The organism is Gammaproteobacteria bacterium (assembly GCA_021647245.1).
Taxonomy (GTDB): Bacteria; Pseudomonadota; Gammaproteobacteria; order RBG-16-57-12; family RBG-16-57-12; genus JAFLJP01.
In genome coordinates this window covers 1-43958 of sequence record JAKIVC010000026.1, presented here as the reverse complement: position 1 = coordinate 43958, position 43958 = coordinate 1, and the positions used below count along the sequence as shown (strand labels likewise).

General features: G+C 48.0%; 39 protein-coding genes and 3 tRNA genes. 12 read left to right on the top strand and 30 right to left on the bottom strand.

The genetic code is table 11. From position 1 onward, the window contains the following. Positions 1–177: 177 nt before the first annotated feature. The gene (gene mltF / locus L3J94_08920) at positions 178–1599 is read left to right on the top strand and encodes a membrane-bound lytic murein transglycosylase MltF (GenBank protein MCF6218859.1); all 1422 of its coding nucleotides are present in this window, start codon (positions 178–180) and stop codon (positions 1597–1599) included. Between the two features lie 54 nt (positions 1600–1653). Here the strand turns inward: mltF and L3J94_08915 are convergent, their stop codons facing one another. The 6 genes from L3J94_08915 to L3J94_08890 form a co-directional block, all read right to left on the bottom strand. Beyond that, positions 1654–4065, bottom strand: a complete 2412-nt coding sequence (locus L3J94_08915; protein MCF6218858.1) for a PilZ domain-containing protein — start codon at positions 4063–4065, stop codon at positions 1654–1656. A 33-nt stretch (positions 4066–4098) separates the two neighbouring features. Next, positions 4099–4581 (bottom strand): YajQ family cyclic di-GMP-binding protein, encoded by a 483-nt coding sequence (locus L3J94_08910; protein ID MCF6218857.1) that lies wholly within the window; start codon positions 4579–4581, stop codon positions 4099–4101. 12 nt (positions 4582–4593) lie between these two features. Further along, positions 4594–5409 carry a 23S rRNA (guanine(745)-N(1))-methyltransferase gene (rlmA, locus tag L3J94_08905; protein ID MCF6218856.1) on the bottom strand — a complete coding sequence of 272 codons (816 nt, stop codon included), beginning with the start codon at positions 5407–5409 and terminating at the stop codon, positions 4594–4596. 78 nt (positions 5410–5487) lie between these two features. Then, a tRNA-His gene (locus L3J94_08900) sits at positions 5488–5563 on the bottom strand. Between the two features lie 25 nt (positions 5564–5588). After that, a tRNA-Arg gene (locus L3J94_08895) sits at positions 5589–5665 on the bottom strand. Positions 5666–5684: 19 nt separating this feature from the next. After that, positions 5685–5761, bottom strand: a tRNA-Pro gene (locus L3J94_08890). Between the two features lie 409 nt (positions 5762–6170). On the opposite strand from L3J94_08890, the gene cobU reads away from it, so the two are divergent. The 4 genes from cobU (at position 6171) to L3J94_08870 (ending at position 9081) form a co-directional block, all read left to right on the top strand. Beyond that, the gene (gene cobU / locus L3J94_08885) at positions 6171–6686 is read left to right on the top strand and encodes a bifunctional adenosylcobinamide kinase/adenosylcobinamide-phosphate guanylyltransferase (protein ID MCF6218855.1); all 516 of its coding nucleotides are present in this window, start codon (positions 6171–6173) and stop codon (positions 6684–6686) included. Next, positions 6683–7735: a nicotinate-nucleotide--dimethylbenzimidazole phosphoribosyltransferase gene (gene cobT / locus L3J94_08880; GenBank protein ID MCF6218854.1), complete on the top strand. Its 1053-nt coding sequence runs from the start codon at positions 6683–6685 to the stop codon at positions 7733–7735. Before cobU ends, cobT begins: the two co-directional genes overlap by 4 nt. A gap of 70 nt (positions 7736–7805) precedes the next feature. After that, a complete protein-coding gene (locus L3J94_08875) occupies positions 7806–8564 on the top strand; it encodes an adenosylcobinamide-GDP ribazoletransferase (GenBank protein ID MCF6218853.1) in 759 nt (252 codons plus the stop codon). A 112-nt stretch (positions 8565–8676) separates the two neighbouring features. Next, the gene (locus L3J94_08870; GenBank protein ID MCF6218852.1) at positions 8677–9081 is read left to right on the top strand and encodes a hypothetical protein; all 405 of its coding nucleotides are present in this window, start codon (positions 8677–8679) and stop codon (positions 9079–9081) included. A gap of 95 nt (positions 9082–9176) precedes the next feature. Here the strand turns inward: L3J94_08870 and L3J94_08865 are convergent, their stop codons facing one another. Beyond that, complete coding sequence (locus L3J94_08865; GenBank protein ID MCF6218851.1) at positions 9177–9380, bottom strand: cold-shock protein; 204 nt, start codon at positions 9378–9380, stop codon at positions 9177–9179. A 447-nt stretch (positions 9381–9827) separates the two neighbouring features. Here L3J94_08865 and L3J94_08860 point away from each other — a divergent pair, with 447 nt between their 5' ends. Both L3J94_08860 and L3J94_08855 read left to right on the top strand, forming a co-directional pair. After that, a complete protein-coding gene (locus tag L3J94_08860; protein MCF6218850.1) occupies positions 9828–11150 on the top strand; it encodes a glucose-6-phosphate isomerase in 1323 nt (440 codons plus the stop codon). A 76-nt stretch (positions 11151–11226) separates the two neighbouring features. Then, positions 11227–12381, top strand: coding sequence for an aminotransferase class V-fold PLP-dependent enzyme (locus L3J94_08855; GenBank protein ID MCF6218849.1), 1155 nt, complete (start codon positions 11227–11229; stop codon positions 12379–12381). Between the two features lie 19 nt (positions 12382–12400). On the opposite strand, the gene L3J94_08850 is transcribed toward L3J94_08855, so the two are convergent. Next, on the bottom strand, positions 12401–13837 hold the full coding sequence (locus L3J94_08850; GenBank protein MCF6218848.1) for an HD domain-containing protein: 1437 nt from the start codon (positions 13835–13837) through the stop codon (positions 12401–12403). 186 nt (positions 13838–14023) lie between these two features. Between L3J94_08850 and L3J94_08845 the strand changes: the two genes are divergently transcribed. The 3 genes from L3J94_08845 (at position 14024) to L3J94_08835 (ending at position 16928) form a co-directional block, all read left to right on the top strand. Further along, positions 14024–15352, top strand: a complete 1329-nt coding sequence (locus L3J94_08845) for a TRZ/ATZ family hydrolase (protein ID MCF6218847.1) — start codon at positions 14024–14026, stop codon at positions 15350–15352. Between the two features lie 171 nt (positions 15353–15523). Next, complete coding sequence (gene ubiG, locus L3J94_08840) at positions 15524–16240, top strand: bifunctional 2-polyprenyl-6-hydroxyphenol methylase/3-demethylubiquinol 3-O-methyltransferase UbiG (GenBank protein MCF6218846.1); 717 nt, start codon at positions 15524–15526, stop codon at positions 16238–16240. Beyond that, positions 16230–16928, top strand: a complete 699-nt coding sequence (locus L3J94_08835; GenBank protein MCF6218845.1) for an HAD-IA family hydrolase — start codon at positions 16230–16232, stop codon at positions 16926–16928. Before ubiG ends, L3J94_08835 begins: the two co-directional genes overlap by 11 nt. A gap of 251 nt (positions 16929–17179) precedes the next feature. Here the strand turns inward: L3J94_08835 and L3J94_08830 are convergent, their stop codons facing one another. From L3J94_08830 to leuC, 21 genes are all read right to left on the bottom strand, one after another. Then, complete coding sequence (locus L3J94_08830; GenBank protein ID MCF6218844.1) at positions 17180–18244, bottom strand: squalene/phytoene synthase family protein; 1065 nt, start codon at positions 18242–18244, stop codon at positions 17180–17182. Between the two features lie 11 nt (positions 18245–18255). Further along, the gene (locus L3J94_08825) at positions 18256–18555 is read right to left on the bottom strand and encodes a VanZ family protein (protein ID MCF6218843.1); all 300 of its coding nucleotides are present in this window, start codon (positions 18553–18555) and stop codon (positions 18256–18258) included. A gap of 270 nt (positions 18556–18825) precedes the next feature. Continuing rightward, the gene (locus L3J94_08820; protein ID MCF6218842.1) at positions 18826–19896 is read right to left on the bottom strand and encodes an undecaprenyl-phosphate alpha-N-acetylglucosaminyl 1-phosphate transferase; all 1071 of its coding nucleotides are present in this window, start codon (positions 19894–19896) and stop codon (positions 18826–18828) included. 236 nt (positions 19897–20132) lie between these two features. Next, complete coding sequence (locus tag L3J94_08815) at positions 20133–21137, bottom strand: nucleoid-associated protein (GenBank protein MCF6218841.1); 1005 nt, start codon at positions 21135–21137, stop codon at positions 20133–20135. 46 nt (positions 21138–21183) lie between these two features. Then, positions 21184–23829: an aminopeptidase N gene (pepN, locus tag L3J94_08810; GenBank protein ID MCF6218840.1), complete on the bottom strand. Its 2646-nt coding sequence runs from the start codon at positions 23827–23829 to the stop codon at positions 21184–21186. Between the two features lie 162 nt (positions 23830–23991). Continuing rightward, positions 23992–25503, bottom strand: a complete 1512-nt coding sequence (gene purF, locus L3J94_08805) for an amidophosphoribosyltransferase (GenBank protein MCF6218839.1) — start codon at positions 25501–25503, stop codon at positions 23992–23994. A 70-nt stretch (positions 25504–25573) separates the two neighbouring features. Next, a complete protein-coding gene (locus L3J94_08800) occupies positions 25574–26065 on the bottom strand; it encodes a CvpA family protein (GenBank protein MCF6218838.1) in 492 nt (163 codons plus the stop codon). Between the two features lie 157 nt (positions 26066–26222). Beyond that, on the bottom strand, positions 26223–26843 hold the full coding sequence (locus tag L3J94_08795) for an SPOR domain-containing protein (protein MCF6218837.1): 621 nt from the start codon (positions 26841–26843) through the stop codon (positions 26223–26225). After that, positions 26833–28125, bottom strand: coding sequence for a bifunctional tetrahydrofolate synthase/dihydrofolate synthase (gene folC, locus L3J94_08790; protein ID MCF6218836.1), 1293 nt, complete (start codon positions 28123–28125; stop codon positions 26833–26835). The genes L3J94_08795 and folC overlap by 11 nt, the downstream gene beginning before the upstream one ends. A gap of 23 nt (positions 28126–28148) precedes the next feature. Continuing rightward, positions 28149–29012: an acetyl-CoA carboxylase, carboxyltransferase subunit beta gene (accD, locus tag L3J94_08785; protein ID MCF6218835.1), complete on the bottom strand. Its 864-nt coding sequence runs from the start codon at positions 29010–29012 to the stop codon at positions 28149–28151. A gap of 29 nt (positions 29013–29041) precedes the next feature. Beyond that, a complete protein-coding gene (trpA, locus tag L3J94_08780; protein ID MCF6218834.1) occupies positions 29042–29848 on the bottom strand; it encodes a tryptophan synthase subunit alpha in 807 nt (268 codons plus the stop codon). A 12-nt stretch (positions 29849–29860) separates the two neighbouring features. Beyond that, positions 29861–31084: a tryptophan synthase subunit beta gene (gene trpB / locus L3J94_08775; protein MCF6218833.1), complete on the bottom strand. Its 1224-nt coding sequence runs from the start codon at positions 31082–31084 to the stop codon at positions 29861–29863. After that, positions 31077–31694, bottom strand: a complete 618-nt coding sequence (locus tag L3J94_08770) for a phosphoribosylanthranilate isomerase (GenBank protein ID MCF6218832.1) — start codon at positions 31692–31694, stop codon at positions 31077–31079. The genes trpB and L3J94_08770 overlap by 8 nt, the downstream gene beginning before the upstream one ends. Before the next feature lie 14 nt (positions 31695–31708). After that, entirely contained in the window at positions 31709–32488 is a 780-nt protein-coding gene (gene truA, locus L3J94_08765; protein MCF6218831.1) for a tRNA pseudouridine(38-40) synthase TruA, read from the bottom strand. Further along, positions 32485–33153, bottom strand: coding sequence for a hypothetical protein (locus L3J94_08760; protein MCF6218830.1), 669 nt, complete (start codon positions 33151–33153; stop codon positions 32485–32487). The genes truA and L3J94_08760 overlap by 4 nt, the downstream gene beginning before the upstream one ends. A 241-nt stretch (positions 33154–33394) precedes the next feature. After that, on the bottom strand, positions 33395–36187 hold the full coding sequence (locus L3J94_08755; protein ID MCF6218829.1) for a hypothetical protein: 2793 nt from the start codon (positions 36185–36187) through the stop codon (positions 33395–33397). Positions 36188–36458: 271 nt separating this feature from the next. Beyond that, the gene (locus tag L3J94_08750; GenBank protein ID MCF6218828.1) at positions 36459–37493 is read right to left on the bottom strand and encodes an aspartate-semialdehyde dehydrogenase; all 1035 of its coding nucleotides are present in this window, start codon (positions 37491–37493) and stop codon (positions 36459–36461) included. Positions 37494–37517: 24 nt separating this feature from the next. Beyond that, entirely contained in the window at positions 37518–38624 is a 1107-nt protein-coding gene (asd, locus tag L3J94_08745) for an aspartate-semialdehyde dehydrogenase (protein MCF6218827.1), read from the bottom strand. A gap of 20 nt (positions 38625–38644) precedes the next feature. After that, positions 38645–39718, bottom strand: a complete 1074-nt coding sequence (leuB, locus tag L3J94_08740; protein ID MCF6218826.1) for a 3-isopropylmalate dehydrogenase — start codon at positions 39716–39718, stop codon at positions 38645–38647. 14 nt (positions 39719–39732) lie between these two features. After that, positions 39733–40371, bottom strand: coding sequence for a 3-isopropylmalate dehydratase small subunit (gene leuD / locus L3J94_08735; protein MCF6218825.1), 639 nt, complete (start codon positions 40369–40371; stop codon positions 39733–39735). After that, a complete protein-coding gene (gene leuC / locus L3J94_08730) occupies positions 40371–41807 on the bottom strand; it encodes a 3-isopropylmalate dehydratase large subunit (protein ID MCF6218824.1) in 1437 nt (478 codons plus the stop codon). Before leuC ends, leuD begins: the two co-directional genes overlap by 1 nt. Positions 41808–42116: 309 nt before the next feature. Here leuC and L3J94_08725 point away from each other — a divergent pair, with 309 nt between their 5' ends. Together L3J94_08725 and L3J94_08720 are read left to right on the top strand one after the other, a co-directional pair. Further along, the gene (locus L3J94_08725) at positions 42117–42980 is read left to right on the top strand and encodes a LysR family transcriptional regulator (protein ID MCF6218823.1); all 864 of its coding nucleotides are present in this window, start codon (positions 42117–42119) and stop codon (positions 42978–42980) included. 187 nt (positions 42981–43167) lie between these two features. Beyond that, a complete protein-coding gene (locus L3J94_08720; protein ID MCF6218822.1) occupies positions 43168–43434 on the top strand; it encodes a response regulator in 267 nt (88 codons plus the stop codon). A gap of 2 nt (positions 43435–43436) precedes the next feature. Here L3J94_08720 and L3J94_08715 read toward each other — a convergent pair. Further along, positions 43437–43958, bottom strand: a 522-nt coding sequence (locus L3J94_08715) for a malate:quinone oxidoreductase (GenBank protein ID MCF6218821.1), incomplete at its 5' end; no start/stop codon positions are given.

The window sequence follows — 43958 nt, the reverse complement described above, 5'->3', positions numbered from 1 at the left end:
GCCCCTCGCGGGTTGGCCCTTGCCATTCGCTAGTAGTTATCGTCTACTAACAACACGGTGTTCGACGGTGATCTTCCTACAGAGGACTTTCACCTCATGAGTTCATGCCCATGCTGGGCGTACACAATATGTAACCATATGCCGCTACCGTTGTTATGGTTCTTAATTAGGTTACCGATGCGCTGGTTACTCATTTTACAAATTATTTTATTGGGACTGTTTTTGCAGGGGTGTAATTTTTTCCCTGAGACTTCCGTGCTGGCAAAAATAAAAGCAGAGGGTGAGATTGTGGTCATCATGCGCCCCGGTGCAACCACCTATTACCAGGGGCCTGATGATCAACCTACCGGACTTGAGTATGAACTTGCCAAGCGTTTTGCTGACCAGCTCGGTGTACAACTAAAAATCATTACCCCGCCTTTTTTCCCGGATATTATCCCCATGATTACCCGGGGTGATGCTCACTTTGCGGCGGCAGGTCTCTCGATTACCGAAGCGCGTCAAAAAGTGGTCCGCTTTGGCCCAGGTTATCAGCAGATAACCCAGCAGTTAATATATCGCTACGGTAATCCAAGACCGAAAAGTGTTGCCGATATTATTGAAGGCGATATCGAAGTGGTAAGTGGCAGCAGTCATGTTGAGCAGCTCGTCACACTACAACAGCAATACCCTGCCCTGCGTTGGCGCGAAAACAGCGAAATGGAGTCGGAGGAGTTACTCACGTTTGTCTGGGAACACATGATTGACTACACCATTGCAGACTCTAATGAGGTTGCTCTTAGCCAGCGTTTTTATCCAGAGCTTCGCGTCGCATTTGACCTAGGTGAACCCGAGTCACTTGCATGGGCCTTCCCTTTGAGTGATGACAGTAGTTTATATGATCAAGCGGTCGTTTTTTTTGCATCACTTGCCGATTCGGGTGAGTTGGCTCAACTGCTGGAGCGTTATTACGGTCACACAGAGTCATTTGATTACGTGGGTACGCGAAAATTCAAAACACACTACTACCAGCGGTTGCAAGTCTATCGCGAGCTATTTGAAGAAGCGGCCATCGAGAATGATATTGATTGGCGACTACTTGCAGCCATCTCTTACCAAGAGTCCCACTGGAACCCAAAGGCGGTCTCACCAACCGGGGTAAGGGGTATGATGATGCTGACACTCACCACCGCGAGAGAGCTTGGAATACGCAACCGTATTGACCCCAAGCAGAGTATTAACGGGGGTGCACGCTATTTGAAGTCACTGATGAGAAGAATCCCTAAAAGAATAGAGGAGCCGGATCGAACCTGGATGGCTATTGCGGCCTATAATGTTGGATTTGGCCACCTTGAGGATGCACGTATCATCACTGCCCAACGAGGGCTAGATCCTGACAAGTGGATGCATGTGAAGGAGAGCTTGCCGCTGTTACGACAGAAAAAGTGGTATAAAAATACCCGTTATGGCTATGCGCGGGGACACGAGCCGGTCATGTATGTTCGTAATATTCGTAACTATTATGATTTGGTACAGCGGATTTCGGGTGATAAAGAGAGTGGGCAACTCCCTGAAGGGAAGCTTGAGGAGTCGACTATTACCCTGCCCAGGGCGATTTGAAACTTAACTGTCAACAGTCACCTTAATTTTTGGAAGCATCTGGGATAGTGGTACTCAATCTCCAACTGATGGGCTGCGCAGTGCCAATAGATACTCACGGGTAACATCATTGATCTCACCAATGGCCCACAAACGATCAAGCTTCAGTTTCAACCGCTTAGCGTGTGACATGGACTGGCTATAGACGGGAGCTAAAATTCTTCTCTCATCATCATCTGTGTAGTGTGGCAGCCCGCTGATTGATAACTGCAGTATGCGGTAGTTTTTGTTACGTACCATTTGCCGAATGAATTCAACCCGCTCTTCCCTGTTATCGATCTCATAATCAGGAACCGTTATTAACTCACCACTCATTGCAGAGCGGTAGCTTAATATCATCACCTCTGCCTGCCCATCATCGCTTGATTTAAGTAATCGCATTAATCGTCCCAATACCTCTGGGTTATTGATAAACTCAAGTTCAAGCTGTTTTTTGCTGTTCTTCAGGTAATCCAGCAGGTTATTTCCCTGTAGGGTCATTGCCACATGGGCAACGCTCATTTCCCCCTCTTTTCTTGCCAAAAAGAGTGGTACAGATTGCAGATCTGCCACCATCAGGTTTTCATAGAGTGCGCTCAATATTTCATCACTAATATCTCCCGCATCAATATTTAAAATCTCTTTATTACGCAAGATGAGGCTGTTGAAAAAATCATCAATCAAAAAGTCTTCACGACTATGGGAGACTCTTACCAGCGCTAGTTCATTCGTGTCATCAAATACTTTGACAACTTTATAGATCACTTTTTTCAGGTTTACAGAAGCGGATGTTAACAAGGATGTGAAGCAGACACTTAACTCCTGCCCTTTATAAAAATCACCCGACTCATCTTTAAGGCGGACGCGTAAACCCCGAATCGATAAATCCAGCGAGGTGGCATGAAAAGTTTCATCAAAGTGCATCAATACCAGCTCCAGCTCAATGATATAACGCTCCTCATTCCGCTGTTGGTGATAACCAAACAGTATCTGTTTCGGTTGTTTTATTGGGCGAGGGAATGAACTGAGAAGGTCATCAGGAAATTGGCTGTTAATTGCTTTGAGAAGTCTCTGTGGAGTGAGGTTGTGTGCCCCACGCTGTTTTGTCGCAAGTATCAGACTATCGGTAAGGTCAAGCAGTGTGCCAACAACTTTTACCGATGAAATGGTCTGCTCAATGGCATCCACCTGTTCGGGGAAATATTGCAGCATCGGCTGGAGTATCTCTTGCATCTGCTCATTAGGAACCTCCTGGGCCGGGTTGAGGGTTAACCGAAAAGTACGCTGCTCCGCATCAGCCAGGTGCGCCCATAACAGGGTAAATAGCTTTATTGATGGCAGTTGATCACTACTAATGACATGTAGGGATTTGGATTTTTGGCCTTTAAAACGGTAAAGGGTGACGATGCAGCTGGTCGCCGCACCGCGTTCAAGACAGCGGGCAATCAGTGGTGGCAGCCAGCGCGCATCATTAAGTGCTGAATAATCGTATTGGGTCTTATCTATTTTAAAAAAATTGTGCAGTCGCTCATTACCCGCAGAGCGCCCTACTCCCAGCAACTGGGACTCACCTCGACCATAGTTGTAAAAAAGAGACATGGGAACCGCGCTGTCGGCGTAGTAACGCTCAAAAACCTCAGTGCTGCGATTGGAAACAATACCTTTCGTATCTGCCCGCAGGCGGCTTCTTCTATCCTCAATGGCTTTTCTGAGATAAGCTAGGTTTGCCTCGTCATCTTCATCAATTTTGCGCTGCAAAGCCAGTGCCAGGCGGTCACCCTTTTCGGTGGTTCGCCTCACTTCGTAAGGGATTTTATGCAGTTTTTTCAGGTCATCGTCAGTAATGTATTCATCGCGTTCATCATAAAATGATAAATGTACGACATCGCCATTTTTAACGGTGTAATTAAGTGGAATGAGTACCAAAAGTCCGTTGTCGGATATATCCCGAGTAGTGCCGTAGTAATTATTTTCATCCGTAAAAACCACCAGGTGTGTCACTAGCTCATAGCGCTCCTGCTCTCGCTTGCGGTAAAAGCCAAAGTCAATAATATCGATGTTGGACTCTAGCGCCCCTTTTTGATCTAGCGCTCGCTGTGCCTGTTCACGTTTTTGGCGAATATAGCGCAGGGTGTGCTCGCCGTTAATAATCTCCTCATAAGCGCCCTGGGTAAAAACGCCGCCATTGTCACTCAAGCGCCGCTCAAATATGCTTTGAGAGGCGGCATCCATGTGAAATATACGATCACCATACTGGTATGGCTTGCAGATTCCCGCCACTTTTCCTCGCATATCGACAAATGAAGGGCATGGTCGGGAGAGGCGCGCCTCCTCCATCTTCTCTACAAAAGCGGAAGCGTCACCAAGAGAGTTGGTTGAAGGGGCTTGCTCGAATTTATATTCGTCTATATCTGCCATTTTTCCGTCTAACGCAATAAGGGTGTACACCCAATAACGTCCATCATCTACAGAATATTAGGCCTAATCGCGGAAGTTGTTAAATTGCAGCGGTACATCCACACTCTCACCACGCAGGAAAGCCATCACGGTTTGCAGGTCATCTCGCTTTTTACCGGTAACACGCACTTGGTCACCTTGAATCTGAGCCTGCACTTTAAGCTTTTTATCTTTGATCATTTTAACGATTTTTTTGGCGGTGAGTGAGTCAATGCCCTGCTTTAAACTCAAACGTTGGCGTACCTGCTTACCAACGCCCTCAACTTTATCTGTATCCAAGTAGCCAATATCAACATTGCGCTTGGTCATCTTGTTGTACAAAATATCAAGTAGCTGCTTGAGCTGGAAGTCGACATCGGCAAACAACGTAATCGCCTCTCCTTTCAACTCTATGCGCGCATCAACCCCGCGAAAATCAAAACGGGTGCTGACTTCGCGGTTTGCTTGGTCAACTGCATTGGTGATTTCATGCATATCCACCTCTGAAACAATATCGAATGATGGCACGGCTCATACTCCTCAATTTTTTCTGTAAATATTAATTATAAAGCTGATCTCAGTGTTCAGTGTGCTGAGTGCGGCAATCTCTTGATGGCGTGACTTACTCAGCTGCCAGAAATACGGGGTCATCGCTAAAAGATTCGCAATATCCTGATTATTTTCTATTTTAATCGCATCACACAAAACAGATCGATCCAGCCACTCAAAGCCTGCCGGCACACTCTCCGCCTCATCATGCTCTTTTGGCGTATCGTAAATAAGTTTTTTAAGGCCAAACAGGTGTGATTTTCCAGGTGTTACTGAAAAATATAACCCATTAGGCTTTAACACACGAAAAATCTCATCGTTCTCGGCAGGGGCATAAATTTTAGTGACTACATCCACCGCCTGATCATTAATCGGCAAGCGGTAGCTACTGGCCGCAGAGAATGAAATGTTGGGGTAACGCTTAGCCGCTGCAATAATGGCGGGCTTCGATATATCAACTCCCCACACCTGGCACTCGGGCAGGTTGTTTTGAATAAAATCACTGTAATACCCTTCGCCACAGCCGATATCGAGCAGTGAAAAGAGCTTTGATGAAAAATGGACACTCAGTAGTGCAGATAGCTTTTCAGGGAGAATATCGTAATAGTGGTTATTCAAAAAATGACGACGGCTTTGAATCATCATCTTATTGTCACCGGTCTGCTTGCTCTTCTTTTGGTGCGCCAGTAGCAGGTTCACATACCCCTCACGGGCCATATCAAAGTGATGATTATTCGCACACCGCCAGCTGCGCTGCAATAACTCAAGCGTTTCACTACAGACGGGACACTTATATATGGACTTCAAACCAGACTCCATCAACTAATTATTTTTAGCCAATAAAAAAGGCCTAGCACTCGTTAAGTGCTAGGCCTTTTATATGGATGGGGTGGACGATGGGGCTCGAACCCACGACAACTGGAATCACAATCCAGGACTCTACCAACTGAGCTACGCCCACCATAATGATGATAACTACCGGAATATGGTGCGCCCGGCAGGACTCGAACCTGCTACCCTCGGCTTAGAAGGCCGATGCTCTATCCAGATGAGCTACGGGCGCATGACTTGTTCGAAAAAATTGGTCGGGGCGGAGAGATTCGAACTCCCGACATCCTGCTCCCAAAGCAGGCGCGCTACCAGACTGCGCTACGCCCCGATTGTGTTGGCGTGCATTATACATTTCGGTGTATGTGATGCAAGCTTTATTTACGACGCTTTCCCGCTAGCCGTAAGGCCTAACGAGGAGCCGAATAGTACAGAAAATTGCTTTTATTGGCAACCGTTATTATATAAAAAAATATGATTTTTATATTCAAAAAAAGAGTGAGCAATATCAACTCTCTAGCGCGTTAAACAGCTACTCAAAAAGGCCCTAATCCAGTATTTATCTCTCATTTTGACACTTAGCCTCCCCCACGCCCGCCCTGTAGGAGCATCCCCGCTTCATTTGCAATAACCTGTCAGTATGTGCACTATGCAGCGCATATATTTTATCAACGTGTTACTTTCGATTCTTTACGCCCTGTACTGTTCAGAATCCCCCTGAAGAGAGGTATGATGCGACAATGAAACAACTGATTCTAGGGGGGGCGCGTTCGGGGAAAAGTGCTTTAGCTGAAAAGATCGCGGCAGAAACCGGCTTACCGGTTATCTATATCGCTACTGCCACTGCAAGTGATGCAGAGATGCAGCAACGAATTAATCGACATAAACAGCAGCGCCCTGCCCACTGGACAACCATCGAATCACCTTATAATCTGGTTGAAACCTTGCAACAGCAGGCAGCTTCCCAGCGCTGCATTTTGGTTGATTGCCTCACATTATGGCTAAGCAACCTCCTTTGTAGCACTGGGGAGACCGAGTTGGCGAGAAAATCACTACTTAATGTGGTTGCCGAGCTGCCGGGTGAAATTATTTTCGTTAGCAACGAGGTTGGCCTTGGCATCATTCCTATGGGCAGCATAAGCCGTCAATTTGTTGATGAGTCAGGGTGGCTACATCAATCCCTGGCACAACAGTGTGACCGGGTTGTCTTTACTGCGGCAGGTCTTCCGCTAATTATGAAAGGAGATCCACTGTGAACCCAAGCTGGCTAGAAATCCCCAGCACTGCCATCGATCAATCAGCAGAGCAAGCCGCCGCCAATCATCAGCAAAAACTCACAAAGCCACCCGGTGCATTGGGAGAGCTAGAGACGCTGGCTATCCGACTAGCAGGGATGCAAGGTGTAAAGCGCCCCACGCTTGAGCGCTCGCACATCACCGTATTTGCCGCTGATCATGGAGTTGCAGAAGAAGGTGTATCGGCCTTCCCCCAAGCAGTCACCGCTGAAATGGTGCGTAACTTTTCCCGTGGTGGTGCGGCCATTTCAATTTTGGCACGGGAGAATCATGCCCACCTTGAGGTGGTTAATGTGGGCACTGTTAATAAGATAGAGCCTCTCAAGGACGTGCTAGATGCACGTATTGCGCCCGGTACTGCTAACTTCTCCAACCACCCGGCAATGAGTAAAGAGCAGCTGGAGCAGGCCTTACAAATTGGGCGCTCCGCTGTTATTCATGCCAGCGAGTGTGAGGCGCAACTCTTTATTGCCGGTGAAATGGGCATCGCCAATACCAGTGCAGCCACGGCACTGGGCTGCTCATTACTTACACTCTCTGCGGAAAGCCTTACCGGTCCCGGCACCGGGCTTGATGCCGATGGTATTAAACATAAAATAACGGTCATTAATAATGCATTAGCCTATCACCAAAAAAGCATCCACTCTGCACTGGATGCACTGCAATATTTTGCTGGTTTCGAAATGGCCGCTATTGTCGGTGCCTATATTAGCTGTGCACAGCATGGAATACCGGCTTTGGTTGATGGTTTCATCACCTCAGCGGCGGCACTGGCTGCTGTGCGTATAAAACCAGAAATCGCACCTTGGTTAATCTACTCTCACCGATCCCATGAGCCTGGACACGCTGTATTGATGGAGGCTTTAAATGCACAACCATTGTTGGATCTTAAAATGCGGCTGGGTGAAGGGAGCGGCGCTGCAGTGGCGCTGCCACTGTTAAAGCTTGCCTGTAATCTGCACAGCCAAATGGCCACCTTCGAAGAGGCTGATATTTCAAATAAAATATAGTTAATTTATTAATAAGTTACACTGTCTTTTTAATGTTATTTATATTTAAAGCACCCCCATTGAGAATCACGTGATCAAGCCAAAACTTTCACCTCTCATTATCGCTTTCCAGCTACTCACACGCCTGCCAACACCCCAGTTGCAGGAGATTACCCCGCTTAATCTTGGTCGTTCACTGCTCTACTACCCACTTGTTGGCCTCGTTATCGGTTTAATGCTGGCAGCACTCAACTGGCTGCTTTTTTCTGCAACCATTGAAGTTACCGCCGCCCTGGTGTTGGTACTTTGGGTAATCATTACCGGTGGACTTCATCTTGATGGTTTAGGCGATAGCGCCGATGCCTGGGTGGGTGGTTATGGTGACCGAAAACGTACCCTTGAAATAATGAAAGACCCCTATTGCGGCCCTGCCGCCGTGGCTACTATTTTATTAGTATTGATTACTAAATATGCTGCAATACAACATGTTACGGAATACTCTCAATATTTAGCATTAATTATTATTCCTGTATTGAGTCGCAGCTTTATAGTGGTTCTCTTTCTAACCACCCCCTATGTTCGTCAAAATGGGCTGGGAGAGTCACTGGCAACCCACCTGCCCCGCACTCAAGCATGGTTTGTTGTCTGTGGTGTTATTCTTTTATGCATACTACTCCTCAAATCCGCCGGCTTAATCTTACTGCTATCAGCCTTACTGGGGTTTATAGTGCTCCGCTGGTGGATGTTGGCACGCCTGAAGGGCACCACAGGTGATACGGCGGGAGCGATGGTTGAGCTACTTGAAGTGGTATTACTGGTGAGTTTTAGCCTGTTTTGCATTGCTGACTAAGCTACGATTCACATTCATCAATAAAGCCTATGAATGCCATATAAGAATACAATTTCCCCTACTGACAAGCTCGCGGTATGGTGAAACATATCTTTAAAAAAGAGGTCACACCATGAAATTTACACACTATTTTTTAGCACTGCTCGTCAGTATGCCGCTTCTTGTGCAGGCAGGAAGTGATCGATTGATCATGGGTGTCCCACTGGAAGTGATACAGGCAAAGCAGCTTATCCACATTCAGTTTATTGACAACAGTGGATCCCCTCTTGGCAGCAAGCTTTTAAAGCAGGGTAAGGTGATGGTCAATGGTTGTGATAGCGAACCACTTGTTTTGGGGGTGGACTATAAATATGGCTACTTCCCTAGCCCCAAAAAAGTAGGCATCTATCTTGATTCAAATGTGTGGCGCGACCGCGAAGTCTGCATATCCCTCCCCGGCTACGCACCCTTCAAAGAGCTGTTTGGTGATGATAGCATTGCTCATTCGCTAGAACGTACAGTAACAAGGCTAGAGTAGAGAGCAAAAAAGCCCCAGAAAAGGGGCTTTTTTGGGAGGTGCCTGAACAACCCAGCGGGTCGAATCAGCACCTCCCCGTGTTACGCTTGTAAGGATTACAGCGTAGCTACGTTACTTGCCTGCGGACCTTTAGGGCCATCTTGAACGTCGTAACTTACTTTTGCGCCTTCAGGCAATGTCTTAAACCCTTCAGTCTGGATTGCACTGAAGTGTACAAACACATCATCACCGCCATCATCTTGAGAGATAAAACCAAAGCCTTTAGTTTCGTTAAACCACTTTACTGTTCCTGTTGCCATTGCCTGTTACCTTTAAATTAAAAAATAAATTTTGCCGATACAAAACCACCATAGAGTTCACCATCCAGAACAACGTAAGATGTGACCAAAATGATATGTAACTTAAGCATAATCCAAGCACTCGATAATGCCAAGAAACTTAGACATAATTATTGATTTATACTCTTCTCTATGTAGACAATGAGCAACGTGGTACTTTTATTTGCAATCATTTTAACGCAACTGACAACTCGTAGATTCAACTTGCTAGTGTACTTTGGCCATCAGTACCTGAAAATAAGCCCGATCAATAAAATTAACAATGAGCTGTTCAGGGTCTCTTTAACTGCCGATAAGAACACCGACACCCCATTGAGTGTGCAACTGCACAAGATAAAAATGAAAGACCTTTGCACAAATAAAATAGATTCTTGCAAAAGTCTCAATAAATAATTTTAGGAGGATATTGTGAACGATATTTCACGCCTGACAATTGATAATAGCAATTTATTGAGTGATGTAATTGGTGAAAATGGTATCTCGAATCAAGAGATCGAGGCACTCGCCCCCAGGCTTGATAACCTGCGTAGCAAAATAGACGACTGGTATAACCAGTCCACTCCTCATTTTTTAAACCTCCCTCGTACCGCCCAACTGGAAGAGATCAAGCTCCGTGGTCAGGAGTTTGCGCGTAATTTTAAGCATACGGTGATATTTGGCATTGGCGGGTCATCACTGGGCGGGGAGATGTTGATCCGAACACTTGGCCACCACAACCCTCGAAACAAAGTAAAGTTTTACGATAACGTAGACCCCTCAACACTGCGTGAGTTAAATGACGTCGACTGGCGCGAAACACTGCTATTGATCATCTCAAAGTCGGGCAATACAGCAGAAACATTAAGCCAGTTCCTAGCTGTTCTCCCCCGCATGGAGCGCTGGCTGGGTGAAGAAAACGTCCGCGACCATACGTTAGTTATTACCGAAAACAAAGAGGGTGCTCTGTATGAATTAGCACAGCGTCTATCCATTTCCGTTGTAGAACACCCGCCGGTGGGTGGGCGTTTTTCAGTCTTGTCCGTAGTAGGTCTGCTGCCTGCGTATATATCGGGCGTAGATATTGATGGCCTATTAGAGGGCGCACGCGCCATGGCTAAACGCTGCACTGAAAAGAACATGCTTGAAAATCCGGCTTTTTATAATGGTGCAACCCACTACCTTCACGCGCAAAAAGGGCGTTCAATCACCTTGATGATGCCTTACTCAGATAATATGCGCCTGATTGTTAACTGGTTCCGTCAACTTTGGGCTGAATCACTGGGTAAGGTTGACTCAAATGGCAAGTGTGTCGGCTTCACGCCAATGGAAGCACACGGTGTCACCGACCAACATTCGGTATTACAACTGCTGCTTGATGGCCCGGACGATAAGCTGGTTACCTTTCTGACCGATCCATCACAACGCTATGAAGGCCAGCGAGTACCGATGCGCTTTCAAGACATTCCTGCCATTGCGCCACTGGCGGGGCATACCATCGGTGAGTTGTTCATGTCTGAGATGAAAGCAACACGTACCTCTCACGCCAATCGACAACGCCCAAACCGTACCATTGCACTGCTTGACCGTGATGCCTACGCATTAGGAGAGCTCATTATATTGCTGGAGATGGAGACGGTAGTGGTTGGTGAACTGCTCGGCATTGATCCTTTCGACCAACCCGCAGTTGAGGAGAGCAAAGTACTTACCCGCCAATACCTGGCAGAGTTACAGGCGATGGACCTGACGGTATAGCGCTTCGATATCAGCCTCTGAGCGACATTGATGAGTTCAGAGGCTCCTTAATGCAACTTTACCACTGACTCCTCTCATGCTGACACCTGACATTATCGCCAAAGAGTTCCCCATTGAAGATAGCCTCGACTATCTCAACCATGCTGCCATTGCCCCTTGGCCTCGGCGCAGTGCGGAGGCTATCACCCGCTTTACTGAGCAAAACCTTACACGGGGTGCAACCGACTACCTTGAGTGGCTTAAAGTTGAAAACCGGCTGCGTGGCCAACTCAAAACATTGATCCATGCTGAGGGTCTTGATGAAATTGCACTGCTTAAAAACACCTCCGAAGCACTCTCTGTTATTGCTTATGGCCTGGAGTGGCAACAGGGTGACAATATTGTCAGCAGCGATCAAGAGTTTCCATCCAATCGAATTGTTTGGCAGTCATTGAAAAATCAAGGTGTTGAGTTACGCAAAGCCAACCTTGAGCCGAGTGATTCACCTGAGCAGGCACTGATTGACCAATGCGATAGAAAGACCCAACTTTTAACCGTCAGCTCGGTGCAGTATGCTTCGGGTATAAAACTTAACCTGAAAATGATCGGTGATTATTGTCATGCCAACGGAGTTCTTTTCTGTGTTGATGCGATACAGAGCTTAGGTGCTCACCCATTTGATGTGCAAGCGATTAATGCCGATTTCGTGATGGCTGATGGGCACAAGTGGATGTTTGGACCCGAAGGGCTGGCACTCTTCTACTGCCGTAGAGAGCACATTAACACCCTGAAACTCAACCAGTACGGCTGGCATATGGTCGAAGCTGTTGGTGAATATAATCAAGAGCGCTGGCAACCTGCCAAGTCAGCGCGACGCTTCGAGTGTGGCAGCCCAAACATGTTGGCAATACACGCACTGGATGCCAGCCTCTCGCTGTTACTTGAGGTAGGCATGGAAAATGTGGAGAAGTTGATTGCTGAGCGGGTAAATCAGATGCTTGACCTCATCAAACAGCGCCCGCAGCTTACTTTAATCTCACCATCAGACCCTCAGCATCGCTCAGGCATTATAACCTTTCGCCATCAAAAAATTGATTCTGAGCACCTCTACCAATCCTTGATGAATAGGGGTGTAATCTGTGCTGCACGGGGTGGCGGAATCCGCTTTTCACCACACTTTTACACCTCGCAAAAGAGCATAGACCGCGCCTTCTTGCGCCTTGATAACTGTATTCAGCAGACTCACTTTTAACAGAACCCGTGACTGGCGACTACTTCATGTACCCATCTTCTGGAAACCCCGATGGGTATTGATTACAGATATCCACAAACTCGTTAATATCTCGCAGGAACAGGTCAACCAGTTGTGGGTCAAAGTGCTGGCCTCGCTCTTCTGCTATTAAGTTAACTATACTCTCCAGATCCCACGCTTTTTTGTAAACACGGGGAGAGTACAACGCATCAAACACATCAGCTAAAGCGATAATACGACCAAAAATATGAATTCCATCCCCTTTGAGACCTTGGGGGTAACCTGTTCCATTCCATTTTTCGTGGTGCTGTAGTGCAATGATGCTAGCGGCATGCAGAATGTCGCGCTCGGAGTGACTGAGCATGGTGTAACCAATACGAGAGTGGCTCTTCATAATTTCATATTCAGCATCATTCAGTTTGCCAGGTTTCAAGAGAATGCTGTCTGGAATACCAATTTTACCAATATCGTGTAACGGTGCGGCTAAGGTTACTAACTCAATTTCTCGCGGTGTCAGCCCCATTTTTTCTGCAATCAACTGGCTATAGAGTGTGACCCGCTTGGTGTGATTGCTGGTCTCTTTTGAGCGCTGCTCTTCAATCACACCCATAGTGTAGACCGTGTCACGCAGGGTGCTCTCAATTTCGCTATTCAGTTGTTCCAGCTCGCTGTTCTTCTTCTTGAGCATATCCTGGTGTGCAATAATATCGTTATTAAAGAGGTTGATTTCGTTAGCAACATCCACAAATTCGCGGGTTTCGAACTCCTCCGCATGAACCGGTTGGTGATTATGAAATGCGGTGTCGGCATTTTTAATTAAATCTTCCAGCGGGCGCTGTACATGCTTATGTACGGTTCGAATAGTGTTGATCAAAATCAGGCTTAGGAAGATAATAATGGTTGCGAAAATCCCAACCAATACCATCAAACCCCAGCGCTGATACTCCGAGACATCCATCACAATATCCACAGCACCCAATACCGTGCCCTCCTCTACCTGGTGGCAACCCAGGCAGTTCAAGCGCCCTTCACTGCTTGCAATGTAGGGGATAATGGCGCGAATGGTTGGGGATAAGGTGAACTCATCAATAATGAAAAGTGGCTGTTTAGATGCAAACACTTGGGCGGTGGTTTCATCGACCGGCTTTTCATACACCAGTCCCGGGCCAAACTGAGCCATTACGGAGGCACCCCGAACAATTTCCAAGCTTTTAATGTTATCCAGCTGACGAATTTCATCCAGATAGTAGCCCCGTTTATCCATAATCCCCCCTTTCATATGGGCAGTTAAGCCTGCACGGACTAATTTTGCGTGCGCCAATGCTTGGTTTTCGATGGATTGTTTGGAGAGTTCACGAAAGTTCACTCCAGAGATAATCGCCGTCAGCAGAGCCAGTATCAATAAGAAAGTAATTAAACTTTTAGCAATAAGTGTTTGAATACTTGGTTTTATCATATGTAGTATAACTACCCTGCGGTGAGCGCAACTGGCCCGGTAAGAGCAACCATCCTGGTTAGCTGTAATTATTGTTATTATCGATCAGAGACCTTTGCCAAGTAGCGGCGCAAAAGTCTCCATCAGTGAAATTCATTTTCGACTGATCACGGCCTCTACACTTATTTTATAATGGAAGGAAACATAATGCAGCATGTTGATACAATTATTGATGCGGGGTGGATTATCCCAGTTGAGCCCACCAATACTGTACTTGAAAAGCATTCACTTGTTATCAACAATGGTCACATTATTGATCTTCTGCCCAGCCAAAATAGTGCAAGTAGATATACATCGAAACAACATGAACACCTCACTGACCACGCGCTTATACCCGGATTGATCAATACACATACCCACGGCGCGATGAGCCTACTGCGTGGCCTGGCAGATGACCTGCCTTTAATGAGCTGGCTGCAAGATCATATCTGGCCCGCTGAAGCTAAATTTGTTGATCAAGCATTTGTCTACACAGGCACCCAGCTCGCTATGGCTGAGATGTTGCGCTGTGGTACCACTTGCTTTAACGATATGTACTTCTTCCCCGACCAGGCTGCTCGCGCCGCTAACGCCGCAGGCATGCGTGCCACCATCGGCATGATATTAATCGATTTCCCAACGGCTTGGGCACAAAATAGCAGTGAGTGCCTTGAAAAGGGGCTGGCGCTGCATGATGAATATCGAAACCACCCACTGATCAACACCGCACTGGCACCGCACGCACCCTACACCGTCTCTGATGAATCACTGCAACGCGCACTGGTCTATGCAGAGGAGCTTAATATCCCCCTACATATGCACCTGCATGAAACAGCAGATGAGATCAGCGGGGAGATGGAAAAAACAGCCCAGCGCCCACTGGCCAGACTCCATAAACTGGGTTTGCTCTCACCGCGCCTGTTAGCGGTTCATATGACCCAGCTAAATGATGATGAGATCGCATTAATCGCTAAAACAGGGGTGAGTGTTGTCCACTGCCCCGAGTCTAACCTTAAGCTGGCGAGTGGTTTTTCACCGATTGGTAAATTATTGGATGCCGGTATCAATCTGGCACTCGGTACCGATGGTGCCGCCAGTAACAATGATCTGGATATGCTCAGTGAAATGCGTACGGCAGCACAGCTGGCAAAAAGTGTTTCGGGTGATGCCTCCACCCTGCCAGCGTATAAAGCACTGGAGATGGCCACGCTGGGCGGTGCTCGCGCACTCGGCATTGATGATAAAGTGGGCACACTCACTATTGGCAAAGCAGCTGACATCACGGCGATTGATCTTGGCCAGCTTGAGAGCCAGCCGGTCTACCACCCCATTTCACAAATTGTCTATACCGCAAGTCGCCACCAGGTTACCGATGTTTGGGTAGCCGGCAAGCAACTGCTAAAAGCACGTCAACTCACCACTCTTAACAGCCATGAGCTAATTAACCAGGCACAGCAGTGGCGAGACCGAATCAAGCCCTCTTGCTCACACGCATAACCACCTCTCAGCGGATCAAAAAGCAGCCAGTCAGAAGGTACAATATGGTAATCTACTGATCACGATTCAGCGTGTTTATATTTTTCCTCAATGTGAGGTAAAAGGTGAATACGCTGAGTAGTGACATCTAATGTACCGTTGAAATGAGCTTACCTAGCAGGAAGAAGCCACATGAGCGAAACCGTAGAAAATATCGACCCATCTGAAATCGCTAAATTTGAAGCCCTCGCCTCACGTTGGTGGGATGAGAACAGCGAATTCAAACCGCTACATGACATCAACCCACTGCGCCTCAACTATGTAGAGCAACACTGCGGCGGTCTCGCGGGTAAAAAGGTTCTTGATGTGGGCTGTGGTGGTGGCTTGCTCTCCGAAGGGATGGCCTGCCGTGGAGCCGAAGTGACAGGGATTGATATGGGGGAAGCTCCCCTCACAGTTGCCCGATTGCACCTTTATGAATCGGGCCAAAAAGTGGATTACCAGCTGAGCACTGCAGAGGCATTTTCAATTAATCATGCCGATCAGTACGATGTGGTTACCTGCCTGGAGATGCTCGAGCACGTACCCGACCCCTCTTCCGTTATTGCCGCTTGTGCCAAAATGCTCAAGCCGGGTGGAGATCTATTTCTCTCAACCATTAACCGTAATGCAAAGGCTTTCACCCTGGCCATTATCGGTGCTGAATATTTACTGAAAATGCTTCCTAAAGGGACTCATGAGTACCAAAAATTTATCAAACCCTCTGAGCTAAGCCAGTGGTGTCGTCAAGCGGGTCTCACACCGATAGATCTTACCGGCATGAGCTATAACCCTTTGAGCAAAGAGTACAAACTCAGTAGTGATGTTAATGTGAACTATTTAATGCACTGCAAACGTAATGAACTCTAAACCAACACCTTATAGCGTACTGTTTGATCTTGATGGCACGTTGCTCGATACCGCACCCGACCTCGCATTTGCGCTCAACAGCGTGCTGACACATCAGGGAAAAGCTGAACTCCCCTTTGAAACCATTCGCCCGGTCGTTTCACACGGTGGCAATGCGCTGATCGCGCTGGGCTTTAGTATCACACCTGCGGATCCAGGTTTTGCACCACTACGACAGCAGTTCCTCGATATTTATAAAAACAATCTCACTACTCACAGCACCCTGTTTCCGGGGATGGAGCAACTGCTCGCCCACCTGGAATCACAAAATATCCCCTGGGGCGTGGTTACCAACAAACCCGCCTGGCTCACCGATCCATTAATGGATGAGCTCGGCATGAGCCTGCGAGCAGCCTGTATTGTCAGTGGCGATACCGCTGAGCAGCCTAAACCTCACCCAGCACCCCTTCTATATGCCTGCAAAAAAACAGGCCATAATCCGGCAGACTGCATCTATATAGGAGACCACCAGCGGGATATAGAGGCGGGTAGACGCGCCGGAATGAAAACACTTACCGCTCTCTTTGGCTATATTGACGAAACAGAGACCCCAGAAACATGGGGCGCAGATGGGATGATTGAGGCACCACTGGATGTGCTCGATTATCTTGAGCGGTGGAAGGGTGTTAGCGCCGAGTTAGCTGGTTAGGAGGCTGTCGGAGTTAGGGTGAATATTTCTCCGATCCTTTTCGTTGAATATGCCCAATATTCGCCTCAAACGATCAAAAAAATAGACTCAAAATGGCTTCCCCTCGCTACAATCACCTAACTCCGACAGCCCCCAGTACATCAACCCTTCGGGCGTTTCTGTAGCACTCCGCCTCGGCGTTACAACGCTTGTCAAGGGAATAACCATTACCTGCGGCTATGCCTTGATGCGAAATGCCACAGAATCGCTGACTAGGCAATAGAAGAGGGTTGATGTACTAGAGCCGCCATGACTCGGCCCCTTAGCCGTTTCAGCCACCACTTTGTGGCAACATTTGAACCCACCACAAAAAATGAAACCAGCATCAAGCGGTAAATTTCAAATCGCCCAACCTTAACCCGTACACCTGGGTTCAGGTAATTATGATTTAAAGCGGTGAGCCGCAGTGTCTTTAATCCGATCAATACCGGCCACAAAGTCGCCAATCGCAGCAATATGCAGCGCCGTGGTGTATGGGTAATATATTGTCCAGCGGCCGTGTAATGGCTCAACGCCTGGGCTATCCATTGATGGTGTAGTGGTCGCATTGCAGCAGAGTGAGCGCAGTCGAGCAGCACTTCAACAGACAAGTTAAGGTCGGCCAGTTGATCTTCCGGCAGATAGCAGCGGCCCATGTGTAAATCTGCGGCAATATCTCGCAAAATATTGGTCAGTTGTAGCGCCTTACCAAACTGCACGCCAAGTGCCTGCTGTGCGGGTAAATCCCAATGCCTCAGTCGCTTATCATGTGCAAAGCAGATCGCGCTCCAGAACTCCCCCACACAGCCCGCAACCAGATAGAGGTAACGATCCAGTGATTGGGCATTTGGCAGTGCGACCACTCGACCCGGCTCGCTCAGGGGGAAGTGCTGTAAATCAAGCAACATCCCATCTGTTAAGGTCATGACAACCGCGATCACCTGCTCTTGATCATCACGGGGTAGCAAAAACAGGTGAGAAAAGACCTCATCCAGCCGCGCAAGCAGTCGTCGCTCACCGGCATGGCGCTGTTGCTTGATGAACCCCTCCATCTCAGCTAGAAACAGAGCCACAGAGTCATCACCCGCAAGCGCCTGGCGAAAGCGGTTTAATAGGGTTAATCGCTGTTCTGCCACAATAATTTCGGTATCGGCAACGGTATCGGCTGCCCGCGCAAGGAGATAGGCGATACCCATTGGTTGGCGTATGGGGAGTGGTAGAACCCTGAGGGTGAGGTAGAACGAGCGCGAAACATCGCGTAACAGTTCACCTAAAATGACGGTTGAGTTAGCAGACATATAAAGGTTGATCAGGCAAGCTTTCGGCAACAGGTTTGTAAAACAGTACCATAGTTTTTTCCGATAAAGTATCCAGCGACAACCCCCAGAGTGTTCGCAACAATATCCCAAAGATCGAACATACGGTAGCCCGTAAGAATCTGTAAACACTCAATGAGAATGCCCAGCATCACCAGCAACCCCACACAGTGGAGGTGGTAGCGTTGTGTGATAATTTGGCAAAAATAGAGTGCTAAAACAAAGTAGGTTACAAAATGTTCAATCTTATCCAGTCCGTAAAAGGAGGGCAGCGCCGACTGATTAATTGGCATCAGACAGACACCAACAACCACGATCACCGCAATAAAACCGATAAAAAATAAAAATTTTGCGCAGGGAAAGCTCTTTAACATTGCGAGGTAATTAACTGTAAATTAATGTAAAAACTAATGGGGCACTCAGCGTATTCATCTTTCACCTCAACTCTTGGTTATTTTTGTAGTATGCGTAAGTGCCTCAACTTGAGGTGAAATATAAACACGCTAAGTAGCTACAAAATAAATAATAATATGGCTACTATTTTATAGGGAACCGTATTGTAATTAACGTCGGCCTTGAACAGCAGCACCTACTTTTTTAATCACCTTCATCACCCGCCAGGCGTGCATAACGCCCCAAAAATAGAGTGCCAGAAGCGCAAGGTAGCCGTAAAACATAATATATTCTGCCACCCCCAGCAACGCGCCAAACAGGCCAATCGCAGCCAGTAGCGAGCTGATCAGCATCATGGTCACAATCACTCCACTTTTACTGAACCCTGCTACTTGCAGAATGTGATGAAAATGTTCGCGGTCTGGTGCAAAGGGTGAGCGACCTCGTAACACTCTTCGCGTCATAATGGCGATGGTATCTAATATAGGCAGGCCAATGACCCACAATGCCGTCGCCGGAGAGATGGCCGCATTGTCACCTTGGGTTAATGACACGCCGTACCATGCAATCACAAAACCTAAAAACATGCTCCCGCCATCGCCCATAAAGACTTTGGCTTGAGTTCTTCCTGGAATAGGAAAGTTAAACAGGAGAAATGCCAGTACACTACTAATGACCACCAATAACACCATCAGGTCGCTGTACAAGCCATTAGCGGCTGCGATGACCGCAAATGCGCTCAATATAACCAGTGCCATTGATCCCGCAAGACCATCAACGCCATCTGTCATGTTGGTCGCATTGACCACGCCAACCACTGCAAATACAGTGAATGGAATCGCCCATACGCCCAACTCAGTGACCTCACTATGGAGTGCACTGCCCAAACTGAGCAGCAGCGTATCTCCCCAGTAAACCATCAGTAGCGCAGCAATAACTTGGGAGAGAAAGCGTACACGAGCAGAGAGATCTTTTAGATCATCTATCACCCCGACAGCCACCATCATGATCATACCGGCTATCAGGGCGTAGTAGTGGTCGATTTGAATAGGCAGAGTGAAAAGGGCCAGTGCAATCCCTGTAAACATCGCCACACCACCCACCAGCGGGATTGATCCATCATGGTGTTTGCGTCCACCCGGTGCATCAACCAAACCGATACGTCGAGCAACAGGGATATAAAGCAGCACTGAAAAAAATGTTACTGCAAAAGCAGCGAGATAACCGAAAAAACCATTCATCTAAAAAAACAATCTCATTAATTAGGCTATATTACACAGCCAATGTCCATATAAAATGTCAGCTTTTGCCGTCATTATCAGCTCAAATAATAGCATTATTCTCATTTGTTAAAATTTTATTTATAGAAAAAATCGCCATGTCACTGCATCTGGCGAGCGGTATATTTATCATAATCCCACGCTATATTGTGTGAATCATACGACAGAAGCAGCAGCCGATTTTCAATCGAACAACCTCAACGCCCCGTTAAGTGGCGTAATAATTGATCACGCAGTGCCTTGGGCAGGCCATTAATGGTCAATGTGTCACGGTTCTCATCGTAGATGACGCGCTCATTGAGTTGATCTGATGAAAAGCTGATTGCCAGTGCTTTTTCACGGCCCGAAAACTTCACATAACGTTGCAATGCACGCCGATCAATCATAACCGGCTCATCTTCCGCTTTGGGGTTGTGGGTTGCCATCTGGCGGATAAATTGATCACAATCGATGCCGTTTAACACCTCAGAGAGTCCCGGGATTGTGACCGGTTCATCGCTCTTCTCTTTTGCTGTGCAATACTCCACCACCTGATGTCGCACCTCATTCGCCTGCTCATTCGGTAACTGTTTCACATAGTGCTCTATACCATCCAGAAGTTGAGTGGTGCTCTCCTGTTTATTGATACCGTGGTGGAAACCTGTCAACAGGTCAAACAGCTCAACCAGTGACGCATCGCCTTTCGGTGGGACGCTCGAAAGATAAGCATACTGACGGTCACCCTTCCATTCGGCTAAATCGACTTTAATGCCGAACAGGGTTGCGCCAGTATCGATTACATAACTGGGACACACCTCTAACTGCTCGCTAATTGCCAGCGATTCGCTTTGGTGAGCCACAAACAGGTAGAAAATATGGTGATGGTCAAAGGCTTTTTCAGTGAAAAACAGAAAGTGCGCATTGAGTGCCAGACTCTGCTGTTCCAGTTGTTTGGCAAACGCCTGCACGAAACGCTGACTCACTTCAGTTAAGCTGTGTTCACCGGCCAGATAGGCATCGAGTTCAGCGGGTAAGAGTGGTTCCTCTTGAGCTGAAAAGCTGCCATGCCTGCGCGTTAAGCGCACCATAAAGCTGCTTTTCAACTTATCCAGCAGGCTCTCTTTGTACGGCCCCTCCTCCTGCACTTGATCACGCAGTGCTAAAGTAGCGGGCTGCTCTCCATTACTGAACAGGTGGTGAGCGATTAATTGAGACGTTGCCATGTTAAAGTCCAGACTAAAAAGTTAATTGATACGGGAGCCTCAAGCACTATCCCAGCGCTTTGTTTACCATTTCATACACATCTTTCGACAGCTCAGGTGTCGCTGCTATCTTCTCCAACTCTGCTTTCATCAGTAGCTGGCGTGGCTCATCATATTTTCGCCAAGAGACCAAGGGCGTAACCAAGCGTGAGGCGATTTGTGGGTTCAGGGTGTTTAATTTGAGAATAAACTCACTCAACAGTGCATACCCTTTGCCATTCAGGTTGTGGAATTGCGCCGGATTACCTGAGCAGAAAGCGCCAATCAGTGAACGTACTTTATTGGGGTTGGTAATTTTAAAGGCGGGATGACTAATCAATCCACGGACACGGTCCAGTGCACCCTCAAGGCGGGAGGTCGCTTGCAGCACTAGCCACTTATCCACTACCAGCGACTCACCTGACCACTGATCATAAAATGACTCCAGTGCAGGTGCGGCCAGTTCAATATCTTTGTTAACCAAGGCACTGAGTGCTGCCAGTACATCTGTCATATTATTTGCGCTATAAAACTGCTGTTCACAATGCGCAACCACAGCGAGGCTACCGCGCTCCATTAAATAGCCTAAGCAGACATTTTTCAGTTTACGTTGCGCCATACTGGCGGGGTCATTTTTAAAATCTCCTTCATCTCTATTGGCCTGGTAGACCTCAAGAAAAGGGTGCTGCAATGCTTGGGCGATTTGCTCTCTTACAAAGCGCCGAGCCTGGTGCAGCGCCAGCGGATCAATGGGTGACATAAAGCCACTCAAATAGGCCTCTGAGGGCAAGGTTAATGCCATTGCCACCATCGCCTTATCCTGGCCTTTGCTCTCACAGAGACTCTTCTCCATTGCCTTAATGAAGCGGCAATCCACCGTCCACTCGCTGCGCTGTTGAATTTTTTGCGCCAGTCCAACAATCAACGTCACCGCAATCTGCTGACCTGCATCCCAACGGCTATAGTCGTCATTATCATTGGCCATGATGAAGTAGCGTTGCTCCTCACTCAGGTCTGAATTCAGCTTCACCGGGGCCGAGAAGCCCCGTAACAGTGACGGCACGGGTGGCTCTACAATATTTTCAAACTGAAAGTTCTGCTCTGCCTGTTTAAGCTGCAATACAAGGGTTTTGCAAGGAGCTGCCGCCTCACCTTGAAGCTGGAGCGGCATATCGTTCCCCCGCTGATCCAGCAGTCCAACGGCCAGCGGAATATGCATAGGCTGCTTGTCGGTCTGCCCCGGTGTATCGGGACAATGCTGTCGAATAGTGAGGGTAAATCGATTGGCTGTTTGGTCATAGCGGGATTTTATACTCAACTCTGGGGTGCCCGCCTGGGAGTACCAGCGCTTAAACTGGCTAAAGTCCACACCATTGGCATCTTCCATCGCCTTAATAAAATCATCCGTGGTGACCGCTTGACCATCATGGCGATCAAAGTAGAGGTCAGTTCCCTTACGGAATCCGCTGTTACCCAGTAGAAGCTGCTGCATCCGAATCACTTCACCGCCCTTTTCATAAATTGTCACGGTATAGAAGTTATTTATTTCAACATATGATTCTGGGCGCACCGGATGTGCCATCGGGCTGGCATCCTCACGAAATTGATGGGTACGCAGCATATTGACATCTTCAATCCGCTTAACCCCACGAGACTGCATATCTGCGCTAAACTCCTGATCCCTAAAAACAGTAAAACCCTCTTTAAGGCTCAGCTGAAACCAATCGCGACAAGTGACCCGATTGCCTGACCAGTTATGAAAATACTCATGCCCTATCACCCCTTCAATACCCTGATAATCAGCATCAGTGGCGGTCTCTGGTTTGGCCAACACATATTTGGAGTTAAAAACATTCAACCCCTTGTTCTCCATCGCCCCCATGTTGAAATCATCCACCGCCACAATCATATAGGTATCCAGATCATACTCGCGGCCATAATTTACCTCATCCCATTTCATCGCCTGCTTTAGAGATCGCATCGCATAATCGCACTGATCAATATTGTGCAGCTCAGTGTAGATATAAAGGTCAACTTCACGGCTATTCATCGTGGTGAACGTGTCGTGAATACTGGCCAGATCACCGGCCACCAGTGCAAAAAGATAGGCCGGTTTGGGGTGTGGGTCTTGCCACTGCACCCAGTGCCGGCCATCCGCAAGTGTCCCCTTATCAACTAAATTACCGTTGGATAACATCACCGGATATTTCTGCGGATCTGCAATAATACGGGTTGTGAAGATAGACATCGCATCGGGACGGTCATAATAGTAAGTAATCCGCCGAAACCCCTCCGCTTCGCACTGTGTACAAAAGTTGCCGCTGGACTTATAGAGTCCGGAAAGAGAGGTATTGCTCTGCGGGTGTAGTCGGGTCTCAATCGCCAACAGACACTCGGAAGGCAAGTCACTTATCGTGAGTTGGTTATCAGCCACCCGATATTGTGTAGCGGCAAGTCGCTCACCATCAATACGAATCGAGAGCAGTGTTAACGCCTCCCCATCTAGCACTAGCGGTGTCTCTGCAGCAACACCTTCACGGCGTGAAACTGTCAACAGGCTATTAACCCGTGTTTCACCCTCACCCAGCTCAAAAGTTAATTGCGTGTTTTTAATCACATAGGCGGTGGCGGAGTAGTCTTTCAGGTAAATAACATTATCAAGTGATTGCGACATAAATAGTGTGCTCTTTGAATAGAGATAGAGAGAGTGTTTCCTGTGGAATCAACAGATAAGTGAGGAGCTTAAGGGATCTACCTCAACAAAACAGAGAGGAGCCACAGCATAGCCTATCGATGACTAACCAACCTCAATTTAGCGTGGGGATTTACCGTCAAATCAGTCGTTATTATGCATCCCTAGCACCGCATTATCGGCCGCTTCAGTTTTCTTTTTGGCGACATCATTACGACGATCTTCCAGTGCTTGTAAATATTCCGGTGTGATATCCCCTGTTACATATTCACCATTAAAGCAGGAGATATCGAAGCGTTTGATGGTTGGATTTCCCTGGCGCACAGATTCGATAAGGTCTTCAATATCCTGATACACCAACCAATCGGCACCAATCTCTTTACAAATTCCATCATCATCACGACCGTGCCCTATCAACTCCTTAACACTGGGCATGTCGATACCATAAACATTAGCATGGCGAACCGGGGGCGCTGCGGAGGCAAAATAAACTTTACGGGCACCCGCCTCACGGGCCATCTGAATAATCTGTTTGGAAGTGGTGCCCCGCACGATGGAGTCGTCTACCAGCAGCACCACCTTATCTTTAAACTCCAGACCGATGGCATTGAGCTTTTGACGCACCGATTTAGCTCGCTGGCTCTGCCCCGGCATGATGAATGTTCGACCAATATAGCGGTTTTTAATAAAGCCTTCGCGGTACTTTATCCCCATCTTGTTTGCAAGCTGGAGCGCGGTGGTGCGGCTGGTATCCGGAATGGGAATGACCACGTCAATATCATGCTCGGGGAGCACCCGCATGATTTTGTTGGCCAGCAGGTCACCCATACGCAGGCGCGCTTTATAGACTGAAATGCCATCAATAATTGAATCAGGACGTGCAAAGTAGACATGCTCAAAAATACAGGGGGAATATTGGGGATTGCGTGCACACTGCTTGGTATACATCTGCCCCTCTAGGCTAATAAAAACAGCCTCTCCGGGTGCCAGGTCACGGATAACTTCAAAGTCTAAAGAGTCAATCGCGACACTTTCAGAGGCGATAATATATTCACTCCCCTCGCCTTTTTTACGTTGACCAAAAATGGCGGGGCGTATACCGGATGGATCCCGAAACCCGACGATACCGTAGTTCGGGATGATCGCTACCGCAGCATAGCCCCCTTGGCAACGGCGATGAACACCGGCAACGGCTTCAAAAACATCGTTATGGTCAATACTCAACTTACCTTGACGCTGTAGCTCGTGGGCGAACACATTCAGCAAAATCTCGGAGTCGGAGCTGGTATTGATATGGCGCAGGTCTTCTCGAAATATATCATCTTTTAATTGGTCTGCGTTGGTAAGGTTACCGTTGTGTGCCAACGCAATACCGTAAGGAGAGTTAACATAAAATGGCTGCGCCTCGGCACTGGAAAAGCTGCCAGCCGTTGGGTAACGCACATGCCCTATTCCCATATTACCCGTCAGGCGTAGCATATGGCGGGTATGAAAGACATCACGAACCAGACCGTTGGACTTTCGTAGGTTGAAGTGACCCTCATCGCAGGTCACCATCCCTGCAGCATCCTGCCCACGGTGCTGTAGTACCGTCAACCCATCATAGATCAATTGATTAACATTTCCTTGACCAACAATACCGATAATCCCGCACATAAACAGACCTCAATTACAGAGCTTGAAACATAAAAAACAGTTAGCGTGGATAGTTCATGAACTATCTGGGCTAGTTATAGTGGATATATTGTGCAATATCACTGGGCAGATAATCTTTGGATATAAACGCCAGTTGCTCAAAATAGGTTAGAAAAACAGACTGTTGCCACCAGGGATCTTCGGGCAGTGTTGTCATACTGGCCAGCACCACCAGCACAGTCACCACTAAAATACCGCGCAGCGTACCAAAAATCACCCCGATCATACGGTCAGTACCACTCAAGCCGGTGACTTTAACTAACTTAACAACAAAGAAGTTGAGTATCGCCACCGCAAACAGCGTCACAACAAATAACACCACAACCGCAATCATCAGGCGCAATGATGGGGTTTCGACAATACCTTCCAGCAGCTGTGAAGCAGGCTGTGACAGATAAAAACTGGCGGCAACCGCCGCAACCAGGCCCGCCAGTGAGAGTGACTCACGAACGAAGCCACGAACAAGGCTGATAGTGACAGAGATCCCCAGCACTACCAATATTGCAATATCAATCCAAATCATAAGGCCCAGTCTAAAAAATTAACCCTAGTTAATCGGTCACATATACCCTATATGTTCCCTCTTTGAATGCAAAAACACCTCAATTTGAGGAAAAATATAAACACGCTGAATAGTCACGCTAATCGAAGCATTCTACCACTCATCTGTAACGCATACATCAACGATGGCGGATTACTAAACCATCCAGTGCCAACTTCTCTTGAAGCCTCTCTTTAACCACGTGCGCTTGTTCTTTTTTTATCTCTGGCCCGACCCTTACCCGATAAACAGTCTCTGGCCCCTCAGCGCGCTCAACAAAGGCGCTGAAACCATGACCACGCAATTTATCTCGCAGTGCCAGCGCGTTAGATTGACTAGAAAAACTACCCACCTGCACAACCCAGCCGGAAACGGCCGCTGGTCTCTCAGCTTGATGAGCTATTTGTGGCTCAGGAAGGGGTGGAGTGACGGGTTGTGGCTCGGCTACCGGCTTGATATCCGATGGCATAATGATATCTTCAAGTGTTGCGGCTGTGGTCGGCTCTTCTGCTGCCACCTGCTCGCTATTATGAGCCTCCTGAATAACCCGGCGCTGCACCGTATCATCCGGGTTTGGCAGCGCTTTAATTTCCAGCGGTATAATTTCAGTCTTTATCAGGTAATCCGGTTTTTCAGGGATATTACTGCCGGTAATTTTTTTCTCGCCGCTTTCGCTAAGAATCATCGGCAGTACAATCACTGCAATCGAGAGCATAATAACAGCGCCAACGATACGCTGCTTGGTACGATTACTTTCCATTGCTGCTTGTTATCCTTTTGTTAGCCTTCATCTTGTTCAAAACCACGGCAAGGGTAAAAAATGAACCAAACACGACAATCTGGTCAGCGGGCCCTGCATCCTTTAACGCGTGTTGATAAGCTTGCTCGAGCGTTACAAACTGATGAATGCGTTGAACACCCTGCTCTTCCATTAGTGGGAGGAGCTGCGCAGTTGTTGCGGCACGAGGCAGCGCCAAATTACCAATATACCACTCATCAATTAATGGGTGAATAATCTGAATAACCTCATCAATCGCCTTGTCACCCATCATCGCAAACACTGCGTGGGTTTTACCTAGGCATTCAATGTTTTGTAGATTTATTTTGAGCTGTTCAACGGCATGGGGATTATGTGCCACATCAAGAATATGGCGTAGTGGTGTCAAAATAACCTGAAAGTGCCCCGCGACCTGAGCATCAAGCAGACCTACACGCAGCGCAGCTTGGGCAACTGGCAGTTGTTGATTAAGAGACTCCAGCACCATCAATACGCCAGCGGCATTTTTCAGCTGGAACTCACCCCGCATGGCAGGCATAGGTAAGCTCTCTCGCTTGCGATGGGGTGATTGCCAGCGCCAACCTGAGTCGGTCGTTTCATATTGGTAGCTCTGTCCAAGGGTGTAGAGCTGCGCGCCTATTTTATTGGCATGTGCTCGCAGCGAATTGGGCGGGTTGGCACTTGAAAATACCACGGGTCGGGCCGCTCGCATAATACCCGCTTTCTCAAAGCCGATGCTTTCAAGGTCTGAACCCAGCCACTCCTCATGGTCAATACCGATATTGGTAATCAAGGCGATATCCGCATCGATAATATTAACCGCATCAAGGCGACCACCCAGCCCCACTTCAAGAATGACCACATCCAGCACTGTACGACTGAAGATATCCAATGCCGCCAATGTGCCAAACTCAAAATAGCTCAGGGAGATTTCCCCCCGCGCCTGATCAACCCGTTCGAAAGCATCACAGAGTGTTTGATCATCAACTTCATGGCCATGGAGTTTTATGCGTTCGTTGTATTTCAGCAGGTGGGGTGAGGTGTAGTTGCCAACAAGATAACCCGCGGCCCGTAAAATGGCATCAAGCATGGCAACAGATGACCCTTTACCGTTGGTTCCACCCACGGTAATAACCCGATGTATTGGGTGGTCACCACAAAGCCGTTGATAGACTTGGCTAACGCGCTCAAGACCCAACTCAATCTCGTTGGGATGGAGTTGCTCTTGCCATGCCAGCCATTGTGGAAGTGTTTCAAATCGCATGGTAAAGAGGTTCTGCGCACACGTTAAGAAGGCTCTGAGTAGTTCGTCAGTAGCGAGAGGGCGTTGGCAAGGCGATCACGCAGCTGGTGGCGATGAATGATCATATCCAGCCCTCCGTGCTCCAACAAGAATTCACTGCGTTGAAAACCTTCCGGTAGTGTCTGGCGCACGGTCTGCTCAATAACGCGTGGCCCAGCAAAGCCGATAAGTGCTTTTGGTTCAGCAACATTTAGATCGCCCAGCATGGCAAAACTGGCCGATACACCGCCCATGGTCGGGTCGGTCATTACTGAAACAAAAGGGGTGCCTTGTTCACGCATTTTCGCCAATACCGCTGATGTTTTCGCCATTTGCATTAAGGAGAAGAGTGCCTCTTGCATTCGCGCTCCCCCTGATGCAGAAAAGCAGACAAAAGGAATATTTTTTTCCAGCGCAATGTTGGCAGCACGGGTAAATTTTTCACCGACCACCGAACCCATTGACCCCCCCATAAAGGAGAAGTCAAAAGCAGCGGATACAACGGGAAGCCCTTTCAGGGTGCCCTGCATGACAATCATCGCATCCTTTTCACCCGATGATTTTTGATACTGACTAATGCGATCCTTGTATTTTTTACTGTCTTTAAACTTCAAAACATCCACAGGAGACATATCAGCGGCGATCTCTTCACGCCCCGCTTCATCTAAAAAAACCTCAAGACGCTTACGACCGGTCAAGCGCATGTGATGGTCACACTTGGGGCAGACATTCAGGCTGCGCTCCAGCTCCGGGCGGTAGAGCACATCATCACACTCACCACATTTAACCCAAACCCCTTCCGGAATGCCTTTTTTACCACCTGATTCAGTACGAATTTTAGAAGGTATAAGATTCTTCAACCAACTCATGGTATTTATCCTGTTTAGTTAGAGCGACACTATAACGTATCAAGTGCACCGCGAATACTGGAGAGCATCGCCACGATATTGGCAGTGATCAATGCCGGATTACCGGCACCCTCTTCAATTTTCTTCACAATAGCACTGCCGACAATAATCGCATCCGCCTCTTTGCCAATGGCAACGGCTGTTTCAGCATCTCTAATACCAAATCCAACACCCAGCGGTAAATCAGTCATCTGCCGGATGCTCTTAAGCTTTTCAGCCGCCCCTGCGACATCCAGGTGCCCGGCACCTGTCACGCCCTTCAAAGAGACATAATAGACAAAGCCACTGGCATTTGAAACCAGCGAGGCAATACGTGTAGTGGTGGTGGTCGGGGCAATCAGGAAGATGGGATCAACACCCTGCGCCTTGAGTAACGATATGCACTCACCACCCTCTTCAGGTGGCATATCGACCGTTAGTACACCATCCACACCCGCCGTTGCCGCCGCCGAGGCAAACGCTGCATAACCCATCGCCTCGATCGGGTTGAGATAACCCATTAATATCACCGGGGTTGTCTTATCCTGCTTACGGAACGCTTTAACCATTTCAAACACATCACGCAGTGAAACGTTATGTTCTAGTGCCCGTTCAGCTGCCTTTTGAATCACCGGGCCATCCGCCATGGGGTCAGAGAAAGGCACGCCTAGCTCAATAATATTCGCCCCCGACTCAACCATTGCATGCATGAGTGGTACGGTGAGTTCAGGCGTGTAATCGCCTGCAGTGATATAGGGTATCAACGCCTTGCGGTTACTGTTTTTTAATCGCTCAAAGGTTGCAGCAATACGACTCATAGCTGAACTCCTTTAAAATTCGATGCCGTCGCGGGTTGCGACAGTGTGGATATCTTTATCGCCGCGCCCGGAGAGGTTGACGATAATGTTTTGATCTTTTGACATGGTTTTTGCCAGTTTCATGGCATAAGCCAGTGCATGACTGGACTCCAGTGCGGGCAAGATACCTTCAATTTGGGTCAAGGCATAAAATGCCGCCATCGCCTCATCATCACTGATCGCTACATAGTTGGCTCGCCCAACATCCTTCAACCAAGCGTGTTCAGGGCCAACTCCCGGATAATCCAGACCGGCAGAGATCGAATGCGTGTGGGATATCTGACCATTTTCATCTTCCATCAGGTAAGTGCGGTTACCGTGCAACACCCCCGGCACCCCCGCACAAAGTGGTGCGGCGTGACGACCGGTTTCCAAGCCATCACCTGCCGCCTCAACCCCATACATTTCGACACTATCATCTCGCATAAAGGGGTAAAACAGCCCCATTGCGTTGGAACCACCCCCAACACAAGCAACCAGCGCATCCGGTAGGCGACCGGTTTTTTCAATACACTGCTCACGCGCTTCACGGCCAATAATAGACTGAAAATCGCGCACCATGGCGGGGTAAGGGTGAGGCCCTGCCACGGTACCAATGATGTAGAAGGTATCGTCAATGTGGGTCACCCAATCACGCATCGCCTCATTTAAAGCATCTTTCAATGTTTTCGTGCCTGACTCAACGGGAATGACCGTTGCGCCCAGCAGCTTCATGCGGTAGACATTCTGTGCCTGGCGCGCTACATCAACAGCACCCATATAGACCACGCACTCAAGCCCCAGACGAGCGGCCACCGTCGCAGTCGCCACGCCATGTTGCCCGGCTCCTGTCTCGGCAATAATACGGGTTTTCCCCATACGCTTGGCCAGTAGTGCCTGGCCAACCGTATTATTTATCTTGTGGGCTCCGGTGTGATTGAGGTCTTCACGCTTAAGATAGATCTGCGCACCGCCCAGCTGCTGAGACCACCGTTCTGCGTGGTAGAGCGGCGAGGGACGACCGACATAGTCCTGAAAATCCTTATCCAGCTCTTTAGCGAATTCAGGGTCGTGTTGGTACTTTTCATACGCAATACGCAACTCATCCAGTGCCGCCATTAAGGTTTCAGCGACAAACAGGCCACCATACACACCAAAGTGGCCTTTGCTATCCGGTAGATCAGGCAACTCAGCCCAGCTCTTTACACAATCAGACACGTTTTACCTCGTTGATAAAGGCTGCAATTTTTGCAGCGTCTTTGATTCCTTTACTCACCTCAACCCCGCCACTCACATCGACGGCATAGGGAGAGGCTTGCTCAATAGCACCCGCAACATTAGCGGCATTCAGACCGCCTGCCAAAACAATTGGTTTTTGCATTTTATCGGGAATACGTCCCCAGTCAAAGGTGGTTCCGGTACCGCCGGGTATGCCGGGTTGATAACTATCCAGCAACAGTGCTTTGGCGTTTTCATAGTGCAACACCCATGACTCAAGGGAGAGCCCCTCACGCATCCGAACGGCTTTCATGTAAGGCTTGTCAAACTGCTCGCAATATTCGGCAGACTCTTCACCATGAAACTGCAATAGATCGATTGATAGCCTTTGTATAACATCCTCTACAAAAGCTTTATCCGCATCAACAAATAACCCCACACTGCTGACAAAGGGTGGCAGTGCTGCGACGATATTTGCCGCTTGCTGAATACCGACTGCACGGGGGCTAGGGGCATAAAACACCAAGCCAATGGCATCGGCACCTAACGCTGCCGCTGTCAGGGCATCTTCAATGCGAGTAATGCCGCATATTTTAACGCGAGTTGTCATATTTTCCTACCGAGCTACCAAACCAGCGAGCTATTTTTCACTGTGGGTATTTCAAATTCATCCGGGTACTTTACACCCATAAAGTAGAGGCCGGAAGGGTGTGCGGTCACACCTCCCATACGGCGATCTTTATGTGCTAACACTTCATCTGCCCAGCGGGGTGGCTGCTCGCCGCAGCCGATAGTCATCAATACACCGGCGATGTTGCGCACCATATGATGTAAAAAAGCATTGGCTTCTACATCGATAAAAACCATCTCATTCTGCCGCGATACCTCGACCTTGTGTACCGTTCGTATAGGGCTTTTTGCCTGGCATGCCATCGCTCGATATGAGGAGAAGTCATGCTCACCCACCAGCTGCTGGGCCGCCTGCTGCATCAGCGCCACATCAAGCGGGCGATACTCCCAGGTCGTGCGCCAAGCCAAAAAACTAGGGCGCACATCCCGATTACAAATAACGTAACGATAATGCCGACTCAAGGCAGAGAAGCGCGCATGAAATCCATCACTTACCGGCTGCAGCCAGACAATAGAGATCGATTTGGGTAAATTAGCATTCCCACCCATCACCCAGGATCGAATAGTGCGTTCTGCATCACTGTCAAAATGGACAATCTGGCCGACACCATGCACTCCGGCATCGGTCCGCCCCGCACAAGCAATCTCTATTGGGTGGTTAGCAACGCTGGAGAGTGCCCTTTCTACATTTTCCTGCACACTAGGGGAGTGCTTTTGCCGCTGCCAACCGCAAAATTCACGCCCATCATACTCAATTCGAGCCGCATATCTCATAAAACAAGAAAAACTCCAGACAGTAGACATAACATTAGCCACTGCAACCAGTCCGGTGCCTTCAAGATAGGCACCTCAATCGGTCGACACGGCAGTGAGTGCGCATGTTGCGTGACCTGATCAAATAAATCAACCATTCGAACAACCGCAACATGCATTCGCTGGCGCAACCCTTTCGTAACAAGAGGAGGTGTCGCCATGATTGCGGGCAGGTCGCCCACCGCTTCCAAGGTAAGTGCCAACCGCACAGCAAAGCGTTCGTGTGGTAAACCCAACCGTGCAAAGGGGTGTAATAACCACAAGAGCGCGGCAATCATCAATGTTAGTGGCGTTGATTGTAACAACAAGCTCACCGCGAGAACCAACAACAGTAAAATGGCTACACGATGGAGGCCCATCATCACCCCCTCATAACTGGGAGACCAGGCTAAAAATGTCGGAAAGATGGGGGTGCCTGGTGTAAACCAGAGGTAAACAATGGCGATTGAGAGCAGCAACCAGCGTAACCGTGCTGCCATTTTTAACGCCAATATGATCTCAGCATCTCTGACAACAACAAAACCAATTACCGTCAATAACAGTGCAAACAGCCACTGCGACCATCCGCCCCAGACTGTCATCAGCGCGGCAAGTAACAAGAGAAGGATTTTAATTACCGGGTGCATCTGTTTATTTCCGCTCTGAGTCCTCTGCACACGTGGGGGCTGGATAAAAAAGAGATAAAGCTTGGCTGGTTGATGCAGCGGTAAATGAGGGAAATAGTGTGCTACTCACAAACTTACCAACGAAAACAGCTGAGGTGGAGCCTTTTTATCAGTGCATCTATTTGTGCAGAGATCTCACGCTACAAAAAACAGCACGGCCCGCTGAACATTAGTCCAGCGGGCCGTTGCAGCGAAAAGGTGATCAAAGCTGTTTAAGCAGTGCTTGTGCCTCTTCTTTTTGCTCATCGGTGCCTTCCTGCATAACCTCGTCAATAATGCTCTGCGCACCCTCATTGTCACCCATATCGACATAGGCGCGGGCTAAATCAAGCTTGGTACCCACCTCATCGAGATCTGCAAAAGGGTTGTCATCGTCAAAGTCACTACCACTATCGTCCATCAGATCAGCCATTGAACCCAAGTCAACCTTGTCCAGGTCATCTTTAGAAGATTCGGCAGCGACACTCTCATCCAATGAATCAGCTGCATCAAACAGGTCTGACTCTAAATCAGCCGCTGGCTCGGATGGTTGATGCTCACCATCACCCACATCCAGCACATCAAAATCATCAACATCAGTTTTCTTTTCTTCTGTTAGTGAGTCAGCCGCATCAAACAGGTCTGACTCTAAATCAGTCGCTGGCTCGGATGGTTTATGCTCACTATCATCCACATCCAGCACATCAAAATCATCAACATTAGTTTTCTTTTCTTCTGCTACGGTCTCTTCATTGGATTGCTTCGAAGCCTCATCCAATGGCTCATCTGCCTTGAACTCTTCAGACAACTCAACATCATTAACCGCATCTGACTCCGCTGTTTTCTCTGCAAAGCTATCGGAACCGAACTCCAGTGAGTTGGATGCAATATCTTCATTCAGTTGTTGATCTTTTGCTTCATCAAGCGAATTTTTAGCACTTAGAGCCTCCAGGCTACCCGATTCAAACTCTAGCGCATTATCATCGGTCGTCTCATCGCTCTTCTCGGTATCAGTAACTCGGCTATCTAACTTGGTAAAGGAGTCATCCAGCGACTTCTCTTCAAACTGCTCCAGTTTGTCATCCAATTCATTAAAGTTAAACTCATCCATCTCATCCCGCGGCATCTCGTCAGTCGATACTTCAATATCGGAGCTGTTGTCCTGTGAAGAGAGTACCTCTGATGATTCAATATCAGGGCTTTCCACCTCGTTCAATACCTGGTTTGACTCCGGAACGTGATGATCAGCGGTATCACCTTCGCCTGCAAAAAGGGCGCTATCCGGTTGCAGCTCACGTCCCATGGCACAAACCTTAACCCAGCCATCTCCCAGCAAGTTACCACCAAGCAAGCCATGATAGCTCTGTGCAGCCTCCAGGAACTTATCTTTCTCCCCACCTGCATGGTAAATTTCCAGCAGTTTAGTATGGTACTCTTCGCGCTCAGGGTCACTTTGCAAAGCGCCTTTAATAATCTCTTCAGCCTGGGTATAACGACCGTAAGCCAAGTAAACATCCGCTTCTGATATAGGGTCTATCTCACCAATATCACTCTGCAACCCCTCCATCGAGGTGGATGAGAAGTCAGTCAATAGTGAGCTTTCGGTACTGTCATTAGCGACATCTGTAGAAGTCGTAGCCGCCGCTGGAGTCGCTGTTGCTGCACTAGCAGCGGGCACTTCACCCATGGGTATATTGGTCGGCTGGCTGAGAATGCTCTCTTGATATTCATCCTGCTTACGGCGTTGATAGAGTAAAAATCCTAATGCCGCAATCAGACCGATGACCAACGCGATCAGAGCCAGTGCTAAGGGGCTATCAAACAGCCCTGTCGCTTCAGGTTCAGATTGTGTCACCACTTGTGGCTGCACTTTTGCACTCTGCTGGATAGCGGCCAGCTCGCTATCTTTCAGCTGAACCAGGCGCTGGAGTGAGTCAAGCTGTCCTTCCAGCTTAGCAAGGCGATCCGTCAGCTCAGTTGTCTCTTGATGGTTGGCCAGTAACTGCTCATTAGCTATAGCCAGCTGCTCATTAACACTGTCGAGTGCGTCTGATGTTACCCCGGCTTGCGCCTGGGCTTGGTCATCCACCCCAGCACTGGTCAATTTCAATTGTGCGGGTGCCGCTGGGCGGCTACCACTCGAGTCAGCAACCGAAGTCGAACCTGATTGAGCTGACTCCTCTATAGGTGTTGCACCAGCAGCAGTAGAAGTACCTGCTGTTCCACCGTTCTTCCACTCCCGATATTGGCGTGAAACTTCGCGTTCCGCTGCCGCTTTACTCAGTGAGGTCATTGTTGCCGGATCATTGATCCGCAGCACATACCCCATTTTCAAGTTATTGACGTTGCCACGGTAAAATGCGTCCGGATTATCACGCAGAATAGCCAACATCACCTGGTGAATGGTGACATCACGATCACCACGCATCGCCGTAGCAATACCCCATAGCGTATCATTCGCACGACTGGGGCCGTACTCAATTGAACCACTACTGCGGTCTGTGTGTAGCAGGGAGTGCGGGGCTGCGGCTTTTGTAAGCTGGTTTGTTGTGGGTGCAGCCTCATGGCGCGGTGTCGCAACGCGTGCGGGGGTAACTTGGAGCGGTACTGCCTCCATCATAGTGGGTGGGTCGACAAGAACAGTGAACTGGCGAAGGGCGTGGCCGTTTGGCCATTTTGCCTCTACCAGAAAATTAAGAAAGGGTTCGCGGATCGGTTTGGGTGATGAGACCTGAATATAGCTCTCACCATCTCCGCCCTGAACCACCTTGAATTGCAACTCCTCAAGAAACTCTGGGCGATCAATTCCATAGCGAATAAACATGGCATCAGATGCGAGGTTGACCTTGAGTCCTTCAAGGTCTTCCGCCGTCGCAGAGCGAATTATTATCTCAGCTTCAAGGTGTTGATCCAGAGCCGAATTCATTGAGATATTACCCAGACCCAATGCCAGCACACCGGTAGGTATCAACAATGCCAACGAAGCCGTTACGGAGGCCAGTTTGCGCTTCACCATTCTCTTGTTCCTGCTTTTAGATGTATCCATAGCCGGGGTTGTTACCACCCCAATGAGACCTTTGTACACGTCATACTTTTCACCCTGCCAGCACTAAAAAACACGCTCGAAACTCTTATTTACACCTGCAAGTTGCAATTTTTTATAATCGTTATTAAATGCTGTGGCAAAAACTATTTTTTATGCAAAAATCTCCCGATATTATGTTGTTACTGTACGAAATCAATTGAAAAATACTTAATTCAGTACGTCGACACTCACTACTATTACTTTATTCGCAAAGATGATTTTTTATTAGGTTTTCCGCTATTTGCACACAATTAAGTGCAATACCTTTGCGTACATTATCGCTAACAACCCAAAGATTCAAACCATTCTCAGAGCCTATATCTTCGCGAATGCGCCCAATATGCACTAAATCGGTGCCAACACCACTACTCACCGGTGTTGGGTAATCATTAGCTGCACACTCACCGATCACTTCAATTCCGTCACACTGCGAGAGTAACTCACGGGCAGCGGGTGCTGATATTTTGCTTTTTGTCTCGATGTGCAGCGACTCTGAATGACTAAAAAACACCGGAACCCAAACAGCCGTGGGACTAATTACGATCGACTTGTCATCAAGCACCTTTTGGCTTTCACCAATCAGCCTAAGCTCTTCAATAGTGTAACCATTGTCTAAAATAGTGCCAACCTGTGGAATAACATTGAAAGCAATCTGCTTGGCAAACTGATTATTTTCCAGCGCCTGCATATTTAATAGGCTGGTAGTTTGGGAGGCCAGTTCGTCAGTACCCGCCTGCCCCCTTTCTGAAACGGCCTGGTAGGTCGAAACATTAATTCGTTCAATGCCAACTGCATCATAAATCGGCTTTAAAGCGACCAACATTTGTATAGCGGCACTACCCGGGCTGGCAATAATATTACGTTGCTTATAATTGGCAATAGCCTGCGGATTTACCTCCGGCACCACGAGTGGCACATCACTATCCATTCTAAACTGGCTGCTGCTGTCAATTACCACACAGCCAACCTTACTCGCCTTTGGTACAAACTCGGCCGCAACCGTCTCGCTCCCCACAAACAGCGCAATTTGCACAACGGAAAAATCAAAATCAGCAATATCCCGAATACTTTTGTAGTGGCCTTTGAACTCAACGCGGCCACCGGCAAGATCATCACTATCCAGCAGATGGATCTCATCGACTGGAAAACCTCTCTCAGCGAGCAGTTCAACCACCACACCGCCTGCACCCGTTGTTGCACCCACCACTGCCACACTATAACTGTTTGCCTTCTTCAAGCATTACTCCAAACCAGAATTCATTTATAAGAGGATGCGTAACATGCGGCGCAACGGCTCTGCCGCGCCCCATAAAAGCTGGTCACCCACGGTAAAAGCCGACAAATAATCATCGCCCATATTTAATTTTCGCAACCGCCCAACAGGAACGTCCAACCGACCTGTAACCGCAGCGGGTGTCAGTTGCTCCATCGTCAGCGTCCGATCATTCGGCACCACGCTCACCCAGTCGTTGCCCTCGGCCAGCATTGACGAAATCTCATCCAGCGGTACATTTTTATTCAATTTAATGGTCATCGCCTGACTATGGCAACGCATCGCACCCACCCGCACACAGAGGCCATCAATAGGAATTTGACGATCAGAGCGACCCAGAATTTTATTGGTTTCAACCTGCGCCTTCCACTCTTCCCGAGTTTGGCCACTCGCCATTGGGCTATCCAGCCATGGGATTAATGAGCCACCCAACGGTACACCCCACTGATCTTTGGGATATTGATCGCTGCGCAGAAATTCTGAGAGTTTTTTATCAATCTCTAAAATACCTGCCGCTGGGTTATCAACCAACTCGGCCACTTCATGATGAACAGCACCCATCTGCTTTATCAGCTCACGCATGTTTTTAGCGCCGGCACCCGAAGCAGCTTGGTACGTCATCGGTGAAGTCCACTCAATCAACTCATTTTCAAACAGGCCACCCAGCGCCATCAGCATTAAACTGACCGTACAGTTGCCACCCACAAAGGTTTTTTTACCCTCAAGCAAAGCCTGTTTAATGACATCCAGATTCACCGGATCAAGAATAATCACCGCTTCATCATCCAGACGCAAGGTAGATGCGGCATCAATCCAGTAGCCCTTCCAGCCTGCTTTGCGCAGTGCGGGATAGACGGTTTCCGTATAGCCGCCCCCTTGGCAGGTGATGATGATATCCATCACTTTCAGCTCATCAATGCTGTTGGCATTTTTCAGTGCGGGTAACGCGTGGCCAATATCGGGGGCGGCGATACCCACCTGAGAGGTGGAGAATAGGACGGGTTCAATATGGTCAAAATCTCGCTCCTCCTGCATACGCTGCATTAAGACCGAGCCCACCATGCCACGCCAACCGACGATACCTACCCTTTTCATAATCTCTTCCTGTTTACGCTTTATAGATTAGCCACAATCGCATCACCCATCTCTGAGGTGGAGACTCGCTTCATGCCATCGGTGTAGATGTCGCTGGTACGATAACCCGCATCCAGTGCTTGATTAACCGCCGCTTCTACTTTATCCGCCAGCCCCTCTTTACCCAGAGAGTAACGCAGCATCATCGCCGCAGAGAGTATGGTTGCCAGCGGGTTGGCAATGTTTTGCCCCGCAATATCGGGCGCAGAGCCATGAATCGGCTCATACATACCCTTACCCTTTGCATCCAGCGACGCAGAAGGTAACATGCCAATAGAGCCTGTCAGCATCGCCGCACAATCTGACAAAATATCACCAAACATATTTGTGGTCACCATAACATCAAACTGCTTGGGTGCGCGCACTAGCTGCATGGCCGCATTATCGACATACATGTGGCTCACTTCCACTTGCGGATACTCTTTGGCAACACGGTTAACCACTTCACGCCATAGCTCCGTGCACTCCAGTACATTCGCTTTATCCACTGAGCAGAGACGCTTGTCTCGCTTCATGGCGATATCAAACGCAGAGCGTGCAATGCGCTCGATTTCTGATTCGGCATAGACTAAGGTGTTGTAACCTTGGCGCTCGCCATTATCCAACAGGCGAATACCACGGGGTTGACCAAAGTAGATACCGCCAGTCAATTCACGCACAATCATCAAGTCCAGACCTGAAACCACTTCTGGCTTCAAGGTTGAGGCATCGGCCAACTGAGGGTAGAGAATCGCTGGACGCAAGTTTGAAAACAGTTTCAGCTCAGCACGCAGACCCAGTAGCCCCTTTTCGGGACGAACCGAAATATCCAGTGACTCCCACTTATAACCACCCACGGCACCCAATAAAATCGCATCCGCTTTTCTGGCCAGATCCAATGTTTCCGGTGGTAGCGGATGGCCATGCTGGTCATACCCTGCTCCGCCGACAGTGGCCGTTTCCATCTCAATAGCCAGGCCATGTTTGGTTTTCAGTGCCTCAAGCACTTTAACCGCTTCAGCCGTAATCTCAGGGCCAATACCGTCACCCGGTAACACAGCGATTAACTTAGACATATTATTTCACCCTCTTAAACAAATAACCAAGGTGCTTCGACCTTGCGTTTTTCTTCATAATTCTTAATATCTACAATGTGTTGCAGCGTCATTCCAATATCATCCAAACCATTCAGCAAGCAATGCTTGCGAAAGGCGTCCACCTCAAAACCGAATGACTCACCCGTGGGGGTAGTGATTACCTGTGCGACAAGATCAATCGTCAATTGATAACCCTCTGTCGCTTCACACGCCTTAAAGAGCGCATCCACCACACTTTCGCCCTGCTCAATGGGTAAAATGCCATTCTTAAAACAGTTATTGAAAAAAATATCGGCAAAGCTTGGCGCAATAATACAGCGAATACCAAAATCTTCCAAAGCCCAGGGAGCGTGTTCACGACTGGAGCCACAGCCAAAGTTTTTCCGCGCCAAGAGTACTGATGCTCCCTGGTAGCGCGCCTTGTTCAATACGAAGTCACTGTTTACAGGGCGATTTTGGTTATCCATGCCTGGCTCACCATGATCCAGATAGCGCCATTCATCAAACAAGTTAGGGCCAAAGCCACTGCGCTCAATTGACTTTAAAAACTGTTTGGGAATAATGGCATCGGTATCCACATTCGCCCGGTCCAGTGGAATAGCGGTACCGGTTAATGTTGTAAATGCTTTCATCATTCAGCCCCTGTCGGTAATGAACCAAGATCAGCCACATCAATAAAGTGACCCGCAATGGCCGCTGCCGCTGCCATCTCCGGGCTAACTAGGTGAGTGCGCCCTCCCTGGCCCTGTCGACCTTCAAAATTGCGGTTGGAGGTAGAAGCACAACGCTCTCCCGCACCCAAGCGGTCTGCATTCATGGCCAGGCACATTGAACAGCCCGGTTCGCGCCACTCAAAGCCTGCTTTGATAAAAATCTGATCCAACCCTTCTGCTTCAGCCTGCTGTTTCACCAACCCAGAACCCGGCACTACCAGCGCTTGCTTAACACTCTTGGCCACTTTGCGACCCTTTGCTACTGTGGCCGCTGCTCGTAGATCTTCGATGCGCGAGTTGGTGCATGAACCAATAAAGGCGCGGTCAATCATCACCCGGCTAATCGGGCTGTTGGCCTGCAAGCCCATATACGTCAATGCCGCTTCCATACCCTCCCGTTTAACGACATCCAGCTCATCTGCCGGGTCAGGCACCAAAGCGTCAATCGCAATCACCATCTCCGGAGAGGTTCCCCAGGTGACCTGTGGTTTTATCGTGGTGGCATCCAAATGAACCACTTTATCAAACTCGGCACCCGCATCACTCTGCAGGTCAGACCACGCTGCGACCGCCATCTGCCAATGATCACCTTGTGGCGCATAGGGGCGACCTTTCACATAGTTAATTGTCGTTTCATCCACCGCAATGATACCGGCGCGGGCACCGGCCTCAATTGCCATGTTACAAACCGTCATACGCCCCTCCATGGAGAGCGCCATGATCGCCTCACCGGCAAACTCTATCGCATAACCGGTACCACCTGCGGTGCCTATTTCGCCAATAATCGTCAACACAATATCCTTGGCGGTTACCCCTTTGTTGACTACTCCATCAACAGAGATCAACAAGCTTTTTGATCGTTTTTGGACCAAACACTGGGTTGCCAGCACATGTTCAACTTCAGAGGTACCGATACCATGAGCCAAGGCACCAAAAGCGCCGTGAGTAGAGGTGTGGGAGTCACCACACACCACGGTCATTCCCGGCAACGTTGCGCCCTGTTCAGGCCCAATCACATGCACAATACCTTGACGGATATCATCCATTTTAAATTCAGTCACACCGAATTCTGTACAATTCTGGTCTAAGGTTTCAACTTGTAAGCGCGAAATAGGATCTTCAATGCCTGCTATGCCTTTACTACGATCCGTCGTCGGAACATTGTGATCTGGTGTCGCTAAATTTGCATCCACACGCCACAATTTACGGCCAGCCAAACGTAAGCCTTCAAATGCTTGCGGTGATGTCACCTCATGCACTAATTGACGATCAATATATAAGAGTGCGGTACCGTCACCATTGTCACGTACCACATGTTGATCCCAAATTTTCTCGTATAAGGTCTTGCCTGCCATTGTTCTTTCCTTAATTACTCAATTTCTTAAATAAGCGTGCCACTTATAGGTGCAATACAGTTCAGTAAAGGATGTAGGTACGAATTTATTCGTATGCCGAGGTAAAAATTAACATTAGAGGTTAATATTTACACCGGCATTCGAATAAATTCGAACCTACAAAAAACAAATAACACCTTAGCTGAACAGCATTACGCTTAAAGACAGCACCTTTTCAGATGCGGCAAATATAGACCTATTTAAACTATTACACAAATTCATTATTTTCATATAAACTATTCCTAAAAGTTATAGATAAAAGGCTTTAAAATGGATATACCCAATCTTCATGCATTTATTGCTGTGGCAGATACAGGCTCTTTTTCTGAAGCCTCCGAGCACCTTTATCTGACGCAACCAGCCATTAGCAAACGAATTTCAACATTAGAGACAGAGCTTGATGTTCAGCTATTTGATCGTATTGGGCGGAAAGTCACCTTAACTGAGGCGGGAACTGCTCTTTTACCTCGCGCCCGTAATATCCTGCATCAGGTCGATGACAGCAAACGCGCTATTCAAAATCTCTCAGGGAACATTGCCGGTAAACTCAGTATTAGCACCAGTCACCATATTGGCTTGCATCGTTTACCGCCGGTATTACGTGCTTTTACCAGTGCCTATCCCGAAGTAGAGCTGGATTTACATTTCATGGATTCGGAAGAAGCCTGTCACGCCATTGAACATGGCGATCTTGAACTGGGCATCGTCACCCTGCCGCTGCAACCGGCAAAAGTATTACAGACTTATGAAGTCTGGCCGGATCCTCTGGACATTGTGGTCAATCCTTCTCATCCATTAACCCAGGTGAAAAAAGTGACGCCAAAACAATTGGCACATTATTCCGCTATTTTGCCTACGCGTGGCACCTATACCCGGCAAATTTTTGAGCGCACCATGCGCAAACATAAGTTAGAGTTGAAAGTTGGTTTATCCACGAATTATTTAGAGACCATTAAAATGATGGTCAGTGTTGGACTCGGTTGGAGTGTCCTTCCTCGCAGTATGATCAACGAAGAACTGAAGACACTCAATATTGAAGGCATAAGACTTGAACGTAAATTAGGTATTGTTTGGCATTCAGGTCATACCTTATCTAATGCAGCAAAAGCCATGTCTAAAATACTTAAAAGTTAAATACATGATAACCCTTAACAATTAGGTGTTATTTAGACTACAATTATTACTAATTTCTATTAAGGTACAAAAAGCATGGCTTCAGATTGACCTAAACACATTCTGATTGTTGACAATGACGATTTGATGCGTGAGTTTGTTAAGGAAGTTTTGAAAATCAATAATTTCAAAATTACCGAGGCTTCAAATGGGAAAGCTGGCCTCAAAGAATTTCGTGAAAATACGCCAGTATTTGGTGCTTACCGACATCATCATGCCGGAGATGGAGGGAATTAGTTTTATTCGAGAATTACGTTCTCATAACAAAGAAATTCCTATTATCGCTATGACGGGAAATGTACATGGGCGTATGGAAGAGTTTCTGGAAATATCTACACAACTTGGCGCAGATGAAATATTACGTAAACCTATCAAGGCAAAAGAATTTATTGATGATATTGGCCGCTTGATTTAAAATTATTTCAAATCATTATTTAAACGATCCTTATCTACATTAGCATTAAGATATTCAACAATAATATCCAAATCTTTTTCTGCATTACCTAAGCAACTTGTTGCCCCGGGTGATGGTGTCATATTAAAAATCAAACCATTTCCTGGACTGAGTTTCGCTTCACCTAAATGCAAACTGTGGCTTTTCTTATCAATCATTACCGGACGAATACCACCTGTTTTTTTCGCAAAAGTTAAATCTTTAAGTTTCATATTAGGAACAATTTTACGCGCATCACTTAGAAATAAATGGCGACGAATTATGGGCAATTCAAAACACATATTTTTAAACAAGTAATTTCGAATTTCTGAAACACGGAGTAAACCCCAAAGTGTTTTTATTACATTGAAATCCAGTTTAAAAATATATAAAAATTCCGGTAATGTTTTCCAGTTATATCGTTCTAGTACTGGCAACGCTATCGCAGTTGGTTCAAAGCGTGTTTTACCCGTTACCAGAACGTCAGGATGTCCATGTATAGCAGC

Bases quoted from the DNA above. Each gene is read 5' to 3' on its own strand.
- mltF (MCF6218859.1), top strand. From the start codon at position 178: ATGCGCTGGTTACTCATTTTACAAATTATTTTATTGGGACTGTTTTTG.
- cobU (MCF6218855.1), top strand. From the start codon at position 6,171: ATGAAACAACTGATTCTAGGGGGGGCGCGTTCGGGGAAAAGTGCTTTA.
- L3J94_08870 (MCF6218852.1), top strand. From the start codon at position 8,677: ATGAAATTTACACACTATTTTTTAGCACTGCTCGTCAGTATGCCGCTT.
- L3J94_08865 (MCF6218851.1), bottom strand. From the start codon at position 9,380: ATGGCAACAGGAACAGTAAAGTGGTTTAACGAAACTAAAGGCTTTGGT.
- L3J94_08855 (MCF6218849.1), top strand. From the start codon at position 11,227: ATGCTGACACCTGACATTATCGCCAAAGAGTTCCCCATTGAAGATAGC.
- L3J94_08850 (MCF6218848.1), bottom strand. From the start codon at position 13,837: ATGATAAAACCAAGTATTCAAACACTTATTGCTAAAAGTTTAATTACT.
- L3J94_08845 (MCF6218847.1), top strand. From the start codon at position 14,024: ATGCAGCATGTTGATACAATTATTGATGCGGGGTGGATTATCCCAGTT.
- ubiG (MCF6218846.1), top strand. From the start codon at position 15,524: ATGAGCGAAACCGTAGAAAATATCGACCCATCTGAAATCGCTAAATTT.
- L3J94_08835 (MCF6218845.1), top strand. From the start codon at position 16,230: ATGAACTCTAAACCAACACCTTATAGCGTACTGTTTGATCTTGATGGC.
- L3J94_08830 (MCF6218844.1), bottom strand. From the start codon at position 18,244: ATGTCTGCTAACTCAACCGTCATTTTAGGTGAACTGTTACGCGATGTT.
- L3J94_08825 (MCF6218843.1), bottom strand. From the start codon at position 18,555: ATGCCAATTAATCAGTCGGCGCTGCCCTCCTTTTACGGACTGGATAAG.
- L3J94_08820 (MCF6218842.1), bottom strand. From the start codon at position 19,896: ATGAATGGTTTTTTCGGTTATCTCGCTGCTTTTGCAGTAACATTTTTT.
- L3J94_08815 (MCF6218841.1), bottom strand. From the start codon at position 21,137: ATGGCAACGTCTCAATTAATCGCTCACCACCTGTTCAGTAATGGAGAG.
- pepN (MCF6218840.1), bottom strand. From the start codon at position 23,829: ATGTCGCAATCACTTGATAATGTTATTTACCTGAAAGACTACTCCGCC.
- purF (MCF6218839.1), bottom strand. From the start codon at position 25,503: ATGTGCGGGATTATCGGTATTGTTGGTCAAGGAAATGTTAATCAATTG.
- L3J94_08800 (MCF6218838.1), bottom strand. From the start codon at position 26,065: ATGATTTGGATTGATATTGCAATATTGGTAGTGCTGGGGATCTCTGTC.
- L3J94_08795 (MCF6218837.1), bottom strand. From the start codon at position 26,843: ATGGAAAGTAATCGTACCAAGCAGCGTATCGTTGGCGCTGTTATTATG.
- folC (MCF6218836.1), bottom strand. From the start codon at position 28,125: ATGCGATTTGAAACACTTCCACAATGGCTGGCATGGCAAGAGCAACTC.
- accD (MCF6218835.1), bottom strand. From the start codon at position 29,012: ATGAGTTGGTTGAAGAATCTTATACCTTCTAAAATTCGTACTGAATCA.
- trpA (MCF6218834.1), bottom strand. From the start codon at position 29,848: ATGAGTCGTATTGCTGCAACCTTTGAGCGATTAAAAAACAGTAACCGC.
- L3J94_08770 (MCF6218832.1), bottom strand. From the start codon at position 31,694: ATGACAACTCGCGTTAAAATATGCGGCATTACTCGCATTGAAGATGCC.
- truA (MCF6218831.1), bottom strand. From the start codon at position 32,488: ATGAGATATGCGGCTCGAATTGAGTATGATGGGCGTGAATTTTGCGGT.
- L3J94_08760 (MCF6218830.1), bottom strand. From the start codon at position 33,153: ATGCACCCGGTAATTAAAATCCTTCTCTTGTTACTTGCCGCGCTGATG.
- L3J94_08755 (MCF6218829.1), bottom strand. From the start codon at position 36,187: ATGGTGAAGCGCAAACTGGCCTCCGTAACGGCTTCGTTGGCATTGTTG.
- asd (MCF6218827.1), bottom strand. From the start codon at position 38,624: ATGAAAAGGGTAGGTATCGTCGGTTGGCGTGGCATGGTGGGCTCGGTC.
- leuB (MCF6218826.1), bottom strand. From the start codon at position 39,718: ATGTCTAAGTTAATCGCTGTGTTACCGGGTGACGGTATTGGCCCTGAG.
- leuD (MCF6218825.1), bottom strand. From the start codon at position 40,371: ATGAAAGCATTTACAACATTAACCGGTACCGCTATTCCACTGGACCGG.
- leuC (MCF6218824.1), bottom strand. From the start codon at position 41,807: ATGGCAGGCAAGACCTTATACGAGAAAATTTGGGATCAACATGTGGTA.
- L3J94_08725 (MCF6218823.1), top strand. From the start codon at position 42,117: ATGGATATACCCAATCTTCATGCATTTATTGCTGTGGCAGATACAGGC.
- L3J94_08720 (MCF6218822.1), top strand. From the start codon at position 43,168: ATGGGAAAGCTGGCCTCAAAGAATTTCGTGAAAATACGCCAGTATTTG.